Below are 57671 nucleotides of genomic sequence, written 5' to 3' on the forward strand. Positions count from 1 at the left end.
GATGGAACTGGTCGTGATGGTCGACGCGCTGCGTCGTGCTTCAGCTGGTCGTATTACCGCTGTTATCCCCTACTTTGGTTATGCCCGTCAGGACCGCCGCGTGCGTTCTGCGCGTGTGCCTATTACCGCCAAAGTCGTGGCTGACTTTCTTTCCAGCGTCGGCGTTGACCGTGTTTTAACGGTTGACCTGCACGCTGAGCAGATCCAGGGCTTCTTCGACGTCCCGGTTGATAACGTCTTCGGCAGTCCCATTCTGCTGGAGGATATGTTACAGATTGGCCTGGAAAACCCGATTGTTGTTTCGCCTGACATTGGCGGCGTGGTTCGTGCCCGTGCTATTGCGAAACTGCTGAACGACACCGATATGGCCATCATCGACAAACGTCGCCCGCGTGCGAACGTTTCTCAGGTTATGCATATCATTGGTGACGTTGCGGGCCGTGACTGTGTGCTGGTCGATGACATGATCGACACCGGCGGCACACTGTGCAAAGCCGCGGAAGCGCTGAAAGAGCGCGGTGCCAAGCGCGTGTTCGCGTACGCGACGCACCCTATCTTCTCCGGTAACGCGGTGGAAAACTTACGTAAATCTGTCATCGATCAGGTTATCGTGTGTGACACCATTCCGTTATCCGAAGAGATGAAGTCGCTGCCAAACGTCCGTACCCTGACGCTGTCAGGCATGCTGGCCGAAGCCATTCGCCGCATCAGTAACGAAGAGTCCATTTCGGCAATGTTCGAACACTAATCTTCGCAGGCCGGACACGCTGTCCGGCCTTTTCTTTTGTCTGTGCCGTTCCCCTTCCGACAAAGCTGCTTGATTCACAGAAATTTTCGTTATGAGTCACCGCCGTTATTGTCACGCTTACTACGAAAAACTCTTTCGCTGAAATTATCTTATCTGCTCTTTTGCCATTCTGCGTTGAGTGGTACTTTGCCCGCACTTTTTATTGCGATCGTTTTCCACTATGAACCTCGACGTCTATACGTTATTTATTTGCGAACTCTACGTACTGGGGTTTATGAGTCTGATCCTGGCATTTGCCTGGGTCGGTTCGCATTACGATCGCACGCTGGGCTATGTTTGCGTGGCCATTTTACTGACGCTGGTCGCCTTTATTCTCAGTAGCCTGCGCAGCCAGGGCTATCAGTTTTTACCGGTGGCCATGAGCAACGTGTTGCTTATGCTGGCTTACGGGGGATTGTTCAGCGCGTTTCGCACCTTTTGCGGTAAGCAGCCGGGGATGAGTGGTCTGGTCGGGGCGCTGATCTGGTCACTGCTCTGCCTGATTCCGGGATTTTATTACAGCTTATCGCTGCGCGTACTGGTGCTCTGCCTGCTCTGCATCGGGTATACCGGATCGCTTATCTATTTTCTCTGGCTGGCGCGGCGCAATATGGATGCAACATTCTGGCCTGCCCAGCTCCTGCTCTGGATTCACCTGATATTCCATGCGGCCCGCATATTCCTGGATAATTCCCGTCCGGTTGGCGTTCAGGGCGCGATCAGCGGATCCAATTTTTCCGTCTATGTGATCATGGAATCCATGTTGTTTGTGATTGGGTTTACCGTGACGATTCTGGCGATGGTCAATGAGCGGACGCGCAATGCGTTAAAAACGGCCTCGCTGCACGATCCCCTGACCAATATCTGGAATCGTCGTGCGCTGTTTACCGGGGCCGAGGTGATGATTAAAGCCTGCCAGAAGCAGAATAAAGCGCTGACGGTGGTGTTATTCGATCTCGACCATTTTAAAGGGATTAATGATCGCTATGGGCATCATCAGGGCGACCAGATTCTGATTGATTTCACTAACCGCGTGTCCAAAATGCTGCCTGAAGGGGCGCGCTTTGCGCGACTGGGCGGCGAAGAATTTGCCGCCCTTCTGCCGATGATGTCAGCACAGGCTAACGTCTGGTGCGAGCAGGTGCGCCAGGCGATCCACCTTTCCCGGCCGGGTCAGGTTCCCTATTCCGTCAGCATTGGCTTCTCCACCGCCGACAATCGCCACATTGATTTTGGCGAACTGATGGCGCTGGCTGACAAAGCGCTCTATCGGGCAAAAGCCAAAGGCAGGAACCGAACCGAGCCCTGTCTGACATTGCCGGGAACATCATTATGACGAGTGATGGCTGCGGCGACAGCGTTTATCGCCATAATGCCGCTCCCAGTAATAGCGATCTTCGACTTTCTCACGACCGCTAATGCAGGCACCGGCCAGCCATAACAGTGCGCCAAAGAAAATCCCAAACATCGCGCCCTGCGCCAGTATCTGCGGCAGATTTAAAGAGGGAAGTTGGTTGATAATCGAAAAACCAACGCCGAGTACCATGGTCACTAAGCCCAGTGCCATTAAGGCATTTCCTGCCATACGTGAGTGATGACGTTTCATCTTTCACCTCCTGAAGGTGCGGTCCGATGAGCGCACACAATGTTAACCTGTCAGTAGTTTAGGCAATGACAGCAGGCTAATTTGTGCACTTCGTCACACTCAGAACAGGATAAGTGTGACCAAAGCATAATTACAGCTTATTGATTTAGATGAAAAACAATTAATCACCGACACTAATAATTCGTGGCTCACACTTTGTGATCCGTAGCCCGGCACAGTAAACTACTGCCCTTTGGTGATAACAGCAGGATATTCCTTGTGAGCAGCATTAAACTGATTGTCGGCCTGGCGAATCCCGGTGCGGAATATGCCGCCACGCGCCATAACGCGGGTGCGTGGTATCTGGATTTGCTGGCTGAGCGGCACAATCAGTCGTTAAAAGAAGAAGCCAAATTTTTCGGTTATACGGCGCGACTGGCGCTGGCGGGCGAAGATGTCCGACTGCTGGTGCCCACCACCTTTATGAACCTCAGCGGCAAAGCAGTCGCGGCGATGGCGACCTTCTACCGTATTGCGCCCGAAGAAATTTTAGTGGCGCACGATGAACTCGATCTGCCACCGGGCATTGCGAAATTCAAACAAGGCGGCGGTCACGGCGGTCATAACGGCCTGAAAGACATCATCAGCAAGCTGGGCAATAATAATAACTTTCATCGTCTGCGCATCGGCATCGGCCATCCCGGTGACCGCAACAAAGTGACCGGATTTGTGTTAGGCAAACCGCCCGCCAGCGAGCAAAAGCTGATCGATGACGCCATTGATGAAGCAGCGCGCTGCACCGAACTGTGGCTGAAGGAAGATCGCATTAAGGCAATGAACCGCCTGCATGCCTTTAAGCCTGTCTAATCGCCCCGATTGTCGCGAATCTGTGTATAATGCGCGAAAATTATCTTACGTTTCCGGCGGCGCCTGCGTCCAGGCGTTGCCCATCCAGCTATAAAGGGTATTAAACCATGGGATTCAAATGCGGTATCGTGGGCCTGCCAAATGTCGGTAAATCCACTCTGTTTAACGCGCTGACAAAAGCGGGTATTGAAGCGGCGAACTTCCCCTTCTGCACCATTGAACCCAACACGGGCGTTGTACCTATGCCTGACCTGCGTCTGGATCAGCTGTCCGAGATCGTCAAGCCACAGCGCGTGGTTCCGACTACCATGGAATTCGTCGATATCGCCGGTCTGGTAAAAGGTGCATCGAAAGGTGAAGGCCTGGGCAACCAGTTCCTGACCAATATCCGTGAAACCGAAGCGATCGGCCACGTGGTTCGCTGCTTTGAAAACGACAATATTATCCACGTGAATAATAAAGTCGATCCGGCTGATGATATCGAAACCATCAACACCGAGCTGGCGCTGGCGGATCTGGACACCTGTGAACGTGCACTGCAGCGCGTGCAGAAAAAAGCCAAAGGTGGCGATAAAGACGCGAAAGCGGAACAGGCGGCGCTGGAGAAATGTCTGCCTCATCTGGAAAACGCGGGCATGCTGCGCGCGCTGGATCTGACCGATGAGGACAAAGCCGCTCTGCGCTATCTGAGCTTCCTGACGCTCAAGCCCACGATGTACATTGCTAACGTCAACGAAGATGGCTTTGAAAACAACCCGTACCTGGATAAAGTGCGCGAAATCGCCGCCAAAGAAGGTTCTGTCGTTGTGCCAGTCTGTGCCTCTGTCGAATCTGATATCGCCGAACTGGAAGACGAAGATCGTGACGAGTTTATGGCCGAGCTGGGCATCGAAGAGCCAGGCCTGAACCGCGTGATTCGTGCCGGTTACGCACTGCTGAATCTGCAGACCTATTTCACCGCCGGCGTCAAAGAAGTACGCGCATGGACTATCCCTGTTGGCGCCACCGCCCCGCAGGCCGCCGGTAAAATCCATACCGACTTCGAGAAAGGCTTTATTCGCGCACAAACGATCGCGTTTGAAGACTTTATTACCTATAAGGGTGAGCAAGGCGCGAAAGAAGCGGGCAAGATGCGTTCAGAAGGCAAAGAGTACATCGTTAAAGATGGCGATGTGATGAATTTCTTGTTTAACGTCTAATCCACACGGTGAAGTGAACTGCACGTGAATGAATAAGGTTGTGAAAGCCACGCGAATGCGTGGCTTTTTCGTTTTAAAGCTTCACAGAACAGGTTTGAAAAAAGCCGCTAAAACATTGAGGATCAAACGCAACCCATGCTGAATTTTCCGTCTTGAAAATAAGGCGGCAAATAAGCAATCTGACGAGGTGTGATAAATAACAACAAGAAAGCCCGGGTTCACTTTGCCATTACCTTAGTTGTTATCCCTGCTTAACAGAGACTGGCGCAGGGCCTTCCTGGTCGCGGCGCCAGCAGTGACTTATCGTGACGAGGAAAGTGTCTGCAGCACTTTCAGCTCGGCGACCGCTTCCTGCATCGCATCCATACCTGCCGTTAAGGTGCGCAGATTATCCAGCTGTTTCGCCATCCCTGCCCGTTCATGGCGGCTTCGATCGCTCATGGCGGCAATCGCATCGGCAGCCTGGATACTGCGGTCTGCCATGTCCGTCGCGGTTTGTACCGTGTTTGTCGCGACATCGCGGATACGCGAGATCGTGTCGACCGCATCATTAATGTTGCTTGCGGTCGCTTCAGCCTGCTCTTTCGAGGATTGCGCCAGGCGCCGAACCTCCCCTGCCACAACGGCAAATCCTCTGCCAGCTTCCCCCGCGCGTGCAGCCTCGACAGCGGCATTGAGCGCCAGAATATTGGTCTGGAAAGCGATATTGCTGATGCCGTGCGTAATAACGTTGATACCGTTAGATATCGCTTCCAGATCGTCCAGCCCGTCCCCCAGGCGCCCTTGTGCCTGCTGGCTTTCTTTGGCGAGAGTGCTGATAGCGCGAATGCTGCTTTCGGCCATCGACAACGCTTCGCTCTGGCTCTGGGTTGCCGCCTCAAGCACCGGCAGCGCCTGAACGATAGGTGCCAACTCCTGCTGATAGTTCACCACGCGAGCCAGCACGCCCGACTGGACGCGGTTTAGCGCTTCCCAGCGACGTAACGCGCGCTGCGCATAGTGCGCGGCATAGCTGGCATATTCCACCGGAAATTGCGCCATGGCGTTTACGTTATGATTGAAGAATACCAGTGCAGACAAGGTCTGATTGATCGGTACGCCCAGAATTTCACCAAAGCTGGAGAACCCGGCAGCCGGAATGCCTTTAAAGAAATGCGCATCGTGCAGCTTATCGGGATTGCCCTGTCGGCGCAGTATGCAGTCATTCATCAGGACCGCCGCCGGTTTGCCGTGACGTTGCGTAAAGGCCTGCCAGTCCCGCAGCGTAGCCTGCTTAAAATCGGTTTCACGCATTAAGTAAAGCCGATCGCCAAATTCCAGATCGCAAAAAAACTGTACACTGTGGCTGTCCATCTTCGCTACAGAACGAATGAAATACGCGTCACCTACCTTCACCGCAAACGTTAAACCTTTCAGACGCTCCGTCAGCTGCTGTTCATTGCAGCCCAGATGTTCAGCCAGTGCCTGGGTGAAGGGCTGTTGCTGCCCCTGTGGGTTGAACACGGAAGTCAGGGTACGCTTAACCGGATCCGCCTCGGCAATCAGCCAGCTCTTGTTCAGTGGCTCGAAGTTCTGACTCTTAAAGGGTGAAAAGGACTTACCCGCCGCCATTTTGCAGAAAACAATAACGGCTTTCCCCTGCAGTACACGCCCGCCAGCGCCAATCCATGTCCCGTCAAAGGTGACGCGTCCACCGGCGGATCCGCCGATTGCCAGGCAGGGAAAGCGGCCCGTATTATACCAGGCCTGCATTAAAAACCCTTCCGATGCAGACAGGCCGTCACAGTAAATCATGGCAAAGGTACGGTCAGCAGAGAGCGGCATGCTCAGCCTCAACGCAGCCAGCTCATCCTGGATGGCACGAATGCGGTCCGTCGCCGTGTGGGTATCGTGAAGGTGCAGATCGACCACATGTGTTTCATGCTCTGCAATCAGGTTACGGGGTAACCAGAGCCAGCTGCCTTCCTGCCCGTCGCCTTTGCAGTACGTTGTTTGCTTGCCGCTGGCGCTGAGCGCTCCGTTAGAGGAGAGCGTAATGACGGTCAAATCTGTTGATGTAAAGCGTTGCCATGCCTGACTGACCTTATGAAAATCGGCCTCTGGCGGCACAAACGTCAGCAAAATACCCGCAGCACGACTGCTGAGGCCTGCTGCAGAGAGCGAAGTGGGTAAGCTTTCACAGTTAAAGATCCCGTTGGCGGGCTGAGATCCCCCCGCAAAACGTGAACCGGTTAAGCTTCTGGTCATTGTCTTGATGACAGACATATTGTTGTTTCCACTGTAATTAAAAGGAATGCACGTACTGGTGTCGTAAAAAAGCACACAAATGACTGAGTAGTAATCAGCTTTGACGCTTCAGGCTCAGCCCCAACATTGAGCTGAGCATGCGTTATCGACACAGGAGGCAATTGCTTCAACGATTACTGCGATTATTGTTATTGATGGGTCAGTGCTGGACAGGGCGACGGTTGCGACAGGCTGGTTCTCTGCATTTTCATTGGGATGCCCGCCCGCGGTTAAGATGCGCACAGAACCGACGCGCTCTTTCCGCCCGGACGCCTTCATGGCCAGCGCAGTGATCTGCCCTTCTGTTTAGTCATGCTAAAACCCGTCACGCCGTAAGACAGAGGGGAAGACGTGACTTTTTTACCGCGATTTACCGATGCTTTTATGACGGAAGGGATATAAGAAAAACCTATGAATAATGCGTCTTAACTCATTGACAAAATTTAATTTTTACAGAAATTACCATGACGTGTTTTCTTACATTTAATTGTCCTGGTTTCGATAAAGGTTGGTCTGTCTGTGCCGAAAGATCACCGTCCCCTTCTCCCTTTATCAGGATAGATTTATGAAGATCGCAACACGGCTCGGTTTGGGTTTTGGCACGTTAATCATTTTTTTCTCCCTGTGCATAGTGGTAGCCATTCATTCTTTATACCAGTCTAAAAACACCCTTGAAGCCATTGTTCAGGGTGATATGAAGAAAACAAAATTAATCACAGACCTGACACTTATTCAGCGTGATATGGCAATCACGGTAAGGAATCTGTCCTTATTTACAGATGAAAAAGGTCTTGAAGAGCAATCCGCTCGTCTTGAAAAATTAAAAGCCCGGTTTGTTGACAGCAGTTCTCAACTGGGCCAGATGATTGACCAGTCGGGCAGTAACGAGGAAAAAAAAGCGTTTGAGGCAATAGAAAAGAGTCAAAAAAATGCCCTGGACTCCTTCAGTAATACTGTTCCTCTGGCATTGGGGAAAAATAACGCAGCAACAGTGAAATTTCTTCTTGATACCGTCAGACCAGCCCAGAACCCCCTGATTGACGGACTCACCTCAATGGGCGAAGTGCTCACTCAGCGCTCTGATAATGCCGTCAGTCAGAACAGTAAGACAACGGAGCAGGCCTATATTATTTTGCTGGTTCTGCTGGGCATTGCGGTCATTTTGGGCTTGCTGACGGGAAGTTACCTGATTCGCAAGATTATGCGTGAACTCGGCGGTGAGCCGGTTACAGCGCAACGGCTCGCTTACGCTATTTCACAAGGGAATCTGACCTCAACGGTTCAACTGCGAAAAAATGATGACCGCAGCCTCATGGCGTCTCTCGACGCGATGCAAGCCAGACTGCGCGGGATCGTGTTGCAGATTAAAGACGCCTCCGCGTCCGTTGCGCTGGCGGCCGATGAAATCGACCGGGGAAATACAGAACTCTCATCACGAACCGAGCAGCAGGCTGCCGCGCTGCAGCAGACCGCCGCCAGCATGGAGCAGCTCACCAGCACGGTGAAGAGCAACACAGCCGGTGCGCAGCAGACCGCTGAATCTGCCCGGGCAACAGCACAGACCGTTAACGCCGACAAGTCCAAGGTCAGCCACATGACCGATACCATGCACAACATCCATGAGAGCGCAGTCAAGGTCCGTGATATTACGTCCGTGATTGAAAGCATCGCTTTTCAGACCAACATCCTGGCGTTGAATGCCGCCGTGGAAGCCGCGCGTGCAGGTGAAGATGGTCGCGGATTCGCCGTCGTGGCTGGTGAGGTGCGGACACTTGCCCAGCGTAGTGCCACGGCCGCGAAAGACATCAAGCGTCTGATTGAACAGGCCGTCGCACACGTTGACAGCGGCGTAGAAATTGCCGCGCTAACCGGGCAGAGCGTCCTGAAGGTCATGAGTATGGTCAGCGACCTGGCTGAAGGGATGGACTCGATTGCCCGGGCCTCTTCTGAACAGCTGCAGGGAATTTCAGAAGTCAGCGTGGCAGTGAATCAGATGGACGGCGTCACACAGAATAACGCGGCGCTGGTCCAGGAATCGTCAATGGCCTCCCGTTCGCTGTCTGAACAGGCCCAAACATTACGACAGATTGTTGGGTCGTTTAGCGTCTGAACATTCAGGTAACGCCGGCGTTCCAGGCTTCATCAGGAAGGTACAGGGGCAATCACATCCGTCTGTCGCAGGTCCACAGGCTGTGGTATCTGCGACAAATTCCGGCGCGTGTTGCGAAGGGATGGCGCTTTGTATCGTGACTTATTCAGGCTGCCCTAAACGTCGCAACGGTAAAAGAGAGTGGCGCTCATGCGCCCTCTCTTCCTCGCCAGCGAAATGCGTGAGCCTGGCGCTGATTTTCATGCATGTCCTGATGTGCCACAACGCAGCGTTAACGGACGTCCGTATGACTGTCGTTGACAAGCCGCCTACAGATCCTGCAGGGCCTGGATAATTGACGTATTCATCTCGTGAACCGCCTCTTCACGCCGGCGATAGTATGTCCATTTACCGACCTTGCTTGCCTCAAGCAGGCCGGCATCATGCAGCGCTTTCAGACATAACGAGGTGGCGGGCTGTGAGAGGCCCGCTTTGTCCTGAATAAGACTGGCACAGACACCGTACTGATCGAAGGGATACAGCTGAGAATAGTCAGCAAAGGCTTCGTCAGGGCGTTTAAGCCATTTGAGCACCGCAACCCGTGTCGGGTTAGCCAGTAATTTAATGGCATTTTCAGGTGTCATGCCGTCTCAGAACCTCAAGCAGAATAGAAAGTGTAGTCAGTATAGCCTTTCTCACTTCCACCATACAGTGAGGCAGGATCCGCGTTGTTCAGCGGGTAGCCCATTTTGAAACGCGCCGGTAAATCCGGGTTAGCGATAAACGTGCGCCCGAAGCCAAACAGATCGCCCCATCCCTTTTCCAGCATACGTTCGGCCTTTTCCCTGGTATAACGTCCGGAATACATGATGGGGGAACGGAAGGTTTCACGCAGCGCAATACGGAAGCTTTCGGGCATCTCCGGACTGTTGTCCCAGTCCGCTTCGGCGATAGACAGATAGCCAGTTTCAAGCTCGTTTAGCATCTGCGCAGCACGAATGTAGGTAGCATGCGGATCGCGTTCAACCAGCCCCAGATAAACGCGTTCTTCCTCTGTGCTTGAGAACAATGGCGCGAAACGTACGCCGACACGGTGACTGCCAAATACCGCACTCACCGCTTCGGTGACTTCACGCAGAAAGCGCAGGCGGTTATCAAGGGAGCCGCCATATTCATCGGTACGGAAATTGGTGTGTTCAGAAATAAACTGATTGATCAGATAACCGTTGGCGGCATGCAGCTCGACACCGTCAAAACCGGCTTTTTTCGCGTTCTCTGCTGCCGTGCGGTACATCGCCACAATCGCTTTGACTTCCGATGTGGTCAGTTCGCGCGGCATGCTGGGTTCCGTCAGCATACCGGCACCTGGTCCGGTTTCAATAAAGACCCGTACGCCGCTGGCGGCAACGGCGGAAGGAGCAACAGGCGGCTGTTTACCGGGCTGCAACGCATTGTGCGATACGCGGCCCACGTGCCAGAGCTGGCAAAAGAGCGTTCCGCCCTCTGCATGCACAGCGTCGGTGACGTTTCGCCATCCCGCAATTTGTGCGTCGCTGTGAATGCCAGGCGTCCAGGCATAGCCCTGCCCGCGCGGTTCAATTTGCGTACCTTCGGTAATCATGAAGCCCGCGCTGGCACGCTGGCGATAGTACTCCACCATCATCGTGCCGGGAATGTTGCCCGGCTGCTCGCTACGGCAACGGGTCAGGGGTGGAAGCGCAATGCGGTTACGCAACGTGAGATCACCCAGCGTCAGGGGCGTGAAAAGAGACGACATAATTAACATCCTTAAAAAGAAACAGGGCCGGCATTATATTTACACATTTAAATTTGTAAATATGTAATGTGTGCGGTTATCTCCCGTTGTCATGATGACTCTGCCAGATTGCCTTCACCGCGCCCTTCACCTAAGCGTTACCGTTATCCTCACGGCGGAACGACCGGGCTGATGGTGGCTGTTTCGGCTTTTTTGCGGCAAAAATCAGCATCACTCCGCCGGTAGGAAAATCCCTCACTGCCCTTTATCAGCGCAGTATGAACGCGTGCAGCAGCCTGGATGATGAACGCAGCAAAACAATGGCAGATCGGCGCATAAAGCAGAAGATAGCCGCTTTATACCCTGTTAAATCGTCAGAACCGGTCACCTGAAACGCGACCTGCGGTACAGCTCGGGCAGAGACGAAGGCGAGTCGCCTTCACATAACATTGCTTGTCTGTCCCGTCCTCAGCGTATGCATGCCGCCCTTTTCAGGAGAGAGGACAGGGATATATCAGGCTGGGGATACGATGGCACGTAATCTTTGCGCCACGGGGGCTTCTTCACTGGCACAGGCCCCCATGTCTTCGCCCTTTCCTTTGCACCCTTTTTACACCGCACCCGATCTTTTTTACGCCACTTTTACACGCCGGGCGCTTAAATCAACGGCACCGGGCGCTGAGGCGTCCATGTAAAAGGAAACCGTTGATGAAATGTGTGAATGCGGCCTCTTTCCTGCCGGTTTGTGGTGATGCCGTGATCGCGGATCTTGCCGAGCAACAGCGGCTGCGCCTGCTTTCTCCCCGTAAATGGTTCAGAGAGACGATGGAGGTCAACACCGATCCGGCCATGCTCAACCCGCGGCTGATTGCCCAGTGGCTGGGTTCGGCTATTCCCGATGCACGTCTGATGACGCTGGCGTTAAACAGCAGTCTTTGCTTTGGCCTCTATCGTCATACCCGGCAGATCGGTTTTGCGCGGGTCGTTACCGATATGGCCGAAACCTGGGTTATACAGGACCTGTTTATCTCGCCAGAGTATCGCTATATCGGGCTGGGATCCTGGCTGCTCCACTGCTGTCTGACCCACCCTGGCGCCAGTGGCTGTCATCGCATTATTGCGCTGAGCGACAGTAACCAGGACTTTCTTGAACGCAACGGATTCATTTGCCATGCCTCGCTGCCGGGTCTTTATCTCAGGGCGGTTGCGCCTTACGGCCTGAGCGATTCCTTGAGCGCTGACCGCGCCCACCACCATTAAGCGGACAGGACGCTTTGCCATGTGTGGCCTGCTGCAGTTTTTCATCCGACCTCAACCCGATAACGGCTGGACACCGGGCACGGCAACTGATGCCCTGCCCGCCCATAAGGAAAACACCATGTCAGGTTTTATCCTGGTATCACATAATCATTCACAACGTTCCACACTGTCTGCAATTTATGAAGGCCTGCTTTCCCGCCACGGCGGACTCTGGATAAGCTGGGATGGTGAGACGACGGTGCTGCCTTCTGATGCACCAAGACCGCTGAGCATTCAGCAGAAAGGCCCTTATGAAACGCTGACCTTTCCTCTGTCTTCCGCCGAAGTGAAAGAGGGTTATCACCACTATGTTCATCAGGGATTGTGGCCGGTTTTCCACCAGCGTCCGGATTTGGCCCGCTTTTCTGCTGACGGCTATCGGGAATACAAAAAGATTAACGAAGCCTATGCGCGGGTCATCTGTGATAACGCTATGCCCGAAGACACCATCTGGATACAGGATTACCATCTGCTGGGCTGCGCCCATTACCTTCGTGAGGCCGGACTGACTAATCCTGTGGGCTTTTTCCTGCACCAGCCCTTTCCCTCAGGCACGATGTTTGAGGCGATACCCGACTGGCGCTGGCTCACACAGTCGCTGCTGTGCTGTGATTTGCTCGGCTTTCAGACCGTTCAGGACCTGAACAACTTTATCGTCTGGCTGGAAAGCGAATTCCGCACCGAGCGCCTGAGCGTAGACAGCGTTCGCGTGCAGGGGCGGATTGTAAAGCTCGGCGTCTTTCCTGTCGGGATCGATCTGGATGATGTGCGCTGCCTGCGTGACAGCAACAGCTGTGCGTTTATGGAAATGCAGTGTCGTGAAAGCTTACCGGAAAACACCGTTCTGAGCGGCGGTCATCTTGATGAAAGCGCCGGACTGCCTTACCGCATCAGCGCGGTAGAAGTGTTACTGCGCAAACATGCCGTCTATCAAAAAAATATTACCCTGCTGCAACTGGCCCCGCCTGCTGCGGGCTACGCGGACCGGGCAGCGGCTGTCACGCACACGTTAGAAACCCTGTGCGGAGAATGTAATGGCGTGCATGGCATGATGAACTGGTATCCCGTGAATTGCCTGACGCATGCCTACAGCCGTGAGGAGCAGGCGGGTATTTATCGTGCCTCACGCGTCGCGCTGGTCACGCCCCTGATGTCAGGCATGAGTCTGATGGCGAAGATGTATGTGGCCCTGCAGGATCCGGAAAACCCGGGTGTGTTGCTCCTGTCACAGTTCGCGGGCGCGGCGGAGCAGATGGACGGCGCGCTTATCGTCAATCCCTACGATCCGGATGCCATGGCCGATGCCATTCACAGTGCTCTGCTGATGCCGCTGCGTGAACGGCGACACCTGCACGCGCGCCTGATGAAGGGGTTACATCTGCATGACAGCCATCACTGGGCAGAGGCATTTCTGTCTGTGCTGGGCGGCATGCCGGTCCTTCCGGGCCCGGTTATGGCAGCCGCGCCCGCGTTGCGTCTGAGCAGCAGCCGGGTGCGCTACTGAGGTGACAGGCAAACGCTGCGCCAGTCAGCCTCCTGGCGCCGGTTGCGGCACGGCAGACAACCTGACAGGGTCGCTGTCCTTTGCTGGCACTCAGATCAACGCTTCAAATCACAGCCGCTGTGCTTTCCAGCGCGGCAACAATCGCAGCTTCCATTTTTTCAGGAGAAGTGATGGGGGCAAATCGTCTGAGCGGTTTACCATCACGCGCGATCAGAAACTTAGTGAAATTCCACTTAATCCGTCCACCCAGCACACCAGGCAATGCCTGTTTCAGGAAACGAAACACCGGGTGCGCTGCGGCGCCGTTGACCTCGACTTTCTCGAACATCGGGAAGCTCACGCCATAGTTAATATGGCAGGTCTGTGCGATATCGTCGGCATTACCGGGTTCCTGCCTGCCGAACTGGTTGCAGGGAAAGCCCAGTACCACCAGCCCCTGATCGACATACTTTTTGTAAAGCGCTTCCAGGCCTGCATATTGGGGCGTGAAGCCACAATGACTGGCGGTATTCACCACCAACACCACCTTGCCAGCGTAGTCGGCCATCGTAATGCGCTCGCCATGTAAACGGGTAGCACTGAGTTGATAAAAGGCCGTCATAGTGTAATCCTCAGAGAAAAAACATTTACCGCCAGGACTGGCGCGCCGTACATAACAACACAGGGGCCCGGCAAGCCGACTTTTGATCGGCGGCGAAGGCGCTGGCAACAGGATGTGACCCGGCCAACCCGTTTTATGGCACACCCTCTTCGCGCTTAGCCAGGGATAACACTGGCCAGGGTATTTAAAAAGACGTGGCCAAAGCATAACAGAGAAATACGCCTGTCATTAAACCAGCGATGTACAGCGGAACGATGTCGCGTTAAGAAGAAAAAAGGCCCGGCCCCCATGTTTACAGGCGTTTGTTGACTGTCCCATCAGAGCGGCTGTCTGGCTCATCCTGTCCGTTTCTCCCAACGTCATTGGGCGATCAGTTACTTTGAAACCTGATGATTTGACCTCTAAAAATCAGAACCCAAAATAAACCTGTACAATGACTGATTTGTTGTATAACTTAGATCTATACACTCAGCATAATAACTGTACAATGGAGAAACTTATGCAACACAGACTGCCCGTAACTGGCGTAAGTAAAGATGTTTCATCCTTCTTCAGCCGCGCATCACTGCCCTCTCAGCAGGAAACGTTGGGCGTTGTTGTGGTTGAAATACTCAGAGCAGGTCGTACGCTGAACCGCAAAGCGCTTTGCAAGTCGCTCATTGAACGTATGAGCCATGTTTCTTCTCCTCAGGAAGAAGAACACCTGCAGGAACTGTTGCGCCTTCTGTTCTGATACTGGCTGGAACCTTCTGAAAGGGACTTTGCGGCACAGTGGCTGATATACACGACAGCCGGGCAGGCAAAACTTATTCAGAGAGTAATAATGACATACAGTAAAGATGAAAAACTCCGTGACACACTCATTGGAGAGGCTGCCCTGGCATCCCTTGAGGATCAGGGCAGCGTCACATTCAAGAGCGTGCTGGAAAATCTTGATGCCATCATGCGTTCTTCTGACAGCGAAGAGAAAAGCCGCGCAGTAAGCATGGCCATCAGTGAAATTAAAGCCGATATGGCCGCCCGTCGCTCTCCTGATGACAGGGACGATGATCATGCCGCCCATCTGTCACAAGATGCCGATGAAACCTCACGGAACTGATCGTGTCTCAGCGTTATACACGTCTGTCAAAGCAAGTCATTTACGATTAACGACACAAGCAGGCTGTCTGTTTGGGGATGAAAACAGCGTTGAAGCGCTATCCCTGCCAGGCAAGGCTTTCTGGAAGACAAAACGTTTCGTATTACCGTGACCAGAACGACACCAGAGAGAGTAAGGCCCGATATTCTGCGCACGTAGCTTACGGCGACAGGCCCGACTGCGACGCAGATAAGAAGATGCCTGACGTGAAGCGGATATTAATGCATCTTTTTCATAAGCCGGATAATGAGTTCACCGCAGTCCGCGCGCGTTTTTGCCTCTACGCTATGTTCACTCATCGTCTGCAAAGCCCTCGTCAGGTCTTCAGGCATGACAGTGCCCTCCCGTCTCAGGAGCTGGCTGACGGTTCTGCCTACCAGAGCAAGCACCTCTTGTGAAATATCGTGCTCATTGTTTTTCAATCGTCCTCCCGGCAGGTGTATAAACATACAGTTTATCACTTTTCACCCCACCACCCAACCCTGGCTCTTTCTTGCGCTTTCAGGTTAAGACAGTGCAAATGAAACTGAACACCCGAAGAGATTACGCTAACCGTAATAACTTTAAATGAAAAAGATTTTCTCCCTTCCGGTCGCAGTGCCATTATGTTCCCTTTAACGCACGAATAACAGACCTGGCTTGGGTTACGCGTACCTGTTTCTGAGCGCATCAGGACAGAACAGAGTAAGTGCTGAATATTTTAAGCAGGCATTATCTGCGGGGACGACTACAGTCAGTGGTGAGGTTGTCATAAATCGTACTTATGGAGGATTGACCGTGTTACTTCAAGACGACGAGAAAGGCCACGTCATTATTGGCGAAGCAGCATTGCACCTGGCGCTGGCTGACAGGGAAATAAACATTACTTCTCTGATGAATGAACTGAGACGCATGGCAACAGACAATTGCAGCGACGATCGCCTGAGTAAAATCCTGGAAGCCAGAACATGGCTAAGAGCATTTTTAACGCCCGGTCTCGTAAAGCAGCCAGTGCCCTACCTGCAGACACTTGCAGGCCTGAACGAAGAAAAGAAATAACGCCAATGGACGTAGTCCGGCCCCGGCCGGAAGACGACGATACGAGATAACCTCATCGGTCTCGCGCGAGCGTGTACCGGCCGGAGATACTGTCAGGGACGACACTTCACGGCATGTTGCGAATAACCACGGTGTTGTCTTTTGCTCCTCGTGCGGTCAAAACACGTTCTGTAAACGAAACGATCGCGTCAAACACGCGGATACAGCCGGCTGACGACGCGCGGCGCTTTCTTTCAAGTACGACCGCCCCCTTTCCTCACTGTGTTCCCCTGACACTCACTTTCGGGTTGACTTTGCAGCCTGTCAGAAATATGCAGGACGATTTAACGTTGACCTGCGTGTCGTTTTGTTTATAGTGAGTCGCTGTTCTGCTCAGGAAAGCACCATTTTGCCCCCTGACAGGCATCGCCGTCTGCCCCGGACATCGCGTCCGGGCAGGAATGTCCTTCCTTAAAGCCCCTTATGGCCGTAAAGGAGAATTACCATCATGCGTCTTACGCCACCCTGAGTTTTCCCCCTTCCCTGGCGCACCGGCTTAACCGATCGCGCACGCAATAACATCCCGACTGCGGATGTGCTTTTGCATCACTAAATTTTGCCCGCATGGGCTTACTTTCATCTAAAAAACTGAGAAATCAATATGTTGCTGTCCTCGACGCGTAAGGACTGGCTGGGTAACGTCCGGGGTGACGTCCTTGCCGGTATTGTGGTCGCGCTCGCCCTTATTCCAGAAGCGATCGCCTTTTCGATTATTGCTGGCGTAGATCCCCAGGTCGGACTCTACTCCGCGTTCTGTATTCCCTTCGTTATGGCCTTTCTCGGTGGCCGACCGGCGATGATTTCGTCGGCCACCGGTGCGATGGCGCTGCTGATGGTCACGCTGGTTAAAGAGCACGGCTTGCAGTATCTGCTGGCGACCTCCGTGCTGACCGGCCTTCTGCAGTTGCTGGCAGGCTATCTCAGGTTAGGCAGTCTGATGCGCTACGTTTCCCGCTCGGTGGTGACCGGCTTCGTCAACGCGCTGGCCATCCTGATATTTATGGCCCAGTTGCCGGAACTGACTCATGTGAGCTGGCAGGTTTATGCCCTGACCGCTGCCGGGCTCGGCATCATTTATCTTTTCCCGCGGATCACCAAAGCCATCCCTTCCCCCCTGGTCTGCATTATTGTTCTGACTGCAATCTCTGTATGGCTCCATCTGGATGTGCGCACCGTCGGCGATATGGGCAGGCTGCCCGACAGCCTGCCCGTGTTTCTGATCCCGGACATTCCGCTGAATCTGCACACCTTGCTGATCATCTTGCCTTACGCCGCAGGCCTGGCTGTGGTGGGATTGCTGGAGTCGATGATGACCGCCACCATCGTGGATGACATGACCGATACAGGCAGCGATAAAAACCGCGAGTGCAAAGCGCAAGGGATCGCCAACATCTGTACCGCCTTTATTGGCGGTATGGCGGGCTGCGCCATGATTGGTCAGTCGGTGATTAACGTGAAGTCGGGCGGCCGGGGACGGTTGTCCACCCTGACGGCGGGCGTGGTGTTACTGCTGATGGTGGTCTTTCTGCGCCAGTGGGTATCTCAGATCCCGATGGCAGCCCTGGTCGCCGTGATGATTATGGTATCTGTAGGAACCTTCTCCTGGCAGTCGATTGCCAACCTGCGCACCCATCCCATGTCCACCAGCGTGGTGATGCTGGCCACCGTCGTCGTTGTGGTCGCCACTCACAACCTGGCGCTGGGTGTGCTGATCGGCGTACTGATTGCCTCGCTGAACTTTGCCACTAAAGTGGCGCGCTTTATGGCGGTGTCCTCTGAGCGGCAAGGCAACACACGAATTTATACCGTGACGGGCCAGGTCTTTTTTGCCTCGTCCGATCGCTTCACCCGCCATTTTGACGTCAGCGAGGAGGTGGAACGCGTCATTATTGATGTCACCCATGCACATTTCTGGGACATCACGTCAGTGAGCGCACTGGACCGCATCGTGATCAAGTTCCGGCGGGAAGGCACGGAGGTCGGGCTGCGGGGAATGAATGCGGCAACGCAAACTTTGGTTGACCGCTTCGGCGTGCATGACAAACCTGACGAGGTTGAAAGACTGATGAACGGTCACTGAGAAACAGGGCTGGGGCTGTTTGTCCCAGCCACTGGATGCGTGGCCAGACGCGCCACGCTTTCCCGCAGTTGAGTGTTTCGGATGGGCCTTCTACGCTTAAGCCTGACCAGATGGGCGTTACTGTACCGTCTGTTTATATTCAACGGTTAACGGAGGTCAAATGACAGACACGACTGTCACCCGTAAAGATACCCACACGCTTTTTTTTGATGTCAATGAAACCCTCCTGGATACCGCGCCGTTAAAAGCCTGTGTGGTGCGTCGCCTGGGCAATAAACCCGAACGCGCAGAAGCCTGGTTCACTTCGCTGCTGCATTACTCGCTGGTGGAATCCGTCACAGGCAGCTGGCACAGCTTTGGTGATATCGCAGAAGCCGTGCTGCAGATGACCGCCGAACGCTATGGGATCACGCCTTTACCTGACACTACTTCGCTGGCTGACGCCTTATCGGCCATGCCGGCTTTTCCTGACGTTGCTGAGGGTTTATCCGCATTAAAATCGCACGGCCTGACGCTGGTGGCGTTGACGAACTCGTCACAGGCACTGGCTGAAAAACAACTCAGTCAGGCGGGGCTAAGCTCTTTTTTCAGCCGGGTGCTCAGCGTCGAGTCATTACAGGTCTATAAGCCGGATTTGCGCGTTTATCGCTGGGCAATGGATGAAATGAAACAGCCAGCCACATCATGCATGATGGTAGCCGCGCACGGCTGGGATGTCGGCGGTGCGAAGCGCGCGGGGATGAAAACCGCCTTTATCGCGCGGCCGGGACAAACGCCTTTCCCGTTGGCGCCTGAACCCGATGTGATCGTCAGGGATATTGGCGCGCTTGCCGCTGTGTTCACTCACCGGTGAAACAGAACCTGCCCCGCGGTAACGACAGCCCGCAGGGCAGAAAAACCCACGCAACCCTGCTATGATCGCCGCCTGTGAGCAGTAAGCACTTTCCCTGAGGACCTGATATGACCCCTGATGTTCCACTCAAGTATTATGACATTGCTGAAGAATACGCGGCAGAAACAGCAACGCCGGTCAGCGAGTCAGAACATGATGCGCTGGCGCACTACTTCCAGTTACTGATTACCCGGCTGATGAATAACGAAGCGATCAGCGAAGACGCGCAGCAGGAGATGGCCGCCGAGGCAGGCATTGATGCGGCGCGTATTGACGAGATCGCCACCTTTCTGAATCAATGGGGCAATGAGGACTAATGTCGATAACTGATGCACGTCCGTGCATCAGTTTTATGGGCTGCCTGTCCGCTTTCTGTTTCTTTTAATATATGGGCTCAAAAAAAAGGATTTTTCACACTCAGCAGGAGCAAGAGGAACGGCACAATGCCTGATGTGGGCGGTCAAAAAAGTGAATGTCACAACGGAGCGCCGTCATGAGAAACTGCACCTGTGCCGGGCACAGGCGCAGACGATAAACGCTAGGACGCGTGTTTGCCGAAGGATACCGACTCCTCCTCCTCATTGGTAATATTAGGTTTCGCCAGGCTGGCGCTCACGCCCCAAAAGTAGCAGACCAGGGAGGCGACAATGATAAGAATCATGTCGAATGGCGTGCTAATCACGCCGCTCCCGCCGTAGGTACCGAGCATGGAAATCACCATCACCACAATGTAGTAAGCCAGCAGCCACCAGGCGCAACGCAGATCCTGACTGAATTCGCTGTTCTTCTTACCAAAGACGGCGTAAGCGACCCAGGCAATAATCAGGATCGGGATAAGAATCTCATTGACCGACCAGCCGCTCCAGTAAATCAGGAGCGTACTGGCTACAAACGCCAGCGGACTGAGCAGCCCGGCTATCGGCAGGCGAAACGGGCGCTGCATGTCCGGCAGGTGACGACGAAATGCGCCCAGCGTGATCGGGCCCGGCATATAGGTAAAGACGGTGGCCGAGGTGACCGCACCGATTAATCCGCCCCAGACCTGAAACTCAGAAGGCAGCGTCCAGGCGATGGCCAGCAGCAGCGATAACCACAATGCGCCGCGTGGTACGCCCGATTTTGCATCCACTTCACCAAACACTTTAAACAGATGACCGTTACGCGCCCAGGCAAACAGCACGCGCGCAGCCCCCGCCAGATAGATGTTGCCGGTTCCGGCCGGAGAAATCACGGCGTCGATAAGAATCAGGTTAATCAGCCAGGTCAGTCCCAGGCTGCGCGCTAAATCGGCATAGGGCGACTGGAACACCTGCTTCAGCCCGGCCCAGCCATGTTGTGACAGTAAATCGGCCGGCACCGCGCCCATAAAGGCATACTGCAGGGCCAGGTAAATCACGAAGCTGACGGCAATGGCAATACCAATCGCCAGCGGTACGTTGCGCTGTGGGTTTTTGGCTTCACTCGCAAAATCCACGGCCTGGCGAAAACCAAGATAGGCAAAGACAATCCCTGCCCCCGTCAGCGAGCTAAAAACACCATGCGCCCCGCCCGGCGGTGCTGGCGGAACGTCAAGATTCGGCGCATGAAAGTAAAGCAGGAGCGTAATGATGGTCAGTACCGGCACGATAAATTTGAAGGTGGTAACAATGGTATTCACACGACCAAAAAAACTCACGCTCCAGTAGTTAAGCAGGAAAAATACCACCAGCAGCCCAATCTGCACCACAAACCCTAATCCCGTTGGGCTGCCGTCCGTATGCCCCAGGGCAGGCCACCAGTAAATCGCGTACTGACGAACGGCCTCCACTTCCACTCCGGCGGTGCTGGTATACGCCAGCAGAGAACTGACACCAATGACAAAGCCGACGATATTGCCGTGCGAATAGTTAGGATAGCGCACAAAACCGCCTGCGCGCGGCAACGCCGAGGAGAGCTCGGCGTAAACCAGGCCAATCATCAGCACAATCACCGCACCCAGCACCCAGGCCCAGCCGGTATGGCTGCCTGCATAACCGGAGCTGTTAAGGGCGGCATACAGCCAGCCCGACCCGATCATGGAGCCGATGCCCAGTAACGACAGATCGACCAATCCTAATTTCTTTTTAAGTCCCGTGGACGCCATAATATGCCCCTGTATGATTTTGATTTTTAGATGTTGTGCGTGGGAATAAAGCATATTGTGTGCCAGCACTATTTTACTGTCGTGATGGTTTATGTAAGAAACATTCTGGTTCACATAAGCAGGCGATAAAGGGTTTCAGGCGAGGCTTTCTACGGAAATAAACAGATCTGTCGACAATCAGGGCAAAATTAAGCAGGAGATCACGGTGCAAGGCGCACTGCAATGATCCGAAAAATATATTGTGAAGGTAATTGAAACATTCCGTCACCGGTAAAAAAGTCATGACACAGTTTTGGACGCCTCTGAGTCTGAAAGCCGGTGAAACAGCCCCCTGAGAAACTGACGCGCCTACCTTCTGCCCTGCCTTAGTCAGGCCTTGTACGCCCGCCGTTCGCATTTTGCCGGGCCATCCGATGCGGGAACGCCGGACGCAAAAACAGGCTTTCCTCCTCCTCATTAATACGATCAATAAGAGCGGGCAGTCACAGACGGCATTTTTGCACCAGGCCGACACGTAAAGATGTGTTCTGGCCTGCCGGAAATAAAAACAGATTGGTCAGGCGGCACAGAACTTTTTTATCTGGCCCGCTGATGGTGTGTTAATACCCTGTCCGCAACATGCAGGGAAAATAAGTGAGAAAATGACGCAGTGCGGTGCCCTTATTTAAACAGCGGATGTCAGTGAATCATCTTTATTAAACGGCCACATTTTGCGCCTGTTGCCAGCGTCCTGAACGGATCCGGTAATCCAGCCCGGACGGGCTGGATTGCCGGCACAACAGGCTCCCGGGAAAGCCACCGTTACCCGATACTCAACTTTGGGTAGGCTTCCCACTATACCGGCTGATCGGTTTTTCAGACGGCTGTTTCATCTCACGTCCAAACGCGCGGACGCCTGCCAGAGCCGGTTTAATCCCTCGCCATAACTCTTCATCTTTCAGTAATCGGATGATGCCGCGGATGCCGGGTGCGCTTTTGTCTTCCCCGGCCAGTCCGGCCCCCCGCATCGCTTTTGCGGCATTAACGATCCCCAACAGCACAGGATTGAACTCTTCGGGGGGAATCGTTGCCAGCGCCTTAAAGACCAGGGACAGATTCTGCATGGCATTAAGCGCTCCAGGCTGGTTCAGGCCGTCAACCAGCACTCCGGCAATCTGGGTATTGGCATTGACGATATCTGTAGCCAGACGCAGGAAGCCATGTTGATGAAGGCTTTCCAGCAGCGTGGCAAGGGCTTCGTTTGCTGTGGGCTCGGTGCGCGTGGGCGGCACGTCATACTTTAGCGGTTCAGCCATTAAAACTTCTCCGGATGGGCGGTGTGTTCAGGCGGCAGCGTATAACCTGGCTGACGCCATTTATCCTCAACGGGCAGATGATCGCGCGGCGTGCGGTGCCCATGGCGAAAATTGTGCGACGGCAGCGGTGAAGCGTGAGGAGGACGCGCCAGCTTCTCCAGGCGAATGGCAATTTCTTTATAGGCTGGCGTCTGCACGTCTGGATCGTGATGATCCCCCGTGAGTCCGTTTACGCCCGGCTTACCATGGTGTATCGGGATAAAAAGGATATTACTTGCCACGCGTTCAGTAATGATCACCGGCACCTCAAGCGCACCGCGCCGTGACGTCAGTCTGACCCAGTCGCCTTCCTGCAAGTGACGCTCCTGCGCCAGTGCGGGGCTGATTTCAACGTACCAGTGAGGCGACAGCGAGGTGATTCGTCCCCCCGCCCCCGTCTGGTTGGTGGCCTGAAAATGCTCCAGCATGCGGCCGTTGTTAAGCAGCAGATCATAATGGGCATCGCTCTCCTCGGCAGGCGCTTCCCACTGCAACGGATAAAGCCGCGCTTTGCCATCGGGGAAGTGAAAACCGTCGGTATAGAGCAACGGCGTGCTACTGCCGTCGGCGCTGACAGGCCAGAGCTGTGACTGCCAGCCCGCCAGCCGGTCATAGCTGACGCCGGCAAAGATACCGGCGATGCGCGCCGCTTCCGCCATAATGTCGGCGGGATGCTGATAATACCAGGGATGGCCCAGACGGCTGGCGAGTTCGGTCAGTATCCGCCAGTCGGGACGACTGTCGCCTAAGGGCGGTAGCACCTCGTAAAAGCGCTGAATACGCCGTTCGGTGTTCACAAACGTCCCCTCTTTTTCGACGCTCGGGCAGGCAGGCAACACGACATCCGCAAATTCTGCCGTCCGGCTCATAAAGATATCCTGCACCACCATAAAATCGAGCCGACTGAACGCCTCATGGACTTTTGTGGAATGCGCATCCGCAAATGCCGTTTCTTCACCAATGATGTACATCGCTTTCAGCGTGCCCTGATGCGCCTGCTCGATCATCCGGTAATTATCTGCGCCCTCTTCCGCCGAAAGCGCTTCCGGATCGACGCCCCAGGCCGCCGCCCATTTTTGCCGCACGGCCGGATCCGTAACGCTTTCATAGCCGGGATAGACATTACTCAGGCAGCCAAAATCACTGGCCCCCTGCACATTATTGTGGCCGCGCATGGGATACCCGCCGGTGCCTGGCTTACCATAGTTGCCGGTCACCAGCAGCAGATTCGAGAGTGCGGTGCTGGTATCCGAACCGTGACTGTGCTGCGTAATGCCCATCGCCCACAACAGACAGGCGCTTTTGGCCTGGCCTATCATTTCTGCCGCGTTCGTCAGTTCCTGCACGCTCAGACCGGTTAACTGACTGGCATAGTCGAGCGTGAAAGGCGCCAGCGACGCCCGAAACTCGGCGACGTTATTGACCTTTTCGGCAAGAAAGGCCTCATCGGCATAACCGTGATCGAACATGTAACGCGCCATCGCCGATGCCCATACCATGTCATAACCCGGCTTAATCCGCAGGTACAGATCCGCGCGCTCAGCCATTTCATGGCGACGGGGATCCACAACGAGAAGCTGCTGCCCGTGATGTTTATGGGACTGTTTGATATGGGAGGCAATGACCGGGTGATTTTCTGCAATGTTGCTGCCGACGATAATGATCAGCGACGCCTGCTGCATATCCTTGATGGTTCCCGCGTCGCCCCCATGCCCGACGGTCCGGAACAATCCCTGGGTGGCAGGGTTTTGACAATAACGGGAGGAGTTATCGACATTGTTGGTGCCAAAGATTAAACGGGCGATTTTTTGTGTCAGATAGGCTTCTTCATTACTGGCTTTACTGGAACCGATAAAACCAATGCTGTTGCCGCCCGACTGTCGATGAATCTGCGTCAGGCGCTGGACGATAACCGCCAGCGCTTCATCCCAGCTGGCGGGACGAAAGCGCCCCTGCTCACGGATAAGCGGGGTAGTCAGGCGGTGCGGATCATTCACAAAATCCCAGCCAAACTTGCCTTTTACACAGGTTGAAATGCCGTTTGCGGGTGCATCTGCAACCGGCTGCACTTTTAAGATGTGGCGATCACGCGTCCACATTTCAAAACTGCAGCCTACGCCACAATAAGTGCAGACCGTTTTCGTTTTTTTAATTTCAGACTGGCGCATCGCCATATCGATCAGTGAAACACCGGTAACGGGTCCCGCGCCGATGCTGTTTTCCAGTTTTTTAACCACGTCAATCAGCGGACGTTTAACGGTTTCCGGCATATTGGTGAAGGGACCGGCATTGGGCTGCATCGTTTTTTCCAGCAGCGCATTGCAGGGGCAAACGGTAACGCAATGGCCGCAGCTCACACAGCTTGATCCGGCTATGCGCTCGCCACCGTCCCACAATACGCGGGGATGGTCGGCGGTGTAATCGATAGACAGCGTTTCGTTTACCTCGACGTTCTGGCACGCCTCTACACAGCGACCACAGAGGATACACTGGTCAGGATCGTAAGTATAAAAGGGGTTGGTATGGTCTTTTTCCGCAGGTTTACGCTCATAGGGATAATACTGAATCGGTATCGCCATATCGCTGACCGCGTTGTGTAAGGTGCAGTCGCCGGTATTGTGTTCGCATACCGTACAGTAAAGTTCATGGCGCGCTAAAACGCGGTCCATGCCCTCTTCCTGCGCCGCCTGCGCCTGCGGATCTACACTGCTCACCACCATGTCGTGTGCGGTTTCTAACGTACATCCCCGCACCAGTTTGCCCGCATGCTCTACCCAACAGACATCACAGGTTTCCAGTGGCTTCAGAGCGGGGTGATAACAGACATGCGGCAGTTTTTTGCCGTGCAGTTCGAGAAAATCAATCAGGGGCAAACCTGCCTGACCTGACAGCCGTTCCCCGTTGTAGACAATGGTGCATGTTTCCATGATTTTACCTTTTTTCTTTTCGCGGATGGGATAAGCGGTCATCGGCTTTCTGCCTGTATAAAGGCCAGGTAATTTTTATTTCCTGTTAAAACTAGTTGTGCTCAGTCGATAAATCAGGCGAGACGGCAGGAGAATTTGAGGGAAAAGGGGTAACAAAGTGTAAGCGCAATATCGGAAACAGGATTCTTATACCAACGGAATATGAAACAGGCAGGCAGCCACCAGGAAAACTCTTAAATTCTTTTTTTTGCTCCCTTCCTGATAATTTTTGGTTGCCGCTTACGCTTGCGAAAAAATATTTTGTGAAATTAACTTAGCGACAGGTTTCCCCCAAACCGAATTTCACTGTTTCACTTAACCGCCGCGCCGGCGGTTTTTTTTCGCTAAAATAAAGCCAGTAAAATGACGTAGCGTTCTCATATAACAGACCCGCGTTTTTTCGGTGCACACTTTCGGATGCCAAACGATTATATTCACGTTTCTCTCGTGTTATAAACGCCGCCCTGTACCAGACCTTTCCACAGCAGGTATGGGCTGTGACTTACGCTGGCACGGTGAAGGCGAGGCGGCCTCGTACTTTGCCACCCATGCTGTTGAGATAAAACGTCATCGGTCAGTCAGCTAACCACAGGGGCCGTCTTTAACCGCCAACAGTTCGGTCCCCGGTACTCAGACGAGATCCCAGACTGCGGCGGCCCGGTTAACTGCGAATTATTCAGGGTTTTAAAATCACTTTTGTCCACCCGCTGTCGCGGTTGTCAAAATGTTTATAGCCCTCTGCGGCTTCTGTCAGCTGCAGCCGGTGGGAAATGATTTGTCCCGGCTTCGCTTTGTCCAGCGCGATCAGACGCGCCAGCTGGCGGTTATAGGCTTTGACGTTTGCCTGACCAGTGCGGACAGACTGGCCTTTAAACCAGAAGCTGCCGAAGTCGAAAGGCATTTTACCTTCTTTCGCCAGCTCGGTGGCAGCACCGGGATCCTGTGGCACAAATACGCCCACCACACCAATGCCGCCCGTCGCTTTGGTGGAGGCCACCAGGCTGTTCATGGTGTCGGCGTTATCTTCAACCCCATGTTTGTTACAGCACTGATATCCCACACATTCGCAGCCACAATCGGTGCCCCGGCCATCCGTCAGGTCGAGAATTTTATTTACCGCATCGGCCCCGGTGGCATTAATGGCAATGGCACCGACTTTTTCAGCCAGCGCCAGCCTGTCGGCATGCGTGTCCACAACGTACACTTCGGAGGCACCCTTGATAATCGCCGAATGCGCCGCCATCAGTCCTACCGGCCCAGCGCCATAGATAGCCACACTTTCACCAGGTTTGAGCCCCGCCAGTTCAGTGGCATGCCAGCCGGTGGGAAAAATATCAGACAGCATGACGTAATCGTCTTCCTTTTCAACCGCATCGGGTGGCAGCACCAGGCAGTTAAAATCGGCAAAGGGTACGCGCAATAATTCTGCCTGCCCACCAGACCAGGGCCCCATTTCGGCAAAGCCGTACGCCGCCCCTGCCGTGCCTGGATTGGTCGTCAGGCAGAAGCCTGTCAGCCCTTTTTCACAGTTTTCGCAGAATCCGCAGCCGACGTTGAAAGGCAGGCAGACATAATCTCCGACTTTCACGCGCTCCACACCGCTGCCGATCTCTACCACCTGCCCCAGATTTTCATGGCCCAGGATACGGCCCTGTTCGAAGCTGGTACGCCCTTCGTACATATGAAGATCAGATCCGCAAATATTGGTGGTGGTGATACGAACCAGAACATCCGTGGGACGCTCAATTTTGGCATCGGGCACGTCTTTTACTGACACATCGTATGGTCCGTTATAAACGACTGCTTTCATATTTTTCCCCTCGGGTCATTGATGATTTGGCGCCCACCGGCCCTGACCGGGACGGCGAGCGGCATCGGATTTTCTGGGCTGGTTAATCAGCCTGACGCTAATCGTGCGTTCGCTGTGGAAAGAGGCCGTTCGCTTAAAATACGCGTGACTAAAAAGCGTGATTGCCTGCCCTGTTTTTAAAATAATTAGGGTTGCGCAATATTTTCGGATATTTCCGACAAATTTAACTACAGCGGAATAATGACAGATTCCCTCTGGAATGACCTGCGATACATTTCTCCTTCGTGGTTAAGATTTGCCTTCATGTTCTTTTTAAATCAGTCTTAAAAGCGTAACTGAGATAAATAAAATTGCTGCTCATCGTGAAAATTAATTCAAATAAAAATAACTTAGACTTTTTTTACAATGACTTATCTGAGAAGGTGATTATGTGAACGGAAGTTACAAAGGAGAAAAGCGAAGCCGCCTGCTGATTTAATGCACAGCAATGCCGTAAACCTGAACAGATTAATTACAGACGGTATCCGAAAACATGCATTCCTTATGCCTGACAGAAAATCGTGTTTATTTTTCACAGGTTGCGCATTATGCCCGGCAGGGGATTATCACGGCCTGGCTTATATTACCTTTCTGCGTGTTAATTTATCATGGCAGTATTCGCGCTTGTGGCCCGTTCCCGCCGGGCTTTAATTACAGACTGCCGATGCTTACTCTGTCAATACAGATTCAGGCAATACACTGATCCTGCCTGTGTGCTAACGGTTTTTTCCTTCGGTGCTGAGCCGGTCTGGCGGGTCAGACCGGTGTGCAGACATAAACGTGCACAACGCTATCAGGCAGAGAGATGACAGCAGGTAAGTGATCTCCGGCCTGCCCCATCCGATGAGGTGCCTGCGGGGGCGCAGGTTTTTACGATGCGGCAGCGTGCCCATTCAGCCTGGTTTTGAACGTCCCGGTAATATCTTACTTTCCGCGCCCTGCTGTTTAGCGGAAAAATCCTGTTCCACAGGGTGTTCTGTGCCCATCCGGCTACTGATGTCGATACCGAACACACAGAAGCCCAGCAAGTCTTTGGCTTCATCCTCCACCCGGGTAATGATAACCAGATCAATTCGACCGCCCGGCAGCGTCACTTCATAAGGCGGATAAGGCAGCCCTTTTTCGCGGAAATCCTGAAGCCATAACAGTTTATCCGCCTCCGAAGGGATGACTTCATAGATATAACGGTCGATGAGATCGTCCAGTTCCCAGCAGACGCGTTCGGCGAAGGTCTCACTGGCATCCACGATCCGGAGATCCGTGTTGAGGAAACAGATGGAGGTCCCGGGCGCAGCGTACATGGACGAGATCTGATGCGCGCGCTGATCGAGAGACATGCGTTGTACCCTGCGATGAAATTTTTTACCCGGTCGGGTGAGTAGCAACGCGTGCGTCTCATCTGCGGTCAGCGGCTTGCCGAATAAATAGCCCTGCGCATAGGTGCAGCCTATTTTCCGCAGCATTTCCGCCTCTTCCTCTGTTTCAACCCCTTCGGCGATCACGTCCATATCCAGACTGCGTCCCAGGCCGACAACGCTGGAAACAATCTTGCGACTGTCCTTTTGGTGCAGCATTGAGCGAATGAAACTGCTGTCGATTTTGATTGTGGTGGCAGGAAGCTGAATGAGCCAGGCCAGGCTTGAGAAGCCGGTGCCAAAGTCATCCATTGCTATCATGCAGCCCATCTCTGAAAGGTAATCAATCTGCGCACGCGCAGAATCCACATCATCTATCAGGGCCGTTTCGGTGATTTCTATCTTGAGCCTGGGCAAACTGAAGGCGTACTGATTTGCCACGTGCTTGATGATGTCAGGCAGATGACAACCCTTCAGTTGGGAAGGCGAAACATTAACCGATAAAAACTGCTGTTCGGGCCAGGTGCCTGCGGTCAGGATGCCCTGAGTTAACAGGACGGCGGTCAGTTCATTCAGCAGGCCCTGACGTTCCATTTCGGGAATGAATTGATCGGGCGGGATAATAAGCCCGTCCGGTAAAACGCGGCGGGCCAGCATTTCAAAGCCGACTACCCGCTCATCCTCGAGCGACACAATCGGCTGAAAATAAGGCGTAAATTCACCGGCCTGAAGCCGTTTCTTAAAGCAGGTATGCAATGTCGCATTTTTTCTTTTCGTGTTCATTCAGGTGCCTGCAACCTGCCGCGTGTTTTCATCCGGCCGTTATGGGTGATCGGTTAGTCGTTAAGTCCTCATAAAATGACGAGGTTTCATATCTGAAAAAGGCGCGCTGGCGGAATGTCTGCCGTCACCCTCTCTTTCAGTCAGTCATGAAAGGTTGAGCCGCCGTGAGATGGCCGCATCATATTGCTGCACGTCGGGAAACGCCGGGCGTTTTGCCTTTCATTCTTCTGCCAGCACTTGCGCTGTGATCGTGTTATCGGCATTAAACAAGCGAACCGTAGTGATTTATGCTTTTCAGTTGCGAATCACCTCGCATGATCCCCGCTAAGCCCCTGCCCTGCCTTGCTGACAGGCTGCTGAAGAGCCGCAGCCAGGCGGCGCATTGACCGTGATGATCGGGCTGGGGCGAAATTTTTTCGTCCTGCGTGGCGCGTCACTGACAAACGCCCCGGGAAGACGAGGGGCACCGTCACGGCAGACTGGCTTGTCTCCGCAGCAAAAACGCGGTGCTACCGCTGCCTTGCTTCATCCTGAACAAGCCGCCACGCGGGTAGGTTTTGTAAAGACAGAGACAGAGACTGAATATGTAAATTATTCCTTGTCTGGCCGGGCCTGCCGATAACCTTTTTGCAGCATTAGCGGAAACAATTCGTATGGAGAACCTTATGTTCAGACCAGGAAAAATGTCACTCAACATGATGCTCAACGCGGCTTTCCTGACCGTCATCATGCTCGGCGTGTGTATTACCCTTTTTGCCGGTATCAAGCTCAGTACGGTCAGAGATCAGCAGAAGCTGACGGTGGCCCGACTGAATGATTTACGCACCTTACAGACCATTAAGGACAATGTTGCACAGCAAACTACGCTGCTTCTGGCGGCATCCTCGGGTGACAGGCACGCATCCATACAGGATATCGCTGCAAAATTTGCGGCATTACAACAAAACAGTGATGACACCACTGCCCACTTCCGCACGCTGATTAACGGAGCGCGTACCATTCCGGGTATTAACCTCAGCGAAGTGGATGAAGCCTCTGACTTTTTGAAAAAAATCGAAACGTCATCGCCGCCTTTCAAGGCCAGTGCGACGCGCGCCCTGCAACAGGACGCCAATGCCGTCCGTGAACATATCGACAACGCGCTACTGACGGACCTGGCGAACTACCGCTCAGCCGTCAGCGATATGGTGGCTTATCAGGATCGTGTGACCGGCGGTACGGCAGTGAAGACCGAAACGGGGCTGGCAGGCGTGTTCCTGTCGCTGAGCGTACTCACCGTGGTGTTTATCACTCTGGGCTTTGTCATGAGCTGGCTGATTACGCGCCGTATCAAGAAACAATTGGGCGCAGAACCCGCCCAGGCACAGGCGCTGGCCGCCGCCATTGCCGCCGGCGATCTGAGTACGCCGGTTAAACTTCGCCGCGATGATGCTTTCAGCCTGATGGCCTCACTGGCAGGCATGCAGGACAACCTGCGTGACCTGGTATCGCAGATTAAAGCCTCATCCGCTTCCGTCTCGCTGGCGGCCGATGAAATCTCACGAGGCAATACCGAGCTGTCTTCCCGAACCGAACAGCAGGCCGCCGCGTTACAGGAAACGGCCGCCAGTATGGAGGAGCTGACGACAACGGTGAAAAACAATGCCGCCAGTGCGCAGAAGACCGCCGAGTCTGCCCGTGAGACCGCATTGCTGGCACGTAAGGGGGAAACTGACGTGCAGAAAATGTCGGATACCATGCACACGATTTCGGCCAGTGCGCTTAAAGTTCGCGACATCATCGCCGTGATTGAAAGCATCGCCTTCCAGACTAATATTCTGGCGCTCAATGCCGCCGTAGAAGCCGCGCGCGCCGGTGAAGATGGCCGGGGTTTTGCGGTCGTTGCGGGGGAGGTCAGAACACTGGCGCAGCGCAGTGCGACGGCAGCCCGTGACATCAAGCAGCTCATTGAGCAGGCGGTTACGCAGGTGGAAAGCGGCGTGGGCGTCGCACAGGGAACGGGGGAAAGTATTCTGAAGATTGTCGGTATGGTCGGCTCACTGGCGTCCGCCATGGATGAGATTTCACTGGCATCGACTGAGCAGATGCAGGGTATTTCGCAGGTCAGCATCGCTGTCAGTCAGATGGATGGCGTCACGCAAAATAACGCGGCCCTGGTTGAGGAATCTTCCACCGCGTCTCACGGTTTGTCTGATCAGGCGCATGCGCTCCAGGCGATTGTGGAAACGTTCAGGGTCTGACCCCGACAGAGGCCAGATGCAGATGCTGGCCTCTTTCATGCTCAACGCGCCGCTCTCAGCTCTCCCCTTTCCCGTTTCTCAGCCATCAGGCATCGCTGTCTTTTAGCGGCTTCGTTACAGGCTTTCATGACAAACCATCTGCGCATTCATTTCTACCGGTCAGGACAGTCAGATGAAACGCCATTCAGTCCCTCGGCATCCTGTTTAAAGGATTTAAAATGCTGATTGTCGTCAATTTTCACCACATAGATAGAATCGAAATCGGTTGCTGGCCAGTCCGGCACCTGCCCGGCATCCCCACCCGTTTTTTCAACCAGCCTGCGCGCAGCGGTCACCAGATTTTTGTGTTCCCAGGAGATAAACGTCAGAGGCACCGCTTTTTCTGCCAGCAGATCCGCGACCAGCTTATTGGGCTTGTCGGCGTGAAAGCGCAGTATGACGGGTTGAGAAACCTGTACCGCCAGAGGAATAAGGGTTGAAAGCGGGCGCAGTGAACTGCCGGTTTTATCCTCTTTTGGTGCCGAGGCATAAAGCGCATCGGGATTACCGTAGCGGCTGAGCAATACCCTCGGCAGTTTCAGGGCGCGATTCAGCCCTTTGCAGGTCAGTTGCCCGCTGGCATTGTCGGGCTTTTCGCCATGACGGAAAAACACAAATGTACTGTCAGCCGAAGCCTTCAACGGGATAAGTGTTGCAAGACCAAACAACAGCGCGAAAACGTTTTTCATCCGGATTTCCTGTTGGCGATGATGGCGGAGTGGATAACCTACTTCACGTGGGCCTGTAATAACCAGGGGTAAATGATGGGTAAGACGGCAAAAGCAAAAGACTGGCAAAGATATCGCGGTTGCTGTGGTCAGATTTATCGGCTGTATTGCGTCTGCCAGGCGCGAATATTTTTTGGCGGCGGTCTGTGATTATAAGGCCTGCCCCGTTTCCCTTCTCTGCGTTGTAAGAGACCGGCCCGCGAAAAAAGCCCCATTCGGGCATTACCCTACATGATCTGCAGACAACGCTGCCCGGCTAAACAGTATAAAATTTAATCACTTAGCTGACTTATGCATCCTGCAACATGGCCGATAACCTGTCTGTAGTTAATTTTAATCACAGGGAGCAATTATGTTAGGCAAATTATTCAGGAAATCCCCGCCCGCGCCAGAAGTCATTTTACCGCCACGCCAGGAGGTGCCCGTCGAAGAAGTGCCGCCATGCGGGACGTTATCCGATCGTCTGGACAGTTTTTTGACTCTGCTGCCAGAGTTCTTGTGGGTCTGTGAGGGGAAAGACATCACCGACAGCACTCCGCTCTGGATTTCATCTGCCGCGCCGTTTAATTTTCCGCAAGGGGGCAACAATATCCTGACTCTCTCGGCGCTTTGCTCGCTTGTTCATGATGAAGACAAAAGTCATTTCAGACAGCTTTTACGAACCGTTAAACCCTCTGCCGCTTCCGGTGTGACCCATAAATGCCGTTTTATGACGGCAGGCGGCAGCTACGAATGGTTTCAGGTAGCCGTTAAACGTGAGCGCGGCGCTGACGGCCATAATCAGAGGCTGACAGGTACGTTGCTGAACATCAGTGAGGACGTGGCGCACGAAAGCGAATATGACATTGTCATGACCCGCTTCAACCTGTCGCGTGAAATGCTGAATGACGGGCTCTGGGACCTGCAGATCATCAATGGTGACCCTTTACATCCGAATAACGTTTTCTGGTGGTCCCCACAGTTCAGAAAACTGCTTGGATTCGAAACCGTTGAAGAGTTTCCTGATGTGATTGACAGCTGGGCTTCCCGCCTCCATCCCGACGACAGTCAGCACACGCTGGATGCCTTTATCAAACACCTTAACGACCATTCGGGCGCAACAGGTTATGACGTTGAATACCGCGTTAAACTCAAAAACAGCAATTACCGGTGGTTCCGTGCACGTGGGCAGACCCGACGGGACAAAGAGGGTATACCTTTGCGGGCGGTCGGGGCGCTGATCGATATACAGACGCTGAAAGACCAGGAAGTTCAGGCTGAACATGAACGCCAGCGAAGAGATGAGGCATCAGCCTCTGTCAGTGAGATCGCTGATTTGGTCTCTGAAAATGCCAATATTGCCGCTCAGATCAAACTCATCTCACTGAATGCCAGCATTGAGGCCGCCAGAGCCGGCGTGCAGGGACGAGGGTTTTCTGTTATTGCCAGCGAAATCCGCGAACTGGCTGACAGAGCCGCGGAGATAACCGAAAACATAAGCCGTCTGCAGATCCGGCTGGATGCCTCTTCGCGCCTGTAAAATTACCACTGCACCCTTCAGTTTTATCGCACACTTTCTGGTTGGCTTCCGGGGAGTGTGCCCACTACTCAACACAACATCCCATTTTGCCGGGCTCGGACTGAATTGCGCATCCTACCCTTTACTGCCTCTACTACGGGTCCAAAACCGGGCCTGGTCATCGGTGAATATGCGTTAAAGCGCGAAGCGACAAAATATGGATTGGATTTTGCTTGTTTTATGAACTGTATCAAAGGGTGTGCAGGCAGGAAGAGCGCTTACGCTTCACGGCGCTGAATGCTGATGAGCTGCATTACGGAATGCAGCTCACCGGCGTCTGTTAGCGAAGCAGTGACAGCATGGTCTGCGGCACTTGGTTAGCCTGTGCCAATACAGAGGACCCCGCCTGCTGCAGGATCTGCGCACGCGACATGTTTGACACTTCCGTCGCGTAGTCCGCATCCTGAATACGGCTGCGGGCAGCGGTCAGGTTGGTCACGGTGTTGTTCAGGTTGCTGATGGTGGACTCAAAACGGTTCTGAGACGCACCCAGCAGGCTGCGCTGGTTGTCGACCGCCTTAATCGCTTTATCAATGTCGGCCAGCGGCGTATTGCTGGACGCCGTCCCGCCAGTGCCGCCGGTGACCGCGCCCTTCAGAACGTCGAAGCCGATAGCAGAGGTGCTGCGGGCATTGCCGTTTACGGTCTGGCCCGTGGTTGTCTCGGTATTCTGGGTGGTGCCAGACTGCCCCGCTGCCGCCAGGTCGAAGCCGTCACTTGCGCTCAGCGTAATGCCGATTGTCTGACCGTCTTTTGCGCCTACCTGGAAGTTGTAGGTGGTGCTGCCGGAACCGGTGTTCAGGACTTTAATGCCGTTGAAGTCGGTCTGTTTGGTGACGCGGTCGATTTCCTGCATACGCTGGTTAACTTCCGCCTGGATTGAGTCGATGTCAGACGCTGAGTTAGAGCTGTTCTGCGCCTGAACGGTCAGGTCGCGTACGCGTTGCAGGTTATTGTTGATTTCGGTCAGTGCGCCTTCAGCCGTCTGCGACAGAGAGATACCGTCGTTGGCGTTACGGGCTGCAACGGTCATACCGTTGATGTTAGAGGTAAAGCGGTTAGCGATGGCTTCGCCGGCTGCGTCGTCTTTAGCGCTGTTGATGCGCAGACCGGAAGAGAGACGCTCAATTGCCGTGCCCAGAGCAGACTGTGATTTGGTCAGGTTATTCTGCGTAACCAGTGAAAGCGTATTGGTGTTAATGACGGCCATGTTAAGTCCTTGTAGTTAAAGCGTGTATATCACGCTATACCGTTATCGCCACGATAGTTACTTTCTTTAACTGTGTCGTAGAGAAATCATCTAACTGTCATAGACTGCTGCTTTTTTAACCAGGCCTCGTTGCTTATAATGCCCGCGTTGAGCGAGAAATGGAGATATATATTCTCAACGAGAGATCTTTCTTTTTTTATGGTTACTCAGAAAGTTTTTTAGGCCATCAATAAAAATGCGCACCCTCAGGGAGAGATGTAAGCGAGTGGGGTAAATAGCATGGATAGCAACCTCCTCGCCTCGTGTATCAGCCAATACCTGTACCAGGTGCCCTGCTAAAATATCCTTTTCAATCATGAATGAAGGTAAATAACCGATACCCAATCCGGCTATGGCAGCTAAGCGTATGGCATCGCCGCTGTCGAACCTGACATGGTTCCTGCCGTTCAGCGTTATTTGCCCATGCTCCTCGTCAAAGAGTGTCCATGCGCCTGAAGCCGCTCCTAAACCATAAACAAGACGACGATGTTCTTTGAGGTCAGCAGGTGATATGGCTTGTGGCTGCACTGCCTACCCGAACGGCAAGGTCAAATCCTTCTTCCACCAGATCGACAACCCGATCGCTAAGGCTGACTTCAATGTTTATATTTGGTGAGTTCTGTAAAAACGTCTGGAGAAAAGGAAGGATAACCATTTTGCCATAACCCTCTGACACGGTCAGTCTCAGAATGCCTTTTGGCACTGGTGAATTATGCCGGATACTGGCTTCGGCTTCTTCTATGTCTTCCAGTAATCTGCAGCAGCGGTGATAGAATTCATGCCCCTCTGGGGTCAGAGATAACCGCCGCGTGGTGCGTTGAAAAAGCCTTGTCTGCAGGTGCTCTTCTAACCGGGTTATCGCTTTACCCGGTTAGAAGAGCGCGTTAACCCCATCGCCTTGCCGCCAGCAACAAAACTCCCTGCCTCTGCAACAGCGACAAAGATCCGCATTGCCCTGATGTCCAGAGCGGAGCCTGTAGACATTGTCGAAGCGATTTTCCTGCCCGTCATTAGGGGACCTTTTTCGTCAATAATTACTTTAAAGTGAAATTGTAGAATTTCACTTATATTGTTTAAGTAGCCAGCGTTTCATGTTGCATTGATCATGCCCAATTATTATCCCTTCTTCCTGTGTAAATCTGCAGTCTCTCATCATGGGATATGTCTGCCATCGAATAACTTTTGCTGGCGCTTTTATCGCAGGAATAAGAAGGAATTGATATGGAACAGCAATATACCAACGAACTAACCCCGGATGTTCTGGCCTGTCAGGATGTTTCGCCTTTCAGTCCTGAGCAACTGGCTGAGATGAGCGATGAAGCGCGTGCGCTGATTGAAGAGCAGAAAGTCTTCTGCCGTTCACACCCGGTGAATGCCATCTTCCGTATTGCGACTGACGGCAGCCTGACCCGTGACGGTGGCATCGTCCGGGCGGCGGATACGGGACATCAGCTTATGCTGGACGACGGAAGCTACGCGAATGTAGCGCGTGCCGGGGATGAAGTGGCCTACCCGGACGGGCGGACGGCGAAAGTCGTGACCGGTGCGGGAGAGGCCAGCGCGATTGACGGTACCGGCGTGGCACTGGTTGGCAGTCAGCTGGATAACGGTGATGAAATAATCAGTACGCCACAGGGCATTCGTGGCTGGTTCGCCGTGAGGGTGTTCCAATGTGTCAGTCGTTTCTGGCGGAAGAGGCCTGAATACGATGCTGGTTAACAGAGGCTGTACTGTTCACGATAAAAACGTTGGACTTGACGGGGACGAAACGTCCACAGGTGCATTTTGTATTGCCGCCCGCCCCGGCATGTCGGTTATGGGGAAGCTGAAACTCTATATCGGTGACAAAACGTCACCCTGCCCCAAATGTGGCGAGGTCGGGGTGATTGTCAGTGGTGATCATCGTCACTCAAACAGTGTTGCTGTCGCCGTGGATGGCTCAGTCATTCGCTGTGGGTGCCCGGCCGGGACCCATTATCTGATTGCGCCGGGCGTGGTGTCCGTGCCAGATAACCCCAGGATGGTACCTTTGGTTTCCGGGGCAGAGTCAGAACCGGAACAGCACGCGCAGGCGGCGAAGAAAAAGAAGCGGGAAATAACGCTGACAATAGGCGTGTTTTTCGACGGTACGGGCAACAATGCTGTTAACACGCAGAACATGCTGAAGGCGTATACCGCAGAACATTACAACCTGGATGACCCGGAAGCCGGGTCCATTCTGGCAAAATGCGCCCGGGAAAATCTTGGCGTGTCGGGCAGCGGTGCAATCAGTTATACCGGGTACTACACCAATATACACTGGCTGAGTACGCTATATAAGAAATCCCTGTCCGGTAACGATTCAGATGTTCAGACGGGCATTTACATTGATGGCATTGGTACGGAAGCAGGTAAACCTGACAGCAAACTGGGACAGGGGTTTGGTATCTCTGATACCGGTGTCGTTGCCAAAACGAATAAAGCGGTTTCCATGCTGGCTGACAGCATTCAGGATGTGCTGGAGGTTGTTGGTAAAAAACAGGCTGACGGCAAGCTTATCGTCAGAGCCCTGCAGTTCGATATTTTTGGCTTCAGCCGGGGTGCAGCGGCGGCACGCCATTTTGCCAACCGCATCCAGTCCGAAGACCCGGCCATTATCAGCGCCATCCGGCAGGCCATGACGGATACGACCTTCAAGGGTTCTCCTGCCGGTAAAACCCGCTTCATCGGCATTTTCGATACCGTTGCCGCCATTGGCACCCCGGTTAACGGCCTGAACCCGCACAGCGCGGATACCGGTGACGTGAAGCTCACCCTGCGTCCCGGTGTGGCAGAGAAGGTGTTTCATATCACCGCCGCGAACGAGTGTCGGTTCAACTTTGCGCTGAACAGCGTGAAACCGGCCTGGCCGGAACTGGCGCTGCCCGGCGCACATTCCGATATCGGCGGCGGATACCTGCCGGTCACTAAAGAACATCTTTTTCTGACGCGTCCGGTAACGGAGACGGTCCCGTACAGTCAGCCCGGTGAAAAGACGCAGGCCTACCGGCAGGCCGTGGCGCAGCTGCAGACGCTGGATAAATCGCCCTGCCTTGCCCCTCTGCTGCGGACAAATGACATTTCGGCAGAAACCTGGCATGACGACAGGCTTCCTCCGGACCGCTACGGCCAGGTGCAGAAGCGCAGCTTTGCGGCGCTGACCCTGCGGGAGCGGACCGTCAGAAACGACTGGTCCCGCGTGGCGCTTAGGGTGATGCTTGAGGCCGCAAAGGAAGCCGGAGTGGTATTTGAGCCCATTCTGAGTAAAGACAAAGAACTCGTCATTCCGGATGAGCTCACCCCCCTCCGGGATAAGGCGCTGGCGATGGGGAAAGCTGTCCGCAGCGGCCAGACGGCACAGGCGTTCAGTCAGGATGAGCTGGACGTGATTGCTGAGAAGTATATTCACTGTTCGGCCAACTGGAATGCCATCGTGGTCAATACGGACGGCTTCATCCACGGGGGCGCATCGCCCTCAGCGCTGATTGGCTTTATCAACCGTCCGGATGAGCAGTGGAAACGCTCGGTCTACAGCATGGACGGGAAAAAGGTATGAAGCTGAAAGCCCTTTTTCCCCTGCTGATGCTGGTCATGATCGGCGGCTGTCGGGCAGGCGAAGCGCAGACGCCGGAAGACACCGGTGAAATGCCCTACGGGGAGGTTGGTTTTGCGTTTTTCACCCCCAGGGCATTACCGGCGGTGGTGACGAAAGCGCTGATTATCGACAACGAAAAGGTGGTCTCCACCTTCCGTACGCTGGACAGTACGCAGAGTGATCCCGATGTGGTAGGTTCCTGGAATAACACAACCTATGGTGTGGGGATCCAGTTCAACAAAGTCCGTCACCCGCCAGCGCTGATGCTGTTCTGCTGGGATTCGGTCATCGATAAAAAGACCTACGAGACGCGCATCACCTTCTCACCGGCCCTGCGGGAAAAAATGTCGGTACCAACCGGCACAGATCGGAGAGGAAATACCGCCTGGTATAAAACATTATTGTTTGGTCTGGCACCTGAAGGCAAAGTGCGCATCTGGCTCCAGAACAGCGGCCCGGCCGCTAATATGCCGGTTGAGCCGGTAAAAATCACCACGCTGTCCGGGGATAAACTGGATGCCTGTAAAGACGTCCCTTCGCGGATTGATTTCAACTACAGCATTCCCGATGGGTATGACCAGGACATAAAAGATTTTATCAAAGGGAAAACCTATCCCTATGGCAGCTGGTAACACCGCCAGATGAAATCTGCCGGATAATATGCGCCGGTGCGGTGGTATCTGTTTTTCCTGTCTGGAGGGCGATCATCATGCTGGTTTTCACCGACCTGAGCCGTACACCGGAGCTGGCGGGCGTGGCAGAGCGGCTGGGTATTATTGACGGCCAGCCCTTTCTCATCGGGGAGGATGGGGTATTTGACCGTGAAGTGAATGCCTTTTTACGGTCCCTGGTTGATCCATCAAGCCCGGGGCGTAATACCTGGCGTACCTATGCCTATCATCTTACCCGGTTTCTGGGCTGGCTCGATCAACAACAAATAGCCTGGCGTGCGGTCGATCGCAGTGTTCTGCGGCATTACTACACGCAGAGGCGGTTCAGCCAGAAACGCCCCGTCTCGGCCCGGACGTGGAACAATATTGCTGCGGCGCTGACGCGGTTTTATGAATGGGCCGCCATGACCGGGGAAATAGCCAAAAGCCCCGTTACGTATCGCGATATCAGGGCGGGTCGCATGACCGCCGCCCCGGGCACGCAGCGGGTCAGGTCAGCGATTATGGAGTCAGTCCCGGCCAGCCCGGTTCGCTACCTTCCCCTGAGGGTTTATCTTGCTCAGTTCAGGCCCGCCTTTGGCGGTACGCGAACAGCGGAGCGGGATCGCGCCTTCGCCAATTTGCTGATTTCAACGGGGATGCGTATTAATGAGGCAAACAGCCTGCTTCTGGGGGATCTGCCCGATCCCGATGCCGTGGAATGGCGGGGGAAAAAGACGGTTCCCCTGACGTTACACCGGGGAACAAAGGGCCGGAAGGTTCGCGTCATCCGTATTCCCGTGCACGTGCTTCGCACGGTGTTCCGGTATATCGCAGAAGATCGTGAAAATGCCGTTGCCATGCTCAGCGCCCGTGAACGCCCGGCAGAACTGTGGCTGTCAGAGTCCGGCAGGCCGATGAAAACGGCGCGGTGGCACGCCGTTTTCCGGCGGGCGTCACAACGGTCAGGCGTTTCCTGTACCCCCCACATGCTGCGTCACGCGTTTGCCATTCACCAGCTGACGGCAATGATCCAGCGTTTACTCGCCGACCCGGCATGGGCGACATCCGGACCGGTGCGCCAATTCCTGCATCTCCGCGAAGCATAAGCCCGCCTGGGAGACTGCCATCGCTGATGCGGAGGCCATGCGGCGGGTACCTAAACTGAGTCCGCTGCAGCGGGTTGCGCTGGACCAGGAAATCGAACGTATGCGTAAAGCGATTATCCATCTGCAGGAGGTTCACCATGGCTCGTAATCCCCGACAGGAAGTGGCGCTGCGGCGCAGATATGCTATCAGCAGGGATGAAACCCGGATGGCCTTTGAGCAGGCGCTTGCTGCCATTGCCGCCAATCCTTCCGCGCCGGTAACAGAAAAAGCATTGTATGAGGCCGCCGGGCGCTCCCGGGCCACGCTGAACCGTTATCCGGATATGAAAGAAAAACTGGCAGAGATTCGTGCTGGCCGGGACACCGTGAGTACGGAGAAAAGTAAAGAGGAACCAGAGCAGGCAGGGGCTAATCATCGATTACGGTCTCTCCAGCAGGCCAGCGCAACGCTGGCGCAGCGGGTGGCGATCCTGTCAGTGGCCGTTCAGGATTTTGAGCGCAGAAATTCGTCGCTGGTGAGGCTTCTGCGTCAACATAAAGTCGCCATACCGGTTGAGCTGGTCGTGGATAACACCGGGGAAAAATGATACAGGTACTCAATATGAAACAGTATCATATTGAAAAGGTTGTTGAACCTCAGTAAATCCGCATTACTGACAATAAAATACCGCCATTAAATAAAATATAATTACACTCATTAAGGTCATAATAATGTTGTCGAAAAAAACCCTGATTAGCCGGCCAGACGTTTAGGGCCGGTTAATGTTTTATCAAAAAAGACTGTCAGTGAATACGATTACCGACTTCTGTTGCGGTCGTGGCTGGCGAAGTCAGAAATCTTGCACAGCGATCCTCCGCCTCGGCGCGTGAAATCGAAGAGCTGATTGAATCATCCATCGCGTTTGTAGAGGCCGGAGCGTCTCAGGCCAGTGACGTTGGTGAGAACATGGCGCGAATGGATGATGCAGTCCGTCAGGTCACCGATCTGATTGAAGAAATTTCGGTTGCAGCGCAGGAGCAGTCACTGGGAATAAGCCAGGTGCATCAGGCGGTGAATCAGATGGACGACGTGACGCAGCAGAACGCCGCATTGGTTGAAGAAGCGTCCTCCGCTGCCCGCTCTCTGACCGAACAGGCAGAAGCGCTGAACGGCCTGGTCGCCGCGTTTACGCCTGGTGCAGACGGGAACTTCAGAAAGCCCGATATCAAGCCACATCCGGGCAGATCTGACGCGCAACCAGTAACATTAAAGCCGCTGGCGGGAACATACCAGAGTAGCGAGAATAACTGGACGCAGTTCTGACATACAGGTTATACCGCCGGCCAGCCCCGGCGGTATATCCGCCATCTCAGGGCTATCGGCTCACCGAAGGCAAATCAGAATGCACAGCAATATATTGCAGGCAATAAAACAGCTGTATTAAGCGCGTTATTGAGGATGCGAACAGCACGTTGATTAACTATGTTGACGCAGGCCTGGATTACATCAGCATCCAGGTCCTGGCGGATACCATTTCGCATTATGATTTGTCTGTCACCCGGCGCTTTATACATTCTATAAAGAACTGGTCCATTATGGTTTGACAACGAAAATCATCAGCGAAATATACTATTACTTGAGATATTCGGACTAATATATAAATTATATTTCAACATAATCAAAAACTTGCAATTTACATTTACTTTGCCGATTATCATTAAGCGAACCGGCTAACCGGTGAGTAACACTCTATAAACGATAGCAAGTTAATGCAGTCATTTGGGGCTCACGTCCGGGCCCCTTTTTTCTGTGGTTTTAAAGCATGAATACGCGTCTGACGTCAACCCGCATAAGGACGAAAGCGAAAAGCATTACACTTAATATTCGTCTTGTGATCGCGACCAGGGATTGGCTTTTAGCGCTGAGCAGAGGCGTTGAATACTTCATATTTCAGCGTTTAATACCCGACGGGCAAAGATTGCACCTTTCCCCTTTCACTTTATCCCGATGACGTCGTGTTCTCACTTTATGGCAGACCGCGTTTCTGTAACAGGGGTTTTACACTAGGGTAGTTATGAAACGATTAATTTATTTTTTCTTATTGATGACAGGCAATGCTCTCGCGGCTCAGACGCCAGACCTTAAAACAGTACAGGAATACTGCCACATCACGTCCATTCCGTTAATTCAGGCCGCCTCTGATGCCGTCATCTTTGACGCGTTTGGACACCCTGAAAAAATGAAAGCGCTGTCTGATACCGTTTTTTCAAGCCAGATTTTTAAAGCTGCGCCTGACGATGTCCGGAAAGCGATGAAAGACACGCTTGAAGAGGTGATACTGTCCAAAGACAAGAAAGATAAACTGTTAAAAGCCTATTCAGGTGACAGTCAGCATGACCTGAATGTCCTGTCGTCAGTCTGGGCATATTATTCAGTCGAACCTTACCTGATCAGGTGTGCATATATGAAATTTGCGGGCTAAATCCCCCAATCTTTTCTGCCTGCGCCTGGACAAATGACGGAGCGACGTCACCGACCATCAGCGTCAGCTCCTTACTCCTGTTCTCCGCCTGGTTGGCCATACGCAACCTGTTAGCAGCGGTTCGGCATGTTTTGCGCGGCCTTACCTTCGCCGTACGTTTACAGCATGCGCAAGTCGCACACGGCGGGGCTCAGGTGTATCTGATGCCAGCCAGGACGTTTAATAAATGCGCCGTGCGTACAGAGGATAAACGTCAGCGATACGCAGCCATTCTGCGCACGACACCTTACACTTTTTTGCTGGTAAGCTGGTTTTCCGCAGCAGAAAAGCAATGTGCCCGGGATGCACGCCGAAAGTCGCTTACCGCAGCCCCCGCCCGGCCAACGGAACTTACCGCAGAAGGAACGTTACCCCGTCCTGAAGGTATCCAGACAGGCATTGCACATGGTGATGAGCTGTCGGATCACCCTGTCCGCGTTTGACGGCGTAAGGTCCTGCTCAAACACATTACGCACGGTGCCAAATATGACGGTGATAAGCGTCAGGTTGACGCTACTGACGTCAGGAAACGTCATGTTGCTGGCGCTCGTAAGCATCGCTGTTGTCGCGCTGTTTACCCGCTTGCTAAACGTATCAATCAGCGGCTGGTTATCCAGCTCTGCCACCGAGCGGTAAAGTGCCTTTGTCACGTCGATACGTGCTGTTTTGGCCTGCCAGTAGGTCATGATCAATGACGCACTCATGTCGCTGACGGTCGCACCACTCTGGTTGCGGCAGGTGACTTCAATCCTGTCGGCCAGCGCTGCTAAATAGCGTTACATTTACCGGTTCTGGTCTTTTCCCACAGCCGGAACATTTGGCGTTTTTTCCTCACAGGCTGAGAAACGCGTTGAGGCGGTTCCTGCCATCACCAGGGTGAACGCGCTTACCCTGTCTGCCCCGTATGGCGGTCTGCTGTCCTGTTATTGGGCCGGAAGACGTTCAGGCGCAGGATAAAAGCTCAGATACCCTGCGGGCAGAAAGCTGACTGGCCCGTAGCCGGTCAGTTCAGGAAACACAGACACCGCACCTGTGAACGGTGTCTGTCGATTTTACTCGTTATGCGTTGCCATCGTTCGGGCAACTCGGACCCACACCCAGCGAAGGATCATCACAGGCCTGGTTAATCTCCAGATGGTGATGCCACGCGGCCAGTTTAACTGCACGTTCATTAACAGAAACATCAGGCTTTTTAGGAGAAACATTGCCGGTTGCCACTGCACCGAAAGTCATTTGAGAAGGCAGATCCTTTGCAAACGAAGACACCTGCAGGCCAGCCAGTACGACAGTGGCCAACGCTGTGGTTTTAACTGCATTTTTAATGACAGACAGAGACATGATGAATCCTCTCAGCTTAAGTAAGTTAATCGCTGTTTGCCCGGACAGCACTCAGCGAAATGAGAAACATGTTCACAAAAGCGGGCGCGGTGTTAAGACGCGCCTCAGGTATTCAAAAATTTTTCTGTGACAGTTTGATGATACCGGCTGCTAAAGAGAGTAATGAAATATTGCCTGTGTAACGCGGGGAAACAGTTGCAGGAAATGGCGTCCAGACCCTGCCAGGCACCTTCATCATGAGGTCTGATTTCTCAGCCTCTTTCAGATCACCATGGTAAATAACCGGTTTGTTTACTCACCCGAAGCGGGGAATGGTAAAGCTCCCGTCTCACCAAACCGAGGCACAGAGAGGCAAGGGAACAGGCGTGTTTTTTTAATACTTACCCGCTTTGCGATAGGTGCCTGTTTGCATTCAGCCAGCCATCCATCAGGTATTTTTACTGTGACAACTTAAGTAAAAACGCAGGTCGCTTGTCTACTGAACTGACAGGCGGAGTTGAGGTAAATCAGACGGCCATCTGAAAGTTAAATACGCAGAATGGAAAGATTAAACCGTCAAATATTGAATTGCTTTACCTTGATATCGACATGATGGACTTTTGACACTTCTCTTAATTCTCTTGCCGTCTGAATTCTGAGATTTTTTATCAAGTCTTTTGCGCTGGCTTTCAACACCTTGTCTTTTCTGAAAATCAAATTGCTCCCGAAAGTAATATTTTCACGAAGCGTAAATACATCTACTGCTTCAGCGTTAATCCCTGCCAGGGTCAGAGGATGCACAATACCCACACCGGCCCCAGACGTCACCATTTCTAACACCGTATGACAATATGGCGTTTCAACGAGCATGTTTAAGCTTAATTTCTTTAACCGACACTCTTTTTCCAGCGCTATTCTCGTCGTATCCTCAGAGTTAAGGGCGATAAAGTTTTGATCGGCTATCTCTGTAAGGCTGACCGATTTTACTGAGGCGCTGAGCATGTTTTTTGGCGTAATGAATACACCTTGCACCGTGCAGAAACTGTAAAAAACGCAGCTGTTGCCATATATTTCGTTTGCTACCAGACCAAAATCCAGTTCTCCCGAATCTACGGTTTCATAAATATCACGAGAACTGTTAATAGAAAATTTGACTTTCGTCACAGAGGCTTTGACAAAGTCAGCAATCACTTTCGGAATCACTTTTTGCCCGAACACCGGGTGAGCCGCAAGATGGATGGTTGTATCAATGCGATTTTTGAGAGATTTCACTTTGTGTTCAATCAGTTCTATACCGCGAAAATGTTTTTCAACCTCTTTCATAAGCAGGTGAGCATTTTCCGTGGCTTCTAACCTGCCCCTTTCTCGCCTGAACAACACAAGCCCGCATTCGTTTTCAAAAATTTTTAATTTCTGGCTGACGGCAGACTGAGAAACACCAATCATTTCAGCTGCTTTTGTTGCGCTTCCTGTAAGCATAACTGCTCTGAAGGTTTCAATTTCTCTGTACACTTCCCATTACCTGTACTTATGAAGTCATTAGCTTCCAGTATAGAATTACGCTTTTTTAAGCGCAATAGTGGGGGCAGCGTATAAACACAAGAGGAAAAGCCGTGAAAACGAACAATGATAAACATTCATTTAAATCTCTGGCGACGCCGGTTTACAGAGGTTCAACAATTGTTTTCGAGGATTTTCAAAGTTTCGAAGAAAGAAAGAAAAGGCAGCCGGATGGATTCAGTTACGGCATTACGGGCTCACCCACCCACCGCGAAGTGGAAAAGTTAATTTCCGGTCTGGAAGGCAGCCGAAATACCGTTGTACTTCCTTCAGGCCAGGCCGCTCTGGTGCTGGTATTAATGTCAACATTGAAGGGCGGAGACCATATTATTGCGCCTGATTCCTGCTACGGGCCGTTACGTGACTTTCTAACAGATTATTTAGCACAGCTAAACGTTGAAGTAACATTCTGCCCACCGCGAGATACTGCTTTTATACAGAATGCACTATGTGACAACACCCGGCTGATCTTAATTGAGTCACCCTGTTCACTGACAATGGAAATACAGGATATTGAACAAATTGCCATGCTAGCGCGTCGACATAATATTCTCACGGTTGTCGATAATTCGTGGGGAGGTCCGCTGCTGTCCAGACCATTCAGATTTGGCGTGGATTATGTCGTCGAGGCGGTGTCGAAAATGATGAATGGCCATTCTGACATTCTGCTGGGCAGCATCAGCACTGTTGATAATGAACACCATGCCCGTCTCAGAAAGTTGCAGGATATTATGGGCATGTATGTCAGCCCCGACGACTGTTTCCTGGCGATAAGAGGGCTTGAAACGTATTCATTACGCCAGGAGAAACAGTCCTCTTCGGCTGAGATTATTTCTCACTGGCTTGAGAAGCATCCTGCCGTGGCCGCTGTGTTTCATCCCGGACTGGCATCTTCCGAAGACAATCGTCTCTATAAGAAATACTTTGATGGATATGGAACTGTTTTTTCTTTAACGTTAAAAGATGAAAGTCGCCTCGAACGCTTCTTTGACAGCCTGACCCGGTTCAGAATTGGAGCCAGCTATGGTGGCACTAAAAGCCTGATTGCCTATTACTCGCCTGAAAGTCTGTCTTCCCGGCGTTATCACGACAGCACCGCCTCTATTATCAGGCTGTCTGTAGGCCTGGAAGACTGTCAGTTACTTATTAACGATCTTGATTCCGCATTGAATAAAATAATTTAAATAAACATAACATCCCCTCGTGAAATGGAGATTACCATGTCTTCCAGTACCCTTACGCCAAAAATAACCGGGAACACCGTTAAAACAGATATAATGTGGATTTTAGCCATTTATGGATGTGCCGTCGGAAGCGGATCGCTTTTCTGGCCTGTGAGTCTGGGCAGCGCCGGCTTATGGTCAATGATGATACTTATTGCTCTGGCATTTCCGGTTACTTATTTTACGTACCGCGTGCTTTCACTGTATATCTCGGCAGGAACGGTGACGAGAACGTCAAAAAGCAATCTTATCGACACAACCAACGAATTACTGGGAGGGAAAGCGGTAAAATTTCTTACCGTGGCGTACTTTCTCATTATGGTCCCATCCTTGGCCGTTTATGCCATAACAATGAGCAATACATTTTTGGATTTTTTCAAAACGCAGATGGGGTTTCCTCCCTTAAACAGGGGCGCTACCGTTTTCGGAATAATCTTTCTGATGTCGCTTATTTCTTTAGGAAAAACAGAGACGATATTAAAAGTTGTCGGGGTAATCGTTTTCCCATTCATCCTGTCTTTGATTTTTTTTGGCATTATGTCAGTTCCACACTGGAATACTTCTTTCCTTACCGCGGAGGCGAATACAACGTCAATACCGGAGATTGCAAAATCCCTCTTCAATAACCTTCCGGTATTAATTTTTGCTTTCAGCTTCACGCCCATCGTTTCCAGCCTGGTTGCTCATTATAAACAGACCCACGGTGAACAGGCTTTCGAAAAAATAAATCAGATCCTCGTTCTTTCACTGATAGTCATCATATCAACAGTCGTCTTTTTCTCGCTCGGGTGTATCTTTTCCTTAACGCCGTCAGACATTAAGGAAGCGCGCCTTGAGAATCTGACATCGCTGTCAATACTGGCAAGAAAGTTTGACGCTCCCTGGCTTGCCATCTGTTCTCAGATAATTATATTTTTTGCGGCGATGAAAGCCTTCCTGGGTACGTTTATTGCCACGCGTGAAAGCCTGACTGGAATGGCGCTTAATAACTTCGGATGCAACGACGCCTTTTCAAACGGAACGGGAATGCGCGTTGTATCTGTCGTGGTCGTCTTTTTTATTACCATCATACCCACCATAGCTAATCTGGATGTTATTAACATCATCAAGTATTTTATGGTCCCCGTCAGCGTATTCATTGTTTTCTTTCTGCCTCAATATGCATTTTACCGAATCCCGGCATTGCGTCATCTTCGCGGTGGATTCATTAACTGGTTTGTCATCCTGACCGGAATATGTGCTCTGTTTGCAGGTGTTTTAACTATCATCAGGCACGTTTTCTGATAAAGTTTAACGCCTGAAATCAGGATGCTATTGTCGCCTCTTATTTTGCTGATCAATACAATAAGATCATTGTCTGTGTGATGATTGCTCACCTGCTCTGCGCCCGTTAGCAGAGCAGGTTTAATGATAATGAAACTCGACTATCGGACGTAAAGCGGCCTGGGTTGCGTCGTTTTAAACCGCCTTTTACTCTGTAAACCCACCTTCCGGGTCAGATTCATAAACGATCGCGTTTGCATCAGCCAATCACACGGATCAATGCTCCGCGAATACGCATCATCACTCCCTCATAACGGTGACTACCCCACACTGCCGCGTTTTGCGCAGACATAGGTGGCGAAAGTTTGCGGTCTGCTGAGCGTCAGTAAAGATGTTAATCAGGCGACGCGCCTGCTGATAGCATTGCCAGCCGCTTCTGCCGGATTTATGCACTGCGCCCTCCTCTCGTCTGTCCATGAACTCCAGTCAGGCTGCCGCCTGCTTCGGACGCACGCTTAACCTTCCGGTGTCCGGCCAGACGGCCAGTCAGACGCTGGCGGGGAGCAGGACAGCGCTCAGCCTACAGTGCGCCAACATTTTCGACGCGCCAAATGTGGCACAGGCATTAACGTACAGAGAGGGTTCAGTCCCCGGAAAACGGACGCAGAAGGGTTAAAGAGCACAGCTTCAGGCGAAGCCGTGATCCGTTACAGCACGCCGCCCAGCGACGCTCGCTCAGTCCTGTGTCAGAGGGCTGCGGGTGGAAAGTGAAATATTAATTTAACAAAACAAGTGTGGAGCAAGCGGAGCGGTGTGCCGATAGTAAATTGTGGTTAGTAACTAAAAACACAACAAAATAAAAACTTAACAGAGAGAGCGCATGAAAATTTCCACCCGCCTTGCCGCCGGTTTCGGCCTTCTTATCCTCCTGTCTGCCATATGTACTGGCACTGCGCTTCATGCCCTGATTAAAGCGCGTGAAAGCCTGGATGATGTTGTTCGTTACAAAATGAAAAAAAGCCAGCTTGCCACCCTCATGCTCAGTGAACTGAAAGACATGGCCATCTCGGTGAGGACACTCGGCCTGCTCAGCGCTCCTGAAGACATGAAACCTGCTGATGTACTCATGCAGAAGAGTAAAGCCGACTTTCTGACCAGCCTTGCAGAAATGCATCAGATCATGGAAGCAGACTCAACGCCAGCGGGTCAGGAAGCGCTGAAAAGACTGAACGACGCTCAGAACGCTTTTTTTACCGTTTTTGAAAATGCCAGACAGCTCGGACTCGCCAATCAGGACAAGGCCTTTATTGCCTATCTTGCAAAAGAGGTCAATCCGGTTCAGGACAGGATGCTCAGCGCCCTTACTGACCTGGTAAAAATACAGAAGAAGGTCAGCGTCACATCCGGAGAACAGAACAGTGCCGCCATCGCACATGCCTCACTCATCCTGATGTTGCTCGCTGTCGCATCCGTGCTCGTTGCGGCAGGCACCGGTGTTTTCATTACCCGGCTGCTGATGCGTCAGCTCGGCGGTGAGCCCGCACAGGCGCAGACGCTGGCTGCCAGCATCGCCGCAGGTGACCTGACCACCCCCGTCGCCCTTCGCCGCAACGACACAACCAGCCTGCTGGCCTCGCTGGATAGCATGCAGGCCAACCTGCGCGGCCTGGTATCGCAGATCAAGGATGCCGCCGCCTCCGTGGCCCTGGCCGCCGACGAAATTGCTCAGGGGAACACCGAACTGTCTTCCCGCACCGAAGAACAGGCCGCCGCGCTGCAGGAAACCGCCGCCAGCATGGAGCAGCTGACCGCCACAGTGAAGAGCAATACTGCCGGTGCGCAGCAGACTGCGGAGTCCGCCCGCAAAACCGCGCGCACGGTCGACGCCGACAAGGCAAAGGTCACTGACATGACGGAGACGATGCATAACATTCAGGCAAGTGCGCTGAAGGTCCGGGATATTACATCGGTGATTGAGAGCATTGCGTTCCAGACCAATATCCTGGCGCTGAACGCCGCCGTTGAAGCGGCGCGCGCCGGTGAGGAAGGTCGCGGCTTCGCCGTGGTGGCCGGTGAGGTCCGTACGCTGGCGCAGCGCAGCGCCACGGCAGCGAAGGACATCAAGGCCCTGATTGAACAGGCCGTGAGCCAGGTGGAAAGCGGCGTGGAGGTTGCCACTGGCACCGGGCAGAGCATCCTGAAAATCGTGGATATGGTCGGTGAACTGGCCGAATCCATGGACACGATTGCGCTGGCCTCGTCGGAGCAGATGCAGGGGATTTCGCAGGTCAGCGTGGCGGTGAGCCAGATGGACGGCGTAACGCAGAACAACGCGGCGCTGGTCGAGGAGTCATCGTCGGCATCCCGCTCCCTCTCTGAGCAGGCGCACACCCTGCGCGGCATGGTGGAGGCATTCCGTGTCTGAAAAGGATGACATCGAGTACATGACTCTCGTCCTGAGACTAAAAGCAGATGTTGATGTACTTTTTACGCAACTGAAAAGCGGTGACTACAGCAGCCCGGATACCTTTGCCAACAATCTCCATCATCTGCTGCGAATGGTTAAGGACATTGAGCCCTTTCTGGCACAGTCCGGTCTTATTGATCGCCTGGCGCGTACTGATTTGCTGCTCACGGCAGATCTGCTGGGTATCGTCAGTTCAGTCGCCATACTGGGAAACTTTATTCACTGTCTTTCCCGTCAGGCCGCAAAAGAAACAACGGAGAAGCCGAAACCTGACGCGGGCTGAAATATGCCTGTCATGAAGTGCGAGTTAACTCTGATGTGATGTGGTTGTTGTCAGAAAGATACTTATCGCCTTCGGGCTGGCCCGTCGCGTTTATGCCGACGGGCTTTTTTTTACAGGCATAATGTCTGCCAGACAGCCCCCGCACCTGACTTCCCCTGCCCTTCCCTGCCTCCGGCCTGTCCGATCCTGTAGCGTGTTTCTTCACGGTCAGAAGACGCCCTGGACCGGACTGAATAAACAGACATTACCGGCTCACCGGGCGGACTATTCTTATCATTTGCGTTAGTCGCCATTTCCGGACCGGCAGCATTCGCTGACAGTCGGGTACACCGAAGCCTGCCGTGGCTGACGATGACACGGCATTGTCTCTGCTTGCGCCAGGCGCCTGCCCCCGCTGTACAGCACCAGCATGTGAATCCCTCCCTGTGGGCGCATTACGCTTCCAGATTTGACTACATCAAGACTCCGTGCGGCATCGTCATCAATAACGGTATGAGCACCTTGACTCCCGTGCTGGCCGGGCATTTTTCAAACACAAAGCGCGCGCATTGCTGCTCATCTTCCTTACATTGTGTCTTCCCACTCTTGTCTGCACCCCACACGAACCTCAGTGAAATCCTCCCTGAAGCGCAACGAAACACGTCAGCGTCATAACGGTTGCGCCACGCTTATCGGCACCTCGGATACCGACAAGGCAGGATTAAACAAATGACGGCTTTAAGCGTCTGAGCGGACGCCGCTTAGTGCATCAGGACGACTGATGTATCAGATGGCAGGTCAGATGTTTCGTGTGCGCTGTTTTGCTTTTTTGCCGCGCCAGTACTCTTCAAGGTAAGGCAGCAATTCAAGCACCACTATTCCTGTAAGTACAGCCACGATATAGTGGCCTGGCAACGGGTCTGCTCTGAGTTTAAGTTCAAATCGTGCAGATTCTTCACCGAAACCAAACAGTGCCAAAAACTGCGGCCAGTGACGGGAAACCACCAGTAGAAGCGCCACTAAAGGTAGCATTTCCAAAAAACTGTGCACATGCTGCTCAACCGGTGAGACCCGCCTGGCGGTCACAGCATAAGTCACATCCCACAGCGCTGTCGCCTCATGGCAGAAAAACAGCACTATCATAAACGCAATGACTAACGCGTTTACCTCTAAAAAGAGGGCCGCGAGTAAGGGCAGGCCCATCTCCAGAAACATCAGAATATGAATATAGGTTTCTTTCAGACCGGTGGTGGTTTCGATATCAGTGGCTCTGTGACAAAGCCAGTCCGCAAACCCAGCAATAAGCCAGACAGGCAAAATAAAGTAGAGCAGCAGCAACATCTGAGGATCGGAAGAAGGAAGCATTTTACTTTACCTGTAAAGCTTAAATGAAAAAGCATAGACGCAGAGCGAGGGTGAGCAAGGCAACCGGGACAGGATGAGCAGGACTGCGCGCCCCAAACAACTACATAAGCAGGTCAGAAACGTCCGCTTCTGCCACCGCGCAAACATTCATGCGTCAGACAAGCGACACCTTCCTCGCGAACCTTGTATTAGAAACAGTGCCAGAGCAGCAGACGTTACCCTGGCAGAGGGAAACGACCGCCTTTACAGGCAAACATGACGGGGTTACAAACCGGTTACTGCACCGTCTTTCCTGAATTATTTACCCTCAGTTGCAACGCAGCTCCCTCGACAAACGCTCAAGATGTCACCGCGCGTTATAAAAGCGGAGAGATGAAGTGTAAGCCGTACTTCTACAGGTCCTTGCACATATACACGCTTAAAGGATCGCTGATATAGGGAGGGAAAGCTTCACAAAGCCTGTAGCCGCATCGACGATACAGCGCTATAGCGGGCTGTTGATGAATGCCGGTTTCAAGGCGTAGCTGATAACAGCTGTTCTCTGACGCGAATTTTTCAAGTGAGGCCAGAATTTGCTCGCCGAGTTGGCGCCCCCGATATTCTGGACGAATGTAAACCCGTTTAATTTCGCCTACGTTGCCATCCTGAAGAAGTAAAGTGCCACAACCAGCGGGCAGCCCATTAGCATCACGCGCAATGACGCAGCGCAGTTTCTTATTACTGACGGTGGAAAGGTCCAGGCAATGATGACTTTCTGCAGGATAAAGCGCGCGTTGAAACGCATCAAGTTCACTTACCAGGCAGGCTAACGCAGCGTCATCTTTATTTATTTCTGACAGGTAGAACATGATAGTCCTTTTCATTTTCGTCTGATGAAATCATCACGATATTTCAGACCTGTTTATATTGTTTGTCTGACTCAGCACATGAACAGGCCTTATTTAATGACGCAGGCCATCACCTGTCGTGCTCCATGCCGGGTTCTGGCGCATTATTTCAACAACCGATCTCACGTTTAAAAAACGCGCTTCCCCCTTTACTGGCGTACAACAAGAAAGTCACCCTACCTCCCTTCAATCAACGATAAACAGCGTTGCGCCCTGCGTTGTCGTCGAGCGATGCGCTTCGGCATTGTCCGCCACCTGATAGCTCACGCCAGGCGTCAGGACAAACACTCGTCCATCGTCCAGTTCCGTGGTCATTTCGCCTTTCAGGCACAGAAGAATGTGACCTTTTAAACACCAGTGATCGGCGACATAACCCGGAGAGTACTCAACCATTCTGACCCGGATAGCGCCAAACTTTGCCACACGCCAGAGCGCGAAGCCGCATTCACCTTCATGGCGTTCTTCCTCGATCTGTGACCAGTCGGTTGTGCCAAAAGGGATATTTTCCATCTTCATTTTTTTATGCCTTATTCGCGAGGGTGAGTGACGTCACCTGGGGTATTTAAAGCGGAGCAGGCAGATAACGGCTGGCTCAGTAAACGCGACGCTTCAGCTTCAGGCCATTAAAACATTTCCTACCCTCTGCGCTCGGGTATGTGAGCCGTGAATACGAGTGGACTCGATGACAAACCTGGCGATAGTTAAACGGATCAGCGGATGGCTTTATCACTTTCCGGCTTTCTGTTTAGCTTTCTTAAACGTGTTATCTTTTCCCTGAACACCCGTACGTATTGACACTGCGTCCACGTAACGGTTTAGCGCAGCAAATTGCGTTTAATCCAGCGCCTCAGGGTTGATCACGTGGCTAGTGTCACCCTGGAAAAAACGCACCACATTGTCAAACGCGGTGCGGAAATAAAGCGTGTAACTGTCCTTTTCAACATAGCCGATGTGGGGCGTGCAAAGTACGTTGGGCATCGATAACACTGGATGCGCCGGATCGTAAAGGGGCTCTGCCTCAAAGACATCCAGCGCGGCAAATCCCGGACGGCCCTGCCGGAGCGCGCTCAGCAGGGCGCCCTCTGCCACCAGCTCTGCCCGGCTGGTGTTCACAAACAACGCATCGGGCTTCATCTGCACCAGGTCGCTCAGCGTGATGTTGCCCTCGGTGGCGGTCACCAGGCGCTGATGAACAGTTATCACATCGCTGGTCGCAAAAAACGCCTCACGGCTGGCTGGCACGATTAAGCCTTCTTGCTGCGCTTCCTGTCGGGCGCGATCGCTGCCCCAAATCTGCACCTGCATGCCAAACGCGCGGGCGTAAGCCGCAATACGCTTGCCAATTTTGCCGTAGCCCAGAATCCCTAACGTCTGTTTGTGTACACCCTGCCCCAGTTCTGCCTGCCAGTGTCCGGCACGCATGGCGTTAACGGCCTGTACGAACTTCCTGCGGGCCGCCATGATTAACAGCCATGTCAGCTCTGCCGGCGCAACGGGCGAACCCACGCCTTCCACCACCGCCACGCCAGCCCGGGAACAGGCTGCAAGATCGATATTGCGGGCGATCTTGCCGGTCTGGCTGATCAGCTTCAGTTGGGGCGTGCGCTGTAAAAACGCCTCGTCAATGATGGTGCGCTCGCGAATCAGGATCAGGGCCTGAGCACTTGCCAGCGCTTCAGCGGCGGCGGGATCGCAATGGATATCCCCAACAGCGGTACAGTGAAAGGCCGGATGGCGTTTCAGGCAGTCCAGTCCTGCTGTAGCCAGTTGATAATCGTCGGGAATACATACCGGTATCGTCATCGTTACGCGCGCCTCAAGAGTCGGATTCGCTTTTCACTGCCGCCTGTAAACAGTCTTACATCATTAAAACACCAACAGGGTTTCGTCAATCGACTTCGCCGCATTCTGTCCACGCTTTTGAGCAAGGCAGGCCCTGCCAATGGGTTGCAAAAAAAAGAGTGAATAGAAATCGCAGGACGCACGTTTACTCAGCAGAAATCTGAACGAGAGAACCCACGTCATGATTCATGCTCAACCCGTAAAACCCCGACAGCACGATGACCGGCTGACTCTGGCGCTGCACTGGATCACCGCCGCCAGCCTCCTCTTTTTATTCGCCAGCGCCCACATCTGGCAATGGCTGGAGCGCGGCACGCCGCTCAGGAAAGGCTTACAGTCAGTGCACATTTCCTGGGGTATTTTGCTGGCGCTGGTGATGGTGGTTCGTCCGGTCTGGCGGGTGATGAGTCAATGCTCGCCGCGTTATGCCCTGCCTGCGGCGTCGATATCCCGTCCGGCATCCATTCTGTCTCACTGCGTGCACGGCGCGCGCTGTCTGTTGCTGTTCACGCAGGTTGTATTGGGCTTTCTGTTCCGCTGGGCACAGCAGGAGCCGTTTCACTTTTTCGGCCTCTTCGGGCTGAGCGGGCGGGTCCATGTCGATGCCCTGTTTAAACATTCATTGAGGGAATGGCATAACACCATCGCCTGGACGCTGATCGTTCTGGCCGCGTTTCATGCCTTGGCCGCCCTGCTTTATCACTTTGTTTTCCGCGATAACGTGCTGCGTCGCATGCTGCCCGTTCGCCCGTTCTGTTAACTGGAGCTCTGCCATGAAAAACATTGCATCGATACTGCATAATACAGGCCGTAAACTATGGATTCCGGCGCTGCTGCTGGTTATCCACACCGCACCCGCGCTGGCCGCAGGGGATGACAGCACCAACAGTACGATCCCGGACTGTCCGCATGGGCAGGTTTATGACAGCAAGCGTAAACAGTGCGTCCCCGATAAATCGGCGCATCTGACTGACGAAGACAAAACCCGTTATGCCTATCATCTGGCGAAAAAAGGCGAGTACCAGGCCGCGCTGACGCTGCTGGACAAGCTGAAACAGCCTGACACCGCCGAGGCCTGGAATTACCGCGGCTATGCCACCCGAAAACTCGGGCGAACCGATGAAGGTATCGGGTATTATCAGCGTTCGCTGGCGCTCAATCCACGCTATGCCAAAGTACGTTAATATCTCGGCGAAGCGTGGCTGATTAAAGGTCGTCCCGACCTGGCGAAAGCACAGTTAAATACTCTCGCCCGCCTGTGCGGAACGGGCTGCGAGGAGTATCGTGATTTGCAGGCCGCCATTGCTGGCCATCCGGAATCCTGATACGCAATGCGAGGACAGTGATATTACGACCAGCGAAGTTCGTCAGCAGCTTGCTGCCCATCTGACGCGCCTGTGGCGCTACGGCCTGGTGCTGTCCCGAAACCACGACGTTGCCGAAGAGCTGGTACAGTCGACCTGCGTTCGCGCGCTCGAAAAGAGCGCGCAGTATACGCCCGGCACGCGAATCGATCGCTGGCTGTTCACGATCCTTCACTCCATCTGGATTTCTGATCTGCGCGCCCGCCGCGTACGGCTGGGACAGGGCTTTGTTGACAGTGACGAACTGCTGGCCCCGGACGCGCAGGAACGTGATGAAAAACGCCTGCATTTTCAGAAAATCATGCAGCGCGTCAGTGCGCTACCGGAAGCCCAGCGTAATACCGTGTTTCTGGTTTATGTAGAAGGCTTTACCTATCAGGAAGCCGCAGAGACGCTGGCCGTGCCTGTCGGCACCATCATGAGCAGGCTGGCCACCGCGCGTTCGGCGCTGGCCAGGTCGTTTGATGATCAGGATGCCGCAAAGGAGAAACGCTCATGAACACGTCGCAATTTACGCCTCCGTACAGCGACGAAGCCCTGGTCGCCTGGCTGGATGGCGAGATGGATCCGGCTGACGCGCGCAGGCTCGAAGCGCTGCTGGAGACGGATTCTGATCTGGCTGATCGCATTGATGAACTGATGAAAAGCCAGCTCGACTTTGAGGCGGCCTTTGCGCCGTTACTGGACAAAGCCCCGGAAGCCAACATGCGGCGCCAGCTGGATGCACTCTCAGCTCCCCCCGCGCCTGAACCCAAAATGACGTCCACTACGGGCGTCAGTCGTCGTTCACTGATCGCCGCCTCGCTGAGTTTTCTGCTGATCGGCTCGGGGCTGGGTTATCTGGCGCGCCCCGGCAAAACCGCGC

47 protein-coding genes and 3 pseudogenes (2 of these 50 cut by a window edge) are annotated in these 57671 nt (G+C 53.3%); 30 read left to right on the plus strand and 20 right to left on the minus strand.

Going from position 1 to position 57671, the window contains the following annotated elements:
- Together prs and C1N58_RS09395 are read left to right on the plus strand one after the other, a co-directional pair.
- Nucleotides 1-748, plus strand: the 3' portion of a protein-coding gene (gene prs / locus C1N58_RS09390; RefSeq protein ID WP_006118899.1) for a ribose-phosphate diphosphokinase. The gene continues 200 nt to the left of window position 1, outside the view; only the last 748 of its 948 coding nucleotides appear in the window; its start codon lies off the left edge, out of view; it ends in the stop codon at nucleotides 746-748.
- 220 nt (nucleotides 749-968) lie between these two features.
- Nucleotides 969-2123, plus strand: coding sequence for a GGDEF domain-containing protein (locus C1N58_RS09395; protein WP_394564822.1), 1155 nt, complete (start codon nucleotides 969-971; stop codon nucleotides 2121-2123).
- Here the strand turns inward: C1N58_RS09395 and ychH are convergent.
- The gene (ychH, locus tag C1N58_RS09400; RefSeq protein WP_033741052.1) at nucleotides 2118-2393 is read right to left on the minus strand and encodes a stress-induced protein YchH; all 276 of its coding nucleotides are present in this window, start codon (nucleotides 2391-2393) and stop codon (nucleotides 2118-2120) included. The two genes, C1N58_RS09395 and ychH, sit on opposite strands and share 6 nt — an antisense overlap.
- A gap of 258 nt (nucleotides 2394-2651) precedes the next feature.
- Here ychH and pth point away from each other — a divergent pair, with 258 nt between their 5' ends.
- Together pth and ychF are read left to right on the plus strand one after the other, a co-directional pair.
- A complete protein-coding gene (gene pth / locus C1N58_RS09405) occupies nucleotides 2652-3239 on the plus strand; it encodes an aminoacyl-tRNA hydrolase (RefSeq protein WP_033741051.1) in 588 nt (195 codons plus the stop codon).
- 107 nt (nucleotides 3240-3346) lie between these two features.
- Nucleotides 3347-4438 (plus strand): redox-regulated ATPase YchF, encoded by a 1092-nt coding sequence (ychF, locus tag C1N58_RS09410; protein ID WP_033741049.1) that lies wholly within the window; start codon nucleotides 3347-3349, stop codon nucleotides 4436-4438.
- 300 nt (nucleotides 4439-4738) lie between these two features.
- Here ychF and C1N58_RS09415 read toward each other — a convergent pair whose 3' ends face one another.
- The gene (locus C1N58_RS09415; RefSeq protein WP_162285605.1) at nucleotides 4739-6703 is read right to left on the minus strand and encodes a methyl-accepting chemotaxis protein; all 1965 of its coding nucleotides are present in this window, start codon (nucleotides 6701-6703) and stop codon (nucleotides 4739-4741) included.
- Between the two features lie 586 nt (nucleotides 6704-7289).
- On the opposite strand from C1N58_RS09415, the gene C1N58_RS09420 reads away from it, so the two are divergent.
- Nucleotides 7290-8834, plus strand: a complete 1545-nt coding sequence (locus tag C1N58_RS09420; RefSeq protein ID WP_039340722.1) for a methyl-accepting chemotaxis protein — start codon at nucleotides 7290-7292, stop codon at nucleotides 8832-8834.
- A 308-nt stretch (nucleotides 8835-9142) separates the two neighbouring features.
- Here C1N58_RS09420 and C1N58_RS09425 read toward each other — a convergent pair whose 3' ends face one another.
- Both C1N58_RS09425 and C1N58_RS09430 read right to left on the minus strand, forming a co-directional pair.
- A complete protein-coding gene (locus tag C1N58_RS09425; protein ID WP_006119667.1) occupies nucleotides 9143-9457 on the minus strand; it encodes an ArsR/SmtB family transcription factor in 315 nt (104 codons plus the stop codon).
- A 14-nt stretch (nucleotides 9458-9471) separates the two neighbouring features.
- Nucleotides 9472-10590: an alkene reductase gene (locus C1N58_RS09430; RefSeq protein WP_394564823.1), complete on the minus strand. Its 1119-nt coding sequence runs from the start codon at nucleotides 10588-10590 to the stop codon at nucleotides 9472-9474.
- Between the two features lie 687 nt (nucleotides 10591-11277).
- Here C1N58_RS09430 and C1N58_RS09435 point away from each other — a divergent pair.
- Together C1N58_RS09435 and C1N58_RS09440 are read left to right on the plus strand one after the other, a co-directional pair.
- Nucleotides 11278-11829: a GNAT family N-acetyltransferase gene (locus tag C1N58_RS09435; protein WP_394564824.1), complete on the plus strand. Its 552-nt coding sequence runs from the start codon at nucleotides 11278-11280 to the stop codon at nucleotides 11827-11829.
- Nucleotides 11830-11947: 118 nt separating this feature from the next.
- Nucleotides 11948-13372: an alpha,alpha-trehalose-phosphate synthase (UDP-forming) gene (locus C1N58_RS09440; RefSeq protein WP_394564880.1), complete on the plus strand. Its 1425-nt coding sequence runs from the start codon at nucleotides 11948-11950 to the stop codon at nucleotides 13370-13372.
- Between the two features lie 103 nt (nucleotides 13373-13475).
- On the opposite strand, the gene C1N58_RS09445 is transcribed toward C1N58_RS09440, so the two are convergent.
- Nucleotides 13476-13973 (minus strand): glutathione peroxidase, encoded by a 498-nt coding sequence (locus tag C1N58_RS09445; RefSeq protein ID WP_205955235.1) that lies wholly within the window; start codon nucleotides 13971-13973, stop codon nucleotides 13476-13478.
- 499 nt (nucleotides 13974-14472) lie between these two features.
- Here C1N58_RS09445 and ycgZ point away from each other — a divergent pair, with 499 nt between their 5' ends.
- From ycgZ to C1N58_RS09475, 6 genes are all read left to right on the plus strand, one after another.
- On the plus strand, nucleotides 14473-14706 hold the full coding sequence (gene ycgZ / locus C1N58_RS09450) for a regulatory protein YcgZ (protein ID WP_006119672.1): 234 nt from the start codon (nucleotides 14473-14475) through the stop codon (nucleotides 14704-14706).
- 90 nt (nucleotides 14707-14796) lie between these two features.
- Nucleotides 14797-15072, plus strand: coding sequence for a hypothetical protein (locus C1N58_RS09455; RefSeq protein WP_039340736.1), 276 nt, complete (start codon nucleotides 14797-14799; stop codon nucleotides 15070-15072).
- A gap of 816 nt (nucleotides 15073-15888) precedes the next feature.
- Nucleotides 15889-16149: a hypothetical protein gene (locus tag C1N58_RS09460; protein ID WP_006119675.1), complete on the plus strand. Its 261-nt coding sequence runs from the start codon at nucleotides 15889-15891 to the stop codon at nucleotides 16147-16149.
- A 640-nt stretch (nucleotides 16150-16789) separates the two neighbouring features.
- Nucleotides 16790-18268, plus strand: coding sequence for a SulP family inorganic anion transporter (locus tag C1N58_RS09465; RefSeq protein ID WP_058708732.1), 1479 nt, complete (start codon nucleotides 16790-16792; stop codon nucleotides 18266-18268).
- Nucleotides 18269-18428: 160 nt separating this feature from the next.
- Nucleotides 18429-19121 carry a haloacid dehalogenase type II gene (locus C1N58_RS09470; RefSeq protein ID WP_394564825.1) on the plus strand — a complete coding sequence of 231 codons (693 nt, stop codon included), beginning with the start codon at nucleotides 18429-18431 and terminating at the stop codon, nucleotides 19119-19121.
- Between the two features lie 107 nt (nucleotides 19122-19228).
- Nucleotides 19229-19477 (plus strand): DUF2543 family protein, encoded by a 249-nt coding sequence (locus tag C1N58_RS09475; RefSeq protein ID WP_006119678.1) that lies wholly within the window; start codon nucleotides 19229-19231, stop codon nucleotides 19475-19477.
- A gap of 221 nt (nucleotides 19478-19698) precedes the next feature.
- Here C1N58_RS09475 and C1N58_RS09480 read toward each other — a convergent pair whose 3' ends face one another.
- The 5 genes from C1N58_RS09480 to C1N58_RS09500 form a co-directional block, all read right to left on the minus strand.
- A complete protein-coding gene (locus C1N58_RS09480; protein WP_039340752.1) occupies nucleotides 19699-21282 on the minus strand; it encodes an APC family permease in 1584 nt (527 codons plus the stop codon).
- 812 nt (nucleotides 21283-22094) lie between these two features.
- Entirely contained in the window at nucleotides 22095-22577 is a 483-nt protein-coding gene (locus C1N58_RS09485; protein WP_039340755.1) for a DUF1641 domain-containing protein, read from the minus strand.
- Nucleotides 22577-25543: a formate dehydrogenase subunit alpha gene (fdhF, locus tag C1N58_RS09490; RefSeq protein ID WP_394564826.1), complete on the minus strand. Its 2967-nt coding sequence runs from the start codon at nucleotides 25541-25543 to the stop codon at nucleotides 22577-22579. The genes C1N58_RS09485 and fdhF overlap by 1 nt, the downstream gene beginning before the upstream one ends.
- 715 nt (nucleotides 25544-26258) lie before the next feature.
- Complete coding sequence (locus tag C1N58_RS09495; protein WP_394564827.1) at nucleotides 26259-27392, minus strand: glutathione-independent formaldehyde dehydrogenase; 1134 nt, start codon at nucleotides 27390-27392, stop codon at nucleotides 26259-26261.
- A 932-nt stretch (nucleotides 27393-28324) separates the two neighbouring features.
- On the minus strand, nucleotides 28325-29569 hold the full coding sequence (locus tag C1N58_RS09500) for a sensor domain-containing phosphodiesterase (protein ID WP_394549577.1): 1245 nt from the start codon (nucleotides 29567-29569) through the stop codon (nucleotides 28325-28327).
- A 665-nt stretch (nucleotides 29570-30234) separates the two neighbouring features.
- Between C1N58_RS09500 and C1N58_RS09505 the strand changes: the two genes are divergently transcribed.
- On the plus strand, nucleotides 30235-31809 hold the full coding sequence (locus C1N58_RS09505; RefSeq protein ID WP_394564828.1) for a methyl-accepting chemotaxis protein: 1575 nt from the start codon (nucleotides 30235-30237) through the stop codon (nucleotides 31807-31809).
- Between the two features lie 152 nt (nucleotides 31810-31961).
- Here C1N58_RS09505 and C1N58_RS09510 read toward each other — a convergent pair whose 3' ends face one another.
- Nucleotides 31962-32537: a histidine phosphatase family protein gene (locus C1N58_RS09510; RefSeq protein WP_054633940.1), complete on the minus strand. Its 576-nt coding sequence runs from the start codon at nucleotides 32535-32537 to the stop codon at nucleotides 31962-31964.
- Nucleotides 32538-32928: 391 nt separating this feature from the next.
- On the opposite strand from C1N58_RS09510, the gene C1N58_RS09515 reads away from it, so the two are divergent.
- Nucleotides 32929-34095 carry a methyl-accepting chemotaxis protein gene (locus tag C1N58_RS09515; RefSeq protein WP_394564829.1) on the plus strand — a complete coding sequence of 389 codons (1167 nt, stop codon included), beginning with the start codon at nucleotides 32929-32931 and terminating at the stop codon, nucleotides 34093-34095.
- Nucleotides 34096-34414: 319 nt separating this feature from the next.
- On the opposite strand, the gene C1N58_RS09520 is transcribed toward C1N58_RS09515, so the two are convergent.
- Nucleotides 34415-35344, minus strand: a complete 930-nt coding sequence (locus C1N58_RS09520; RefSeq protein WP_039340776.1) for a flagellin N-terminal helical domain-containing protein — start codon at nucleotides 35342-35344, stop codon at nucleotides 34415-34417.
- A gap of 174 nt (nucleotides 35345-35518) precedes the next feature.
- Nucleotides 35519-36242, minus strand: a pseudogene (locus tag C1N58_RS09525) (LysR family transcriptional regulator).
- Between the two features lie 362 nt (nucleotides 36243-36604).
- Here C1N58_RS09525 and C1N58_RS09530 point away from each other — a divergent pair.
- From C1N58_RS09530 to C1N58_RS09560, 7 genes and pseudogenes are all read left to right on the plus strand, one after another.
- Entirely contained in the window at nucleotides 36605-37102 is a 498-nt protein-coding gene (locus C1N58_RS09530) for a PAAR domain-containing protein (RefSeq protein WP_394515094.1), read from the plus strand.
- Nucleotides 37092-38957 (plus strand): PAAR domain-containing protein, encoded by a 1866-nt coding sequence (locus C1N58_RS09535; RefSeq protein ID WP_394564830.1) that lies wholly within the window; start codon nucleotides 37092-37094, stop codon nucleotides 38955-38957. The genes C1N58_RS09530 and C1N58_RS09535 overlap by 11 nt, the downstream gene beginning before the upstream one ends.
- Entirely contained in the window at nucleotides 38954-39628 is a 675-nt protein-coding gene (locus C1N58_RS09540) for a DUF2931 family protein (RefSeq protein WP_185199864.1), read from the plus strand. The genes C1N58_RS09535 and C1N58_RS09540 overlap by 4 nt, the downstream gene beginning before the upstream one ends.
- Before the next feature lie 77 nt (nucleotides 39629-39705).
- On the plus strand, nucleotides 39706-40755 hold the full coding sequence (locus C1N58_RS09545; RefSeq protein WP_394549582.1) for a tyrosine-type recombinase/integrase: 1050 nt from the start codon (nucleotides 39706-39708) through the stop codon (nucleotides 40753-40755).
- 137 nt (nucleotides 40756-40892) lie between these two features.
- A complete protein-coding gene (locus C1N58_RS09550) occupies nucleotides 40893-41342 on the plus strand; it encodes a hypothetical protein (protein WP_185199862.1) in 450 nt (149 codons plus the stop codon).
- 224 nt (nucleotides 41343-41566) lie between these two features.
- Nucleotides 41567-42058: pseudogene (locus C1N58_RS09555) on the plus strand (methyl-accepting chemotaxis protein); the annotation flags it as partial.
- A gap of 751 nt (nucleotides 42059-42809) precedes the next feature.
- Nucleotides 42810-43217 (plus strand): hypothetical protein, encoded by a 408-nt coding sequence (locus tag C1N58_RS09560; RefSeq protein ID WP_033737925.1) that lies wholly within the window; start codon nucleotides 42810-42812, stop codon nucleotides 43215-43217.
- Nucleotides 43218-43624: 407 nt separating this feature from the next.
- Here C1N58_RS09560 and C1N58_RS09565 read toward each other — a convergent pair whose 3' ends face one another.
- From C1N58_RS09565 to C1N58_RS09575, 3 genes are all read right to left on the minus strand, one after another.
- Nucleotides 43625-43960 carry a hypothetical protein gene (locus tag C1N58_RS09565; RefSeq protein WP_052133161.1) on the minus strand — a complete coding sequence of 112 codons (336 nt, stop codon included), beginning with the start codon at nucleotides 43958-43960 and terminating at the stop codon, nucleotides 43625-43627.
- A gap of 355 nt (nucleotides 43961-44315) precedes the next feature.
- On the minus strand, nucleotides 44316-44594 hold the full coding sequence (locus tag C1N58_RS09570) for a hypothetical protein (RefSeq protein WP_394564831.1): 279 nt from the start codon (nucleotides 44592-44594) through the stop codon (nucleotides 44316-44318).
- A 555-nt stretch (nucleotides 44595-45149) separates the two neighbouring features.
- Nucleotides 45150-46085, minus strand: coding sequence for a LysR substrate-binding domain-containing protein (locus C1N58_RS09575; protein ID WP_394549584.1), 936 nt, complete (start codon nucleotides 46083-46085; stop codon nucleotides 45150-45152).
- 101 nt (nucleotides 46086-46186) lie between these two features.
- Between C1N58_RS09575 and C1N58_RS09580 the strand changes: the two genes are divergently transcribed.
- From C1N58_RS09580 to C1N58_RS09595, 4 genes are all read left to right on the plus strand, one after another.
- Nucleotides 46187-47317 carry a trans-sulfuration enzyme family protein gene (locus tag C1N58_RS09580; protein WP_205950059.1) on the plus strand — a complete coding sequence of 377 codons (1131 nt, stop codon included), beginning with the start codon at nucleotides 46187-46189 and terminating at the stop codon, nucleotides 47315-47317.
- Nucleotides 47318-47353: 36 nt separating this feature from the next.
- On the plus strand, nucleotides 47354-48640 hold the full coding sequence (locus tag C1N58_RS09585) for an aromatic amino acid transport family protein (RefSeq protein ID WP_164481830.1): 1287 nt from the start codon (nucleotides 47354-47356) through the stop codon (nucleotides 48638-48640).
- Between the two features lie 859 nt (nucleotides 48641-49499).
- Entirely contained in the window at nucleotides 49500-51044 is a 1545-nt protein-coding gene (locus tag C1N58_RS09590) for a methyl-accepting chemotaxis protein (protein WP_394564832.1), read from the plus strand.
- Between the two features lie 19 nt (nucleotides 51045-51063).
- Nucleotides 51064-51369, plus strand: coding sequence for a hypothetical protein (locus C1N58_RS09595; RefSeq protein WP_133745163.1), 306 nt, complete (start codon nucleotides 51064-51066; stop codon nucleotides 51367-51369).
- A gap of 777 nt (nucleotides 51370-52146) precedes the next feature.
- Here the strand turns inward: C1N58_RS09595 and C1N58_RS09600 are convergent.
- The 4 genes from C1N58_RS09600 to C1N58_RS09615 all read right to left on the minus strand — a co-directional run bounded on the left by C1N58_RS09600 (nucleotide 52147) and on the right by C1N58_RS09615 (nucleotide 55403).
- The gene (locus C1N58_RS09600) at nucleotides 52147-52713 is read right to left on the minus strand and encodes a hypothetical protein (protein ID WP_054633972.1); all 567 of its coding nucleotides are present in this window, start codon (nucleotides 52711-52713) and stop codon (nucleotides 52147-52149) included.
- 392 nt (nucleotides 52714-53105) lie between these two features.
- Nucleotides 53106-53561 (minus strand): GNAT family N-acetyltransferase, encoded by a 456-nt coding sequence (locus C1N58_RS09605; protein WP_033738395.1) that lies wholly within the window; start codon nucleotides 53559-53561, stop codon nucleotides 53106-53108.
- Between the two features lie 225 nt (nucleotides 53562-53786).
- Nucleotides 53787-54116 (minus strand): DHCW motif cupin fold protein, encoded by a 330-nt coding sequence (locus C1N58_RS09610; RefSeq protein WP_058709212.1) that lies wholly within the window; start codon nucleotides 54114-54116, stop codon nucleotides 53787-53789.
- 318 nt (nucleotides 54117-54434) lie between these two features.
- Nucleotides 54435-55403 (minus strand): D-2-hydroxyacid dehydrogenase family protein, encoded by a 969-nt coding sequence (locus tag C1N58_RS09615; RefSeq protein WP_394564833.1) that lies wholly within the window; start codon nucleotides 55401-55403, stop codon nucleotides 54435-54437.
- Between the two features lie 220 nt (nucleotides 55404-55623).
- Here C1N58_RS09615 and C1N58_RS09620 point away from each other — a divergent pair, with 220 nt between their 5' ends.
- From C1N58_RS09620 to C1N58_RS09635, 4 genes and pseudogenes are all read left to right on the plus strand, one after another.
- On the plus strand, nucleotides 55624-56202 hold the full coding sequence (locus C1N58_RS09620) for a cytochrome b (protein WP_394564834.1): 579 nt from the start codon (nucleotides 55624-55626) through the stop codon (nucleotides 56200-56202).
- A gap of 13 nt (nucleotides 56203-56215) precedes the next feature.
- A pseudogene (locus C1N58_RS09625) lies at nucleotides 56216-56767 on the plus strand (tetratricopeptide repeat protein).
- On the plus strand, nucleotides 56748-57305 hold the full coding sequence (locus C1N58_RS09630; RefSeq protein WP_394564881.1) for a sigma-70 family RNA polymerase sigma factor: 558 nt from the start codon (nucleotides 56748-56750) through the stop codon (nucleotides 57303-57305). Before C1N58_RS09625 ends, C1N58_RS09630 begins: the two are co-directional and overlap by 20 nt.
- Nucleotides 57302-57671: the start of an anti-sigma factor family protein gene (locus C1N58_RS09635; protein WP_394549594.1), read on the plus strand. The gene runs 437 nt beyond the window's last position; 370 of the gene's 807 nt are visible here — the first part of the coding sequence; it begins with the start codon at nucleotides 57302-57304; its stop codon lies off the right edge, out of view. Before C1N58_RS09630 ends, C1N58_RS09635 begins: the two co-directional genes overlap by 4 nt.

It is taken from the genome of Pantoea sp. SGAir0180, assembly GCF_043546245.1.

What these genes read in the sequence shown, in the direction of transcription:
- C1N58_RS09445 (WP_205955235.1), bottom strand. Translation starts at nt 13,973, where the DNA reads ATGACGGCCTTTTATCAACTCAGTGCTACCCGTTTACATGGCGAGCGC.
- C1N58_RS09615 (WP_394564833.1), bottom strand. Translation starts at nt 55,403, where the DNA reads ATGACGATACCGGTATGTATTCCCGACGATTATCAACTGGCTACAGCA.
- C1N58_RS09590 (WP_394564832.1), top strand. Translation starts at nt 49,500, where the DNA reads ATGAAAATTTCCACCCGCCTTGCCGCCGGTTTCGGCCTTCTTATCCTC.
- C1N58_RS09480 (WP_039340752.1), bottom strand. Translation starts at nt 21,282, where the DNA reads ATGGCGTCCACGGGACTTAAAAAGAAATTAGGATTGGTCGATCTGTCG.
- C1N58_RS09435 (WP_394564824.1), top strand. Translation starts at nt 11,278, where the DNA reads ATGAAATGTGTGAATGCGGCCTCTTTCCTGCCGGTTTGTGGTGATGCC.
- C1N58_RS09510 (WP_054633940.1), bottom strand. Translation starts at nt 32,537, where the DNA reads ATGAAAAACGTTTTCGCGCTGTTGTTTGGTCTTGCAACACTTATCCCG.
- C1N58_RS09595 (WP_133745163.1), top strand. Translation starts at nt 51,064, where the DNA reads ATGACTCTCGTCCTGAGACTAAAAGCAGATGTTGATGTACTTTTTACG.
- C1N58_RS09485 (WP_039340755.1), bottom strand. Translation starts at nt 22,577, where the DNA reads ATGGCTGAACCGCTAAAGTATGACGTGCCGCCCACGCGCACCGAGCCC.
- C1N58_RS09600 (WP_054633972.1), bottom strand. Translation starts at nt 52,713, where the DNA reads ATGCTTCCTTCTTCCGATCCTCAGATGTTGCTGCTGCTCTACTTTATT.
- C1N58_RS09500 (WP_394549577.1), bottom strand. Translation starts at nt 29,569, where the DNA reads ATGAACACGAAAAGAAAAAATGCGACATTGCATACCTGCTTTAAGAAA.
- C1N58_RS09425 (WP_006119667.1), bottom strand. Translation starts at nt 9,457, where the DNA reads ATGACACCTGAAAATGCCATTAAATTACTGGCTAACCCGACACGGGTT.
- C1N58_RS09465 (WP_058708732.1), top strand. Translation starts at nt 16,790, where the DNA reads ATGTTGCTGTCCTCGACGCGTAAGGACTGGCTGGGTAACGTCCGGGGT.
- ychH (WP_033741052.1), bottom strand. Translation starts at nt 2,393, where the DNA reads ATGAAACGTCATCACTCACGTATGGCAGGAAATGCCTTAATGGCACTG.
- C1N58_RS09415 (WP_162285605.1), bottom strand. Translation starts at nt 6,703, where the DNA reads ATGTCTGTCATCAAGACAATGACCAGAAGCTTAACCGGTTCACGTTTT.
- C1N58_RS09560 (WP_033737925.1), top strand. Translation starts at nt 42,810, where the DNA reads ATGAAACGATTAATTTATTTTTTCTTATTGATGACAGGCAATGCTCTC.
- C1N58_RS09605 (WP_033738395.1), bottom strand. Translation starts at nt 53,561, where the DNA reads ATGTTCTACCTGTCAGAAATAAATAAAGATGACGCTGCGTTAGCCTGC.
- C1N58_RS09545 (WP_394549582.1), top strand. Translation starts at nt 39,706, where the DNA reads ATGCTGGTTTTCACCGACCTGAGCCGTACACCGGAGCTGGCGGGCGTG.
- C1N58_RS09475 (WP_006119678.1), top strand. Translation starts at nt 19,229, where the DNA reads ATGACCCCTGATGTTCCACTCAAGTATTATGACATTGCTGAAGAATAC.
- C1N58_RS09440 (WP_394564880.1), top strand. Translation starts at nt 11,948, where the DNA reads ATGTCAGGTTTTATCCTGGTATCACATAATCATTCACAACGTTCCACA.
- C1N58_RS09420 (WP_039340722.1), top strand. Translation starts at nt 7,290, where the DNA reads ATGAAGATCGCAACACGGCTCGGTTTGGGTTTTGGCACGTTAATCATT.
- fdhF (WP_394564826.1), bottom strand. Translation starts at nt 25,543, where the DNA reads ATGGAAACATGCACCATTGTCTACAACGGGGAACGGCTGTCAGGTCAG.
- C1N58_RS09515 (WP_394564829.1), top strand. Translation starts at nt 32,929, where the DNA reads ATGTTAGGCAAATTATTCAGGAAATCCCCGCCCGCGCCAGAAGTCATT.
- ycgZ (WP_006119672.1), top strand. Translation starts at nt 14,473, where the DNA reads ATGCAACACAGACTGCCCGTAACTGGCGTAAGTAAAGATGTTTCATCC.
- C1N58_RS09395 (WP_394564822.1), top strand. Translation starts at nt 969, where the DNA reads ATGAACCTCGACGTCTATACGTTATTTATTTGCGAACTCTACGTACTG.
- C1N58_RS09505 (WP_394564828.1), top strand. Translation starts at nt 30,235, where the DNA reads ATGTTCAGACCAGGAAAAATGTCACTCAACATGATGCTCAACGCGGCT.
- C1N58_RS09530 (WP_394515094.1), top strand. Translation starts at nt 36,605, where the DNA reads ATGGAACAGCAATATACCAACGAACTAACCCCGGATGTTCTGGCCTGT.
- C1N58_RS09455 (WP_039340736.1), top strand. Translation starts at nt 14,797, where the DNA reads ATGACATACAGTAAAGATGAAAAACTCCGTGACACACTCATTGGAGAG.
- C1N58_RS09540 (WP_185199864.1), top strand. Translation starts at nt 38,954, where the DNA reads ATGAAGCTGAAAGCCCTTTTTCCCCTGCTGATGCTGGTCATGATCGGC.
- ychF (WP_033741049.1), top strand. Translation starts at nt 3,347, where the DNA reads ATGGGATTCAAATGCGGTATCGTGGGCCTGCCAAATGTCGGTAAATCC.
- C1N58_RS09570 (WP_394564831.1), bottom strand. Translation starts at nt 44,594, where the DNA reads ATGTCTCTGTCTGTCATTAAAAATGCAGTTAAAACCACAGCGTTGGCC.
- C1N58_RS09565 (WP_052133161.1), bottom strand. Translation starts at nt 43,960, where the DNA reads ATGAGTGCGTCATTGATCATGACCTACTGGCAGGCCAAAACAGCACGT.
- C1N58_RS09520 (WP_039340776.1), bottom strand. Translation starts at nt 35,344, where the DNA reads ATGGCCGTCATTAACACCAATACGCTTTCACTGGTTACGCAGAATAAC.
- C1N58_RS09620 (WP_394564834.1), top strand. Translation starts at nt 55,624, where the DNA reads ATGATTCATGCTCAACCCGTAAAACCCCGACAGCACGATGACCGGCTG.
- C1N58_RS09610 (WP_058709212.1), bottom strand. Translation starts at nt 54,116, where the DNA reads ATGAAGATGGAAAATATCCCTTTTGGCACAACCGACTGGTCACAGATC.
- C1N58_RS09495 (WP_394564827.1), bottom strand. Translation starts at nt 27,392, where the DNA reads ATGAAAGCAGTCGTTTATAACGGACCATACGATGTGTCAGTAAAAGAC.
- C1N58_RS09470 (WP_394564825.1), top strand. Translation starts at nt 18,429, where the DNA reads ATGACAGACACGACTGTCACCCGTAAAGATACCCACACGCTTTTTTTT.
- C1N58_RS09535 (WP_394564830.1), top strand. Translation starts at nt 37,092, where the DNA reads ATGCTGGTTAACAGAGGCTGTACTGTTCACGATAAAAACGTTGGACTT.
- C1N58_RS09430 (WP_394564823.1), bottom strand. Translation starts at nt 10,590, where the DNA reads ATGTCGTCTCTTTTCACGCCCCTGACGCTGGGTGATCTCACGTTGCGT.
- C1N58_RS09550 (WP_185199862.1), top strand. Translation starts at nt 40,893, where the DNA reads ATGGCTCGTAATCCCCGACAGGAAGTGGCGCTGCGGCGCAGATATGCT.
- C1N58_RS09585 (WP_164481830.1), top strand. Translation starts at nt 47,354, where the DNA reads ATGTCTTCCAGTACCCTTACGCCAAAAATAACCGGGAACACCGTTAAA.